The following is a 57,671-nucleotide window of genomic DNA, read 5'->3' as shown; positions in this document are numbered from 1 at the left end:
TAGCTTTTGGTTTGGTTCTGTAATGGTTGTCGATATATGGTTTTAATGTTTTTACAATAAAATCAAGATAATTATCGGCATTTCCGCCACCATATTTTTCATTTTTAAATGGTGTTAATTCGTCGATGCGTTTTTTATTTCCATGCTCGATTCCCACTACAATTACCCGGGCTTTCAGGCTATCCAGTTTTTCATCGACATTCCATTCTCCGGAATAAGCGGTTTTAGAATCGAATAAATTTTGGGCATCGTGCATATAAATCACGCTGTATTTTTTGGCTGTAGCCGAATAATTTTCAGGAAGGTAAATCCAGATTTTTTTAGTGGTTTTTAGTTGAGGCGCTTGGATCGTAAAAGTAGATACGTTTTTTGAAGCGGTACTTTCTTGTGCGCTTGTGACAGAGGTTATCCAAAGCATTATAAAAAAGAAGAATCCTCTAATCATGAGTTCTTTGCATTTTAGATTTAAAAACAATATTTTAGCTAAAAATAATAAATTGATGAATACCGAAACAGAAAAGAGAAGTTTACTTTTAGAAATGATTGCTTTTTCTACTGTTGATGGGCATTTGCACAAAAGAGAGTATGATTTTTTGTGGCTTGTGGCTCAGGAATTAAGCATTGATTTAGCTGTTTTTCATGACTTATTTCATCAGGAAAATCCCCATTCGATTATAAAATCAGAGTTTCAGCGCATTCAGCAATTCTACAGACTGGCTTTGATCATGTATTGCGACGGTATTTTGCACGAAAAAGAAGCCAAAGCCATTCAGCAAATCGCTATTGAAATGGGCTTAAACCCCAATGCAACCAAACGTGTTTTGGATTTAATGAAAAACGCACCAAACGCTATTATTGATCCTAATGTTTTATTGAAAGTTTTTCAGGAACAACACAATTAAGCCAATTGTTCCTGTAGTTTTTTGATATCGTCACGCAACTTAGCCGCTTGTAAAAAGTCCAGTTCTTTTGCTGCTTTCTCCATAGATTTACGTTTCTCGCGAATCATTTTTTCTAATTCTGTTTTTGATAAATAAGCCGTTTCCGGTTCTGCAGCAACAGATAATGTATGACCCAGTTCATATTCTACCAAAGGATTTTTGGTAAAAGCACTCTCAATTTTTTTGTTTAAAGCCTGTGGCGTAATGCCGTGCTCTGTATTATAATTGATCTGTTTGGTTCTTCGGTATTCTGTTTCATCGATGGTTCGTTGCATACTTGCTGTAACTTTATCGGCATACAAAATGGCTTTTCCGTTCAGGTTTCTTGCCGCACGACCAATAGTTTGCGTTAGAGATCTGTGATTACGAAGAAAACCTTCTTTATCAGCATCAAGAATTGCAACCAGCGAAACCTCTGGTAAATCAAGACCTTCACGAAGTAAGTTTACTCCAATCAAAACATCAAAAATACCTTTTCGTAAATCCTGCATAATTTCGATACGCTCCAGCGTATCCACTTCAGAATGTATATAACGACAACGGATGTTTACTTTTGTTAAATATTTTGCCAGCTCTTCCGCCATTCTTTTAGTCAGTGTGGTCACTAAAACTCTTTCGTCTAATTCGCAACGCACCTGAATTTCTTCGATTAAATCATCAATTTGATTCAAACTTGGTCTTACTTCAATAACTGGATCTAATAATCCCGTTGGGCGAATAATTTGTTCTACATAAACACCATCTGTTTTTTGTAATTCGTAATCTGCCGGTGTTGCAGATACATAAATCACCTGATTTTGTATGGCTTCAAACTCTTCAAATTTCAAAGGTCTGTTGTCCATTGCGGCAGGTAAACGAAAACCGTATTCCACCAGATTCTCTTTACGGCTTCTGTCGCCTCCGTACATGGCGTGAACCTGAGAAACGGTTACGTGACTTTCGTCTACAATCATCAAATAATCACTTGGGAAATAATCTAATAAACAGAACGGTCTTGTTCCGGCTTGTCTTCCGTCAAGGTATCTTGAATAATTTTCGATTCCGGAGCAATACCCTAATTCGCGAATCATTTCTAAGTCGAAATTGGTACGTTCTTCTAAACGTTTTGCTTCTAAGTGTTTTCCTATTTCTTTAAAATAATCGACTTGTTTTACCAAATCCTGCTGAATTTCCCAAATGGCACCTTGCAGTACATCCGGAGAAGTCACAAACATATTAGCGGGATAAATAGTAAGTCTTTTAAATTTTTCGATCACTTGTGAAGTCTTCACATCAAAGGATTCTATTTCTTCGATTTCGTCACCAAAAAAGTGAATTCTGTATGCATCGTCGGCATAACTTGGATATACTTCGACCGTATCACCTTTAATCCTGAAAGTTCCCGGATTAAAATCGGCTTCGGTTCTGGCGTATAAACTTTGAACCAGACTATGAAGTAATTTCGTTCTCGAAATAACCTGATCTCTGGTTATTTCAATTACATTTTTTTTAAATTCAACCGGATTCCCAATACCATATAAACACGAAACAGAAGCGACAACCAAAACATCCCGACGTCCTGAAAGCAGCGAAGAAGTGGTGCTTAAACGCATCTTTTCGAGCTCTTCGTTAATAGATAAATCTTTCTCGATAAAAACTCCTGTTACAGGCATAAAAGCTTCAGGTTGGTAATAATCGTAGTAAGAAACAAAATATTCGACCGCATTATTCGGAAAAAACTGTTTGAACTCAGAATATAATTGTGCTGCCAAAGTTTTATTGTGAGCCAAAACCAAAGTAGGTCTTTGCACTTCCTGAATAACATTCGCCACCGTAAATGTTTTTCCGGATCCGGTAACGCCTAATAATGTCTGGTACTTTTCGCCATCGATTACGCCTTGCGAAAGTTTTTCGATTGCTTGTGGCTGATCACCTTTTGGACTATACTCTGAGGATACTTGGAAATTCATTTTTGAAGGATGAAAAATTAGTTTTGTAAAGATACAAAGTTTGAATTCTATATAAAAGGGTTGTCAAGAATTACACGAATTGTCCGAATTTTTGTTATTGTTGATTTTGTTTCACGCAGATTTTGCAGATTTGAGAAGATTTATTTTAATTATAATCTGTACAGATCCGCTTAAATCTTTTTAAATCTGCGTGAAAAACTCTTAATTTAATGATATTGATTAGAATACACTTTATCAAATTATTCTAAAAACTTAATCATCGCATCATTTACAATTTTTGACTGATCGATCGATAAAAAATGTCCTGCGTCTTTTATAATTTGCGTTTTGCTTTTGATTAAATATTTATCTGCTCTTTCCAGACTTTCTTCGGAATTAATGACATCATGATCGCCAATTAAAACCAAAACCGGATTGGTAATCGACTTTAGTTCCTCATCAGAAAACGGATGCATTTTGAGCATACTTGAATTTGATTTTGCATATTTATTGGCCAGATAAAATTGGCGTTTATAAACGGGGCTAATTTTTTCAGGATGAGTAGAAAATGTATTTAATGTTTTTCCGAATTTCTTTTCACTTGGGAATAATTTAAGCATTAAAGCAGAAGTTGTTTTACCCACTTTATCGATAAATTTAAAGGTTTGTGCCGGACTTAACAATACTATTTTATCAATCTTATTTCCTTTTTGAGTGGTTAATAAAGTAGCAATCCAGCCACCGCGGGAAGCAGCGACGATATCGAATTTCTTTAATTTATAATGATCGAAAATTTCGTTATATAAAATCACGATTTCTTCTGATGAAAGTGATTTTGAAGTAAGAGTTGATTTTCCGGGCTCCATCATAAAATCGATCGCGTATATGCGATGATTTTTGGCTAACGGTTTTATGTTGGGGTACCACATTGTTGAGCTCGCGTCCATTCCGTGAAGCAAAACAAGATCTTTTCCGTTTTTGGGGCCAGCCATAATAACGTGCGCTGTTCCGTATGAAGTTTTTATATTTTCTTCGGAATAGGGAATATCCCAAAGTTTTAAGGCTTTGTCGTAAGAACTGATATAAGCTTGTTTTTCGCTTTTGGTTTTGAAAATGTAATCGTCAAATTTTGCATTTTTTGTTGAAGAACAACCGGTAATTACAAGTAATATCAGTATTCTAAAGTATATTTTTGGCATAGTAATAAAATTCAATTTACTATTAAAGGTACGGAAATTGCGTATCGAAAAAGTATCAGAATTTTAATTTAAAGTATTATAATTATAATGTTTTAGGATTTCGACTTGTATGTCTGATTCTTAAAATTTGAATTTCTGTTGGAGAGATTTTATAAGATATTCTATAACTGTAAATTTCGTAAGCACGATAGTTACCGTTATTGAATTCTTTCATTTCATCTAATTCGTATATTTCCCAGTTAGTTCTTAGTATGGTAACGGAATTGTAAATGGCATCAATGACTTTATTTGAAAGTTCACTATTTTTTGACTGTTTTAATAGATAAAAGTAAATTTTTTCAAGTTGATTTTCGGCAGTTTTAGACCAAATTATTTCTTTTTCCATTGCTCAATCTTGTTTTTAATCTCATCATGAGAATAAAAATTTCCATTCCTAATATCCTCTTCAGCTACTTTCAGTTCATCATTGTATTGCTCTGAATAATTTTTAGGTATAGTTTTTCTACTATCTAAAATTGTTTTTAAAGCAGATAAAAATGAATCATCTTCAATTTTTGTAATTTCAGATATTAAAAGATTTTGAAGTTCAAGAGTGTTCATGATACTATAATTTACTCAAAGTTACAAAACAAAATTAAAAGAAACGCATTTAAGATTCTTGAATTTTCCACGCTTTTTGCTGGCTTTCACTTAAAAAAGTCCAGGCTACAATACGGCTTGTTTTTTGGCCTTGAGCCATATCAATAGTTTTGATTGAAGATGCGTTTACTTTATTAAGGGTTTTGTAAATGCTCGAAAGATTTTCTCTTTTTGAAACCAAAGTAGTGAACCACAGGGTTTGCATGGCAAATTTTGCACTTTCGTAAATCATTTGGGTTACAAAACCAATTTCTCCACCATCGCACCATAATTCGGCATTGTGGCCTCCGAAGTTTAAAACCGGATTTGTTTTTTTTCTTTCTTTGGTTAAATTGGAAACTTTACGAACGGTGCTTTGATTTGCATCTTCGGCAGAAGAATGAAAAGGCGGATTACAAATCGTGAAGGTAAAACGATCTTCGGGTGTGATGATATTTTTGAAAATAAAACGGGATTCGGTTTGTTGCTGTAAACTTATAGCGTCAATCAATTTTGGATTTGCTTCGATGATTTTACTGCAATTTTCGATTGCTTTTTCGTCGATATCAGTTCCCACGAAACTCCAGTCGTAAATCGCATTTCCTAAAATAGGGTAGATGCAATTGGCTCCTGTTCCTATGTCTAAACCTAAAACTGAAGATCCTTGCGGAATGATTCCGTTGTTGGTTTCAGCCAGTAAATCAGCTAAATAATGAATATAGTCGGTTCTTCCCGGAATAGGCGGGCAAAGATAATTTTTAGGAATATCCCAGTTTTGTATGTCGTAATAAGTTTGAAGTAGTGCTTTGTTAAGCGCTTTTACAGCCAATGGATTACTGAAATCGATTGTTTCAATTCCGTGGATGTTGATCGCAACGTATGCTTTTAGTTCTGGACAATTCGCGATAAGAAGTTCGAAATCATAACGGGAACGGTGAAGATTTCGAGGATGTAAATTGTTTTTTTCGGAATTGTCTATTTCTTTCATTTTTCTGAATTTCCGTGCAAAGATAGTCATTCCTTTCTTAGTGTCTGTGTGTTTAAAATTCCAATTTTTGAAATTCCAAATTCCAATTAGGAAAACCCAAATTCTAAATCTGAATTTGAACACATAGAAACATAGATTTTCTGTTGTTATTTTTTAGGATACAAAAAAAGCTCGCTTTCTCACATAGCTTGCTATTGTGATTTAAAGTTAGAGTGAAACGACTTTTTTATAGATTTTAAACTATGTTTCTATGTGTTTAAATGAAATTTTTGAGCCTTTTATTCGAATGAAATGATTAATCCATACATTCCATTAACAATAAATCACCATCGGTATGGGTGATGCTGACCAAACCATCCTGAAGAACAGCATTGCTGCTGCCGGTTCGATAACCAATTGTTAAGGTGTCGTTTTTTAGTGGATATAATAAATTGGTAGAATTAATTCCGTTTACAACCCCAATTGGGATCAATGAAATAGGTGTTTTTGCCGTATACCACTTCTCGAATTTATTGGGTAACAAGAATATTTTTGAATGGTCGTCGAGAATGACAATTTTAAGCAAATTGCGGTAACGAACGATATTAGTGAGGTTTGTAATAGTGTGATCGGCACGTTTTCCGGTGGCCCAAACTACGTTTACGGCAGGAATTTTTCTGGCGATCAGGTAATCAAAAGCTTTTTCTAAATCGGTTTTATCCTGATCGGGAGTATGTACGATTTCGATAGGATATTGGGAGGTTTTGTAAATTTCAGGATCAAAACCACGATCGAAATCTCCTAAAAGCACATCGACTTTTATGCCTAAATCAATCACTCTTTCTATGGCAGAATCCAGCACGATAACCAGTGGCGACCATTCGAGCAATTGTCCTAATAATTCAGGATTGCATGCTGCTCCGTTGGCAATAATTAAAGCGGGTTCCTGGTCGTCGCGTACGATATGGTGTGAAGACATTTAGTTTTTGATTTGAAATGTGCTGCAAATGTACGAAAGGAAAGGATTTTAGAGGTTAGATTTTAGATTTTAGATTTTTTTGTCGTTGTGATGTTTTGTTTTACCATTAAGATATTAAGAAAGTTAAGTTTCCTGCTTAATGTAACTTAATGCCTTAATGGTTAATTTTTTTTGCCACAGATTATTAATATTAAAAGGATTTTAACTGGTTTGTGTTTAAGATATTCAAACTTAACTTTCTTAATGTCTTAATGGTGAAAATCTATTTTGCAGCTTTAAAAGCGATAGCATCAACTTCGATTAGCATTCCGTCGATGGCTAATTTAGGAACGGGAATTAAGGTGCTGGCAGGGAAGGGTTTGTTTTTCCAGACTTTACGGATTTCTTCATTCCATATTTTTAATTTTTCGGGTGAATGATCTACGATGAGAATGGTGATTTTCATGACGTTCTCGGGTTTTAGAGTATAGCTGTCTAAAACGGTTACAATGTTTTTTAAGGCAACCTGAGTTTGTTCTCTAAAGTCATTGCTTAAGGTATGTTCTTTTCCTAAACCTCCGCTTTGCCCGGAAATATAAACGAATTCTCCGGGCGTTGAAACCGACGATGCATGACTAAAACCGTATGGAGTTGGGTCGAATAACGGTTCCGGATTTTTGAAAGCTTGTGCTTTTGCGGTAAAGGCACAAAGGGAAAATAGTGTAAACAGTAAATGTTTCATGTTTTCGAAATTTTGAATTAATTGTTTGCAAAGTTTGCTTAATTCTAGTTCCTAAACCTTTACATATGTTGAGGGGGTTTTTAGTTTAGAGTCTCAGTCTCAGTTTACAGTCTCAGTATTCAGTCTCAGTATTCAGTCTCAGTATTCAGTCTCAGTGTTTAGCGCAAACTGTAAACTGCGACTGAATACTGAATACTGTAAACTAAAGCAACCTTCGGTGGTAATTGATTTGCCCTAAATGATAGGCCAGATGTGTAGAGAGATGAACCAAAAAGAAACCTGTTGTCATTTCTTTTTCGAATACAATTTGCGGATAAATGGCTTCAAGATCTTCTTCTGTTAAAGTATCAAAAGCATTATTTACGACTATAATAGTGTCTTCTATTTTGGTTATTAGCTCTGATTTTGGAATGTCTTTTAAGGAAAATTCTAAAGGACGATTTCTAACATAAGCTGTTTTGCCAATTTCTGCTCCAATATAAGTATTAATGTTCCCGATAAGATGTAAACATAGATTTCCTGCCGAATTGGAAATGTTCTTGTCAATTACCCAAATCTGATTTTCGTTTTGATAGGATTCGATTTCAACTTTTAATTTGTTGAGATCACGGTTGAAAAGGGATTTTAGCGTTTCAATTAGCATAATGTTTTTTTTTTTTTACAGATTTTAAAGATTCATCTGATTTTTTTTTAATTAAAAATTCTAGGGAAATTCAAATTTTAGTCAATGTTGCGTAATTGTTTAGAATGAGCAGATAATCTTTTTAATCAGTGAAATCTGTGGCAAAAATTAAGCTTTATTAATTATCGGAATCCAGATTTCTTCTTCAGAATCGGGATCTTCTTTCTTATACTGATCTCCCATTACGGCAAAATGAGGCCTTTCGTCTACTGTATATGCTGAGTTTGGCAGCCACTCTACAAAAATAGAATGATAGGTTTTGTGTCCTTCGCTTTGCGGGCCTTTATGTACAAAAACAGCGTATAATCCGGTTGGGATTATTAGGGTTTCCATCTCTGAAGGAATTGTTTCAAAATCAGAAACTTCGACCGCTGCCCATTTTTGAAAGCTGTTGTTGGGATCGAAATTATCAAAATGGCCGTTAGGAAAAACTTCAAGCGAATATAAATTCGAATCAACTGAGTTTTTGATTTCTTTTCGTTTTGGCATGAAGGAACTCCATAATTGAAACGTTTTATTTTCGATAAACGACATATCAATGTGTTTACCAATTAGTTTTTTCTCGGATAAAATTTCAATTCTGGCTTCCATAATTCTGATTATTGTATTTTGAATTTTTTTGTGTCAATTTCACTAAGCGAAAAATAACCTAACGGATAATTGGCTTTATCGGTGGTATTGATGATGTTTCCTTTTACAGTAGCAGGTGGTGTCTGAAAAGGTCCGCCAACATTACTTCCTGCAATACTTACCAAAATACTCATGTAGTTATAGTATTGTTTCGAAATTCCGTAATGTGTTATTTCGATTTCATTGCCAATTTCTAAATCGTCGTCATCTGATTTACTGAAATATTCATTTCCTTGAAAAAACTTATCTTCGGAAACATAGTAAGTTGAGGTCACTTTGTTTGAATATACATATTTGTACAAATAAAAATTATCTGCATCGGCAGGATCGTTATAAAAAGCCCTGACTTCAATTTCGTCGCCTGTAATACCTCCTGCATTATTTTGTTCGATTCGGGTAATTGGCGCTACTGATTTCATTGTTTCAGCAGCAGTATAAGTATTACCATTACTAATTACGGTCAAGGTGTAATTTTCGTCGATTACTGGAATAAAGTTTGTGCATACATATCGTCCGGTTTTATTGACTTCCACAAAGTTAAATTGTTCGTTTTTGCTGTTTTTTATAAAAATGGTTGCACCGGAAACTGTTGGAATTACGTTTTCGAAATAGCCGGTTGTGGTAGACAATTTTACAGTTTGCTGTTTTCCTAGCGTTCCTTTTTGCCAGTTTATAGCTGCTTCGATTACTAATTTTGGCGGCGCAGTATCGAGATCAACATCAACAACTTCCTCGCAACTTGCGAAGAAAATTGAAATAAAAAGTGCCATTAATAAGGTTGCTTTTTTCATGATATATCTTTTGTTTTCTTTTTGCAGAAAATTATTTTTAAAATTTAAAATTATAACTCACAGCAGGAACAATCCCAAAAATAGAGGTTTGTACAGCTTCATTTGCTCCGGTATCAACATTTTGGCGAAAGTTGATAGAGGCTGCATTATGACGATTGTACAGATTATAAATGCTAAAAACCCATTCGCCTTTCCAGTTTCTGTCTTTGTTTTTTCTTGGTGTCAAAGTTGCCGAAACATCTAAATGGTGATACGCCGGTAAACGATTTTCATTTCTTTCTCCGTAACTAGGAATCGTGATTCCTAAATATTCATACTGACCGTTTGGATACGAAACCGGTTGACCGGATTGCAAAGCAAAGTTAGCGCCAAATGACCATTTCTCGTTTAATGTATAAGCCGATGTAACTGCTAAATTGTGTGTTTTGTCGTAAGCAGAATTGTACCATTGCCCATTATTGATTCCGGTTTCCTCAGGAGTTCTTCCCGGAGTTTGTTGTTGTGATTTTGATAACGTATAGGAGATCCAGCCGTTTAGTTTGCCTTCGTTTTTCTTAACCATAAATTCTACACCATAAGAGCGCATTCTTCCGTTAAGGATGACTTGCTCGATGGCATCATTGGCAATCAAATCGGCACCGTCGATATAATCCAATCTGTTTTGAATTTTCTTGTAATACGTTTCAATTTCTAAAGAATAGGCACCGTCATTAATATTTCTAAAATAACCCAACGCAACCTGATCTGCAATTTGTGGTTTGATATAATTGTCGCTTGGCATCCAGACATCAAGCGGAGTAGGTGATGAGGTATTGGAAATCAATTGAAGATACTGCGCCATTCTGTTATAACTTGCCTTTATCGATTCATCATCGTTTAATTGATAAGAAGCCGAGAATCGCGGTTCTAAATTGTTATAACTCTGGATTTTCTTGTTTTTACCAAAATACTGAGTTGATGTTGGTGTTGCTTTTTCATAAATCTGCATATCATTATTGAAAATAACAGGTTCGTTATTATCGTAATAATTGATTGTCGAAGCTCCTAAACGATAAAATAAACTGTAGCGTAATCCGTAAGAAATTGTAATTTTTTTCGAAAGCTGATTTTCTGCTTCAATATAAACAGAGGGTTCAAAAGCGTATTTTTTATCCAACTGATCCGGATTAATTCCTGATGTATCATTACTTGGTTTGATCGTTCCGGGGTTGAATTCATAATAAATTCCGTTTAAACCATAATTTAGTTTGAATTTATCAGAGATGTAATTCTTGAAATCGTATTTGATATTGTAATTCTTAATTCCCGAATCCCATTTGAAACCTACAAAATCCAAATCAAGGCCATAATAGTAATCACTATAAATCAAAGATAAATTCGCAAACAATTTATCCGAATACAAATGATTCCAGCGTAAGTTTAAAGTGGCGTTTCCGTACGTATTGGTAAAACTTTTATTCAGGCTAAAAACGTCACGGCCAAAATAACCGGATAAATACAGACTGTTATTGTCGTTTAGTTTATAACTTAATTTTGTGTTTAAATCATAAAAATAAGCCGAGTTGTCTTTTTGATCTTCTGATAGTTTTAAAAATAAATGAGCATATGAAGCTCTTCCGCCAATTAAAAAAGATCCTTTGTCTTTTACAATCGGGCCTTCTGCCAGGATTCTACTCGAAATTAGCCCGATTCCTCCATTTACATGAAATTCCTTGCTGTTTCCGTCCTTTTGATAAATATCCAGAACAGATGAAGCTCTTCCTCCATATCGTGCAGGAATTCCGCCTTTGTATAATTTTAAATCTTTTATAGCATCTGGATTAAAAACAGAGAAAAAACCAAATACGTGAGAAGAGTTAAAGATTGTCGCTTCATCTAATAAAATTAAATTCTGATCAGCACCGCCACCCCGAACATTAAATCCTGAAGCGCCTTCGCCGGCATTTGTAACACCCGGTAGTAATAAAATTGATTTAAGAACATCGACTTCGCCCATTACTACGGGCATTTTTTTTATGGTGGCAATAGAAAGTTTATTGGCGCTCATTTCGGGCGATTTAATGTTGATTTTGCCTCTGTTGTCTTTTATTACAACTTCCTGAAGTTCTTCGCCACTTTCATGAACTGCAAAATTGTTTTTAGTATTGTGATTTAAGGTAATTGTTTTTTGAATGGTTTGATAACCAACGTAACTAATCTCGATTTCATGTTCGCCCTTGGGAACAGTTAACGAATAGAAACCGTATTCATTGGTAGTAGTTCCGATTTTTAAAGCGGGAATATAAACATTTACGCCAATCAGGGTTTCATTGTTTTTAAAGTCAGTAATGGTTCCGCTTAAAGTAAATTTTTCCTGAGAAAATGAAGTTAAAGTCGTTATAAGGAGGATAAAAATAAGGCCAATTTTTTTTGTAATCATTGTCTTGTATTTGAATCACATAGTTAATAATTCTTACTAAATATTATTGCAGAACTTTTGTTAAACATTAGTTAAGAATATTTTCTTTTTGTTACAGGTTTTCAACGCTTTAATTGTTCCTAATTTAAAAATTTTTAAAGTGCTTTTTCTTCTTTAATGCTGAATAGAAACTGAAAATATTGAGCTGTTTCTTCATTTAATTCCAAAAAAAAAGACAACTGTTTAAAGTTGTCTTTTTCATATTTATGTAGAGATGCACTGTTGTATATCTCATTTGTATTCGATTATTTTATTTCAGCAATAATTGCGTTGAAAGTTGCGCTAGGACGCATTGCCTTGCTCACTAACTCAGGAGTTGGCTGATAATAACCACCAAGAGTTTGAGGTTTTCCTTGTGCACCAATTAATTCAGCATCGATTTTAGTTTCGTTAGCTTCAAATTGAGCAGCAATAGGAGTAAAGATCGCTTTTAATTCAGCATCTTTATTTTGAGCTGCTAATGCTTGTGCCCAGTAATAAGCAAGGTAAAAATGAGAACCGCGGTTATCAATCTGACCCACTTTACGTGCAGGAGATTTGTCGTTTGCTAAGAATTTGTCGTTAGCTTCGTCAAGAGTTTCAGATAAAACAATTGCTTTAGAGTTGTGTAAAGTTTGTCCTAAATGCTCTAAAGACGCTCCAAGAGCTAAAAACTCTCCTAATGAATCCCAACGTAAATATCCTTCTTCAGTAAATTGTTCAACGTGTTTAGGAGCAGAACCTCCTGCGCCAGTTTCGAACAATCCACCACCATTCATTAACGGAACGATAGATAACATTTTAGCTGAAGTTCCTAATTCTAAAATTGGGAATAAGTCAGTTAAATAATCACGTAAAACGTTTCCTGTTACAGAGATCGTATCTAAACCTTTGATGATTCTGTCTAAAGTAAATTCAGTAGCAGCAATTGGATTTAAAATACGAATATCAAGATTTGTTGTATTGTGGTCTTTTAAATATTTTTGAACTTTTGCAATCAATTCTCTGTCATGCGCTCTGTTTTCGTCTAACCAGAAAACAGCAGGAGTATCAGATAAACGCGCTCTGTTTACAGCCAGTTTAACCCAGTCCTGAATAGGAGCGTCTTTTGCCTGACACATTCTGAAAATGTCATTAGCTTCGACGTCTTGCTCCATTAAAACTGTTCCTTTGTTGTCTACAACGCGAACAACTCCGTCTCCTTTTATTTGGAAAGTTTTATCGTGAGATCCGTATTCTTCTGCTTTTTGAGCCATTAAACCTACGTTAGGAACACTTCCCATTGTTTTAGGATCAAAAGCACCATGTTTTTTACAGAAATCGATAGTCGCAGTATAAATTCCAGAATAAGCACGATCCGGAATAACAGCAAGAGTATCTTGTTGTTTACCATCTTTATTGTACATCTGTCCAGAAGTACGAATCATTGCCGGCATAGAAGCATCAACAATAACATCAGACGGAACGTGTAAGTTTGTAATTCCTTTATCAGAATTTACCATTGCAAGAGCTGGTCCGTTTTCGATTGCTTTTGTAATATCAGCTTCTACTTCGGCTTGTTCAGGTCTTCCTGCAATTTTTGCGTAGATATCACCTAAACCGTTTCTTGTATCAATGTTTAATTCAGCAAATAAAGTTGCATATTTTTTGAAAAGATCAGCAAAATATACTTCGACGATAGCGCCAAAGATAATTGGATCTGAAACTTTCATCATGGTAGCTTTTAAGTGCACAGAAAGTAAAACACCTTCTTTTTTGGCATCAGCAATTGCATCAGCAACAAAGCTTTTTAAAGCTTTTAAGTGCAATACAGAACTATCTATTATTTCACCAGCTTTAAGAGGAGTACTTGCTTTAAGAACAGTTGTTGTCCCGTCTTTTGCTACGAATTCGATTTTTACATCATTAGCTTCAGCAACAGTAAGTGATTTTTCACTTCCGTAAAAGTCACCGTTTGGCATAGAAGCTACTTTAGTTTTTGAATCAGCAGACCATGCACCCATCGAGTGTGGATTTGCTTTTGCAAAGTTCTTAACTGCTCTTGGCGCTCTACGATCAGAGTTACCTTCACGTAAAACAGGGTTTACAGCAGAACCTAAAACTTTAGCATATTTTGCTTTAGTTTCTTTTTCAGCATCGTTTTGAGGATCTTCCGGAAAATCAGGGATTTTATAACCGTGAGATTGTAATTCAGCAATAGCCGCTTTTAATTGAGGTACTGATGCAGAAATGTTTGGTAATTTGATGATGTTAGCTTCAGGTTGTGTCGCTAATTGACCCAATTCTGCCAATGCATCTCCAGTTTTTTGAGCATCTGTTAAAACTTCAGGAAAATTTGATAAAATTCTACCTGCCAAAGAGATGTCTCTAGTTTCAATTGCAATACCAGCAGTAGCAGTAAATGCCTGAACAATAGGTAAAAAAGAATAAGTCGCTAATAATGGCGCCTCATCAGTTAAGGTGTAATAGATTTTTGAATTCTGTGTCATTTTTTTTTTTTTTTTATAATCGTATTGCCAGGATGCAGCAATGTAAAAGGTATAGTCGGCTCAGAATGAGCGGAGCAAATATAATAAAAACAGTCCGAAAACGGTGTAGTTTTGCTGAGAAATGCCGAAATTATCAGATTGTTATTTCGAGGTCTTTAAATTATCAAATCGATGATTTTGGTATTAAAAAATTACAGTTTTGATGAATCATAAGTAAAAGCATAACATTTCGAAAAAGGAAAAGACTAAAGTTGTAAAAAAACATCTTAACCTTTGATGATTTTGTATGAAAAGTCGTATTTTTGATTCAAAAGCAACAAACGTATCACAAATGTAAGATACATTGTTTAATATGTTTTTTACTTGTTGTTTTGTTCCGTCGGAACATTTCATTGGTAGTCCAATAAATATGATATTTTTTTACGTTCCGTAGGAACGTTTGATTTTGTAAAATAATATTGATAAAAACAGATACAGATTGCCTGGAAAATTTCTCAAACGTCCCAATGGAACGATGTTTCTCGCGATGCATTTTTTTTCTACCGATGAGATGTTCCGATGGAACACAATCTAAAATACCTTAACTTAATGGCATTGATTTCGCACAATCTCAGAAAACTAAAAGCTTTTATGAAAATGATTGACATAGCCCCGATAGAAGTGGAAATCCTTTTGAATAGTTGGATTAGCTCCTGAAAAAGATTAGGCAGTATCAAAAAAAATCGGAGGTTATTCAATTCAGGATATTTTAAAAATAAAGCACAAAAAAAAACTCGTTTCAAATAAATGAAACGAGCTTTTTTATAACAAATAGATAAATGATTATCTTCTTTTATCTCTAATCTTAGCTTTTTTACCAGTAAGTTCTCTGAAGTAGAAAATTCTAGCTCTACGAACAGCTCCTTTTTTGTTGATTTCAATTTTCTGTAAAGCTGGTAAGTTTACTGGGAAGATACGCTCAACTCCAATAGCTCCAGACATTTTACGGATAGTAAAAGTTTCTGTGTTACCAGAACCTCTTCTTTGAATAACAACTCCTTTAAAAAACTGAGTTCTTGTTTTTTCACCCTCTTTAATTTCGTAGTAAACTGTGATAGTATCTCCAGCTCCGAAAACAGGGAAATCTTTTTTAGCAACTAATTCGGTTTGAACGAATTTCATTAAATCTGCCATGATATCTTGTAATTATGGTTTTTTATATAGAGCAACATTCACGGATCTCGCCAGAGGTTAGTCTAATTCGGGTGCAAATGTAGTTAAATAAATTCAAATTCCAAATTTTTAAAATTCCAAATTCCAACAAAAAAAAACAAAATTCCAATAAAAAAAGCAAAATTCCAAAAACAGGAAATTCCAAATTCCAATTTATTAACTAACTGATCAATTGGGGTTTGGAATTTGGAATTTAAAAATTTTGGAATTTGTAATTTTAAAAGATTGAAATTTATTCTAGAAGATCCGGTCTTCTGTTCTTAGTATGTTCATACGCCATATCCTCACGCCATTTATCAATTTTGGCAAAATGACCGCTGGTTAAAACCTCAGGAACTTTCCATCCTTTATAATCTGCAGGTCTTGTATATATAGGTCCTGAAAGTAAATTATCCTGAAAACTATCTGTTAATGCGGATGTTTCGTCACTTAAAACACCAGGAATTAATCGAATTAAAGCATCAGATAAAACCAGGGCTCCTAATTCTCCTCCAGATAAAACGTAATCTCCAATCGAAATTTCTTTGGTAATAAAATGATCGCGTACACGTTGATCTACGCCTTTATAATGTCCGCATAAAATGATAATGTTTTCGTACATCGACATTGTATTAGCCATTTTTTGGTTCAGCGTTTCACCGTCGGGAGACATATATATGATTTCGTCATATTCACGTTCGCTTTTTAAATGTGTTATACAAGCATCAATTGGCTGAACTGTCATGACCATTCCGGCGCCTCCTCCAAAAGGATAATCATCGACACTTTTTTGTTTGTTCGTAGTATAGTCACGCAAATTATGAAAGTGTACTTCGACCAAACCTTTGTCTATGGCACGTTTCATAATCGAAGCCTCAAACGGACTTCTTAATAATTCAGGCAAAATCGTTATAATGTCAATTCGCATTTTTTCTCTTAAAATAGTTCTAGGCGACAAAGATACAAAGTTAATTTTTGGAATTTTAGAGATAAGGAAAATGAGAATTCTTAATAAGTAATTAAAATAATGATCATTAATTGAGAATATAATAATTTAGGACTTAACAATTTGTTAAACAATTAAATATGTATGAATTATGTAACTTGTAAGTGTTTTTATGTAATTTTATAATGCCCCTTTTCGTCTAATATTATACTGTAAATCATTTACTTAAAAATAATTATTATGATAAGAAAAATACTTCTGTTACTTGCAATTTTCATTTTACAGTCCTGTTCGTCTTCAAAAAATGCCGGTGAACAATGGGTCGGTCAGACTAAAAAAAATCTAATAAAGAGTTGGGGAACGCCAATACGCAGCATTGATAATGCTGAACAAGGTGAAATTCTTATTTATGGAGAACAAATTTATGCGAACGTAAATAATGACGAAGGTTCAAGAATAGCGGGTCCAAATTACTGGAACTATACTTATATATATGTAAATAAGGAAGGAAAAATTTATTCGTATAAAAAGGATAAACAGCAGCACACGCCTCAGGAACTGGCTGTAAACTAATTATTTACAAATTTATTTATCTTAGAGATTGCAGTTTTGTTATTGCAATCTCTATTTTTTTTTATATATTTAAATCATTGTAAGTTGATTTATAGTGATTTAAAAAGAAGTTATGAAAAAAGTGATCATTCTTATTGTAGTCATTCTGGTTATTTCCTGCAATAATCAAAACCAATCAAAACCTATGGATGTTTCAGAAAACGAGAAATTAGTAAAACAATATTTTGAGTATTTTAATAATCATGACTGGAAAAAGATGGCAGAAATGTATACTGAAACAGCTGATTTTAAAGATCCTTCTTTAGGGCAGGGAATTGTAAAGCAAACACGCCAACAAATACAAAATAAATACGCAGAATTGAATAAAATATTTCCTGATCTACAGGATAAAGTAGTTCAAATTTATCCTTCGGGAGAAAAACATATCATTGTAGAATTTGTTTCGACAGGAACGGCGCCGGATAATTCAAAATTCGAGTTGCCTATTTGTACAATATTTACAATTGAAAACGGATTAATTACCAAAGATTTTACTTATTTCGATAATTTTGAGGAAGGTGAGGAGTAGATTAAAATTGTAATGTTGTATAGTTCCTACAGGCAATGTCATTAAGTTAAGCTTTTTTAACGCAATCTTGTCCGGCTGAGCGAAGTCGAAGCCCATAAGTAACTCGACAAAGAAAATTTTACCGTAAAGTCACCAAGAATTACGCAAAGTACGCTAAGTTTTGTGAATTACGCTTTGCTCTAAGATCGCAAAGGGATTGTGTTTAAGGTATAATTTATTTTGAGTGGCAGGAAGGTTATGGAGCTTTTTCATATAGCAAATCACAATTAAATGCTGTAATTAATTATATAGAGAATCAGGAAGTACAGCATAAAAAGAAAACTTTTAGAGAAGAATATATTGACTTTCTTGAAAAATTTGAGGTAGATTTTGATGAAAAGTTTATTTTTAAGGAATTAATCTAAAATTGGTTTTTTAAAAATAGTCTAAAAAGCAAATGAAAAAAATAATCCTCTTCCTTCTGATAATATTCTGTTCCTGTAACAAAGAAAAAGTAAAAGAAACCCGAAAACAGACTTTAAATGATACTTCAAAAGAAATTCCTGAGGAAGCGTCATATTTTAAACAAATCAAAAATAATGACGTTAAATTGGGTGAACCTGGTTATGGAGATTGGTTGTATACCCGTAAAGAGAAAGGACAAACTTTTGAGCAATATTTCAAGTCTAAACATATTGTTCCAACAAACGATGCAAATATTATTTACATTCGGCCTATCGGGAATTTTACTGCTTTGCAAAAGAAACAAATTCAGCTTCTCAATGAATATTTAGAAATTTACTTTCAATTAAAAACCAAAACTTTAGATCCAATTTCGAATGATGTAGTGCCAAATTCTGCCAGAAGGATGAATTATGGCCATGAACAGTTATTGGCCGGTTATCTTTTGAATGATGTTTTAAAAGAAGAAAAACCTTTAAACAGGATTGCTTTAATGGGACTTTCAGAACTTGATTTGTACCCTAAACCAGAATGGAATTATGTTTTTGGTCTGGCTTCGTATCGCGATAAAGTTGGCGTAAGTTCAATTTACAGATTGCAGGATGGCGAATTAACTTCTGAAAATTTTGATTTGTGTTTATCTCGATTACTTAAAATAAGCTCGCATGAAATAGGGCATATGTTTGGTCTACATCATTGTATCAATGCAAATTGTGTCATGAATGGTACCAATAGTATGGAGGAAACCGACAGGCATTCGATCAGGTTATGTTCTGTTTGTCAAAGAAAACTGAATTCCTGTATAGCATATGATAATGAAAAGAGATTAACTGATTTAGAAAAATACTTTAAAAAGAATAACTTAAAAGACGAATTTGATTTAATGAAAAAAGATCTTGAAGTTATTCGATAAATAGAAATGAAAAAAATAAAAATATTTGCCATAACAGGCAGCACGCGAAAGAATTCAAGCAATTACAAAATTTTGAAATATATTTCAGAAGAAATTAAAGATTCATTTGAGGTTGAAATATTCGAAAATATAGATAAACTTCCTCATTTCAATCCGGATTTAGACACTGAAAATCTGCCTGAAGAGGTTGTTTCTTTTAGAAATAAAATAGAAAAAGCTGATGGAGTTATCATTTGTACTCCGGAATATGTTTTCAGTTTGCCGGGAAGTTTGAAAAATGCATTAGAATGGTGTGTTTCTACTACTATTTTTTCAGGTAAAAAGACAGGTTTAATTACCGCTTCGGCTTCTGGAGAAATGGGACACGAGCAACTGATTTTAATAATGAAAACGCTGGAAGCTAACCTAAAAGAGGATACTCAATTATTAATAGCTGGTATTCGGGGAAAAATTAATGAAAAGGGAGAAATTACAAATGTAGAAACCAGTGATAAGCTGCAAAATTTTATCATTCATTACGAAAATCAATTTTCAGTATCTTAACAATCAATTAATTGATTAGTTTTACTTTTCATCTTTTTAAACAAAAATGATCACAAGAAGAAACTTTATAATAAACACAAGCCTGGCTACAGCAACAGTTTTGGCTTTACCATCATTAGCTTTTACTATGGATAAAAAAGAAATAGGTTTGCAGTTATACACCTTGCGTGACGAACTTCCAAAAGATGTAAAATCAACTTTAGAGAAAGTCGCAAAAGCGGGATATAAAACAGTCGAAACGTATGGTTTTTCTATAAAAGATCAGTTTTGGGGATTGACTCCAATTGAGTTTAAAAAAATCTTAGATACAAATAATTTAAAAGCTCCAAGCGGACATTATAATTTAGGAAGCTTTTTATATGATGGAAATTTGGAAGAAGTTAAAGCTGCGATTGAAGCTGCTCGGATTTTAAAAAACGAATATTTAACCGTTCCCTGGGTTGATGAACCTTATAGAAATGATTTTCATAAGATTGCTGCTCGTTTAAACGAAGCCGGAAAAATGTGCGCAGCTGCAGGTTTAAAACTGGCGTATCACAATCATGATTTTGAGTTTCAAAAACAGGATGAAATTACGGGATATGAAATTTTATTGAAGGAAACAGATCATGATTTAGTTTCTTTTGAATTGGATTTATATTGGGTCATTCGCTCAGGAAATGATCCAATTAAATTATTCAAAGAAAATCCGGGACGTTTTAAATTGTGGCATGTAAAAGATATGGATAAAGTAAATCCGTCTTTGAATACAGAAATAGGTTCAGGATCTATTGATTTTAAAACTATTTTTAAAGAGGCAAAACAATCCGGAATGAAACATTTTTTTGTAGAACAAGAGAATAATTATAATCCAAATGCTTTTGAAGCGATTAAAACGAGCTGTGATTTTATTTTAAAAGAATTGATTTAGGTTGAAATAATTTAAAAATGTATTTTTGTAGGAATAAAAGTAGAAAGACATGCAAAGTTTCGGAACAAGTAAAGAATTTATAAAAGGAGATGACATAGAGTGGGAAGTAGTAGGCGAAGGTATCAAACGCAAAATCCTGGCGTATGATGACAGAGTAATGCTGGTAAATGTTCATTTCGAAAAAGGCGGAGTTGGTACTTTACACGAACATTATCATACTCAGGTTACTTATGTTTCCAGCGGAAAATTTGATGTAACAATCAATGGAGTTACGCAAACCTTAAAAGAAGGCGATAGTTTTTATATTCCGCCTCATGCAATTCATGGTGTAGTTTGTTTAGAAAGCGGACTTTTAACAGATGTTTTTAGCCCAATTCGTGAAGATTTTATGCAGTCATAAGGTTTTAGGAATCAATATTTTCACGGGAATAATCTTCTGGTTTCTTTCAGGATTTGAAAAATTTATAGATTTTTTAAAGTTGTGATAAAGATTAGATTGGTATTTTTGCAAAATGAATTTATCCAAAACGAATGTCTTATTTATGGCAGCTTGCACTGGACTTATAGTTGCAAATCTGTATTACTGCCAACCCTTAATTGTATTAATTGCCAACGAATTTAAAATTCCTGAAGCCAGCGCGGGAACAATAACGTATCTAACTCAGGCCGGTTACGCTATCGGATTGTTTTTTATGGTTCCGTTGGGTGATAAACTGGAACGAAAAAAGCAAATCCTGATTACTACTTTTGCCTCGGTAATTGCTTTAATTCTTGCTGCAACGGCAAAAAGTTTCTTTCTGTTGCAAGTAGCTTCTTTGTTAATCGGAATCACTTCGATCGTACCACAACTTATTTTGCCTTTGGCTGCGTCATTAAGTGCGCCTGAACAACGAGGTAAAGTTGTAGGAACCATCATGAGCGGATTACTTGTAGGGATATTATTATCAAGAACTTTAAGCGGATTTATTGGTCAGGTTTTGGGCTGGAGATCGATGTTTTATATCGCATCCGGAATTTGTCTTTTGATCTTTTTTGTAATTCAGAATAAATTCCCGGTCAACAAACCTCAGTTTCAGGGAACTTACGGCCAGCTTATTAAATCTCTTTTTACACTTATAAAAACAGAGCCTGTTTTGCGTGAAGCCACGATGATTAATGTGTTTAGCTTTGCTCAGTTTGGGGCATTCTGGACTACAATGGTTTTATTGCTTTCAGGAGAACCTTTTGGTTTTAATAGTGCTACAATTGGTTTGTTCGGAATTGTAGGTGCTTCAGGAGCTTTAGCGGCGCCTTTAGTGGGGAAAATGGGAGATAAAGGAGGTTCGAGAGTGGCTGTTGGTTACGGTTGTTTATTGATTTTAATTAGCTTTTTGGTATTTTATTTTTCAATAGAAAGTGTGATCGGAATCGCAATTGGAATCGTTTTTATCGACATAGGAATTCAGGGAGTTCATATCTCAAACCAAACCAGAGTATATTCATTGCTTCCCGAAGCCAGAAACAGATTAAACACTGTATTTATGTCCTTTAGCTTTTTAGGAACAGCAGCCGGATCAGCTTACGGATTATTATTATGGAAATTGGGCGGATGGCATGCCGTAACTATTGGGTGTGTTGGTTTATCAGCTTTAGCATTTACAGTTTACGGTCTTACTTATAAATCAAAGTCTAAAAAATAGAAAGCACAAATTGATATAAAATTAATTTGTAAATTTGCATTTAAATTAAAAATAACAACATGGAAAACGGAATATACGCTAAATTCAACACTAGTAAAGGTTCGATTTTAGTAAAACTAACTCACGACTTAACACCGGGAACTGTAGGGAATTTTGTAGCTCTTGCAGAAGGAAATATGGAAAATAAAGTAAAACCTCAAGGACAAAAGTTCTATGACGGATTAACTTTTCACAGAGTAATTCCTGATTTCATGATTCAGGGTGGATGCCCAAAAGGAACTGGAACTGGTGATCCTGGATATAAATTTGATGATGAATTTCACCCAAGTTTAAAACACGATCGCCCGGGAGTTTTGGCAATGGCAAATTCAGGACCTGCAAGTAATGGTTCTCAGTTTTATATCACTCACGTACCAACTTCTTGGTTAGACGGAAAACACACTGTTTTTGGTCACGTAATCGAAGGTCAGGATATCGTTGATGCTGTAGCTCAAGGTGATGCTTTAGAAAGTGTTGAGATCATTAGAGTTGGAGAAGAAGCTGAAAAATTTAATGCTATTGAAGCTTTTGTAGGTTTAAAAGGTGCTCGTCTAAAAAGAGATGCAGCTTTAAAAGCAGAATCTGAAGCAAAAATGGAGCAATTGGCTGCTGGTTTTGATAAAACAGAAAGTGGTTTACGTTATAAAATGATTAATAAAGGTGAAGGTAAAAAAGCTGAAGCGGGTAAAACTGTTGCAGTTCATTACGAAGGATCTTTAGAAAACGGAAAAGTTTTTGATTCATCTTACCCACGTAAAAAACCAATCGAATTTAGATTAGGTCAGGGACAAGTTATCGAAGGATGGGACGAAGGTATTGCTTTATTACAAGTAGGTGACAAAGCTCGTTTCGTAATCCCGTCTGATTTAGCTTACGGTGCTGCAGGTGCAGGAGGAGTTATCCCGCCACACGCAACTTTGATTTTTGACGTTGAATTAATGGAAGTAAAATAAGAAAACGAAATACAATTTAGTATTGTTTTAAATAATTATCCCATAGGCTCCGGCGTATGGGATTTTTTTATATTTACTCAAAAATATAGAAAAACAATGAAATCAAAAATTTTAATCCTTGCTGCTGTAGTGTTGCTTTTAGTTTCATGCGGAACTCAAAAAACGGCTTCGGTTGCAACAACAGAACCTGTGCCGGTATTCGATACGACAAAAACCGTAGCATTGGCTCCAGAGTTAGAAGCAGGTAAAAACTTGTATGAAAACAGTTGTGCGAGATGTCATAAATTGTATGACGCAAAGAAATTTACTCAGGAAGAGTGGAAACCAATTTTAACAAGGATGCAGAAAAAAGCGAAGTTAGATGATACTCAGATGGCTTCAATTTCAAATTATTTCACTTCTCAATTGTAAGAAGTCTTTAATCTTAGATTCATAAAACTATTCAGTAAATTATTTATTGGATAGTTTTTTTTATTTAAAATAGAAAATAAAAAAACACCTTCACGAGTGAGGTGTTTAAAAAAATTAAGAGTTTTCTTCAGCTATATTATTAACTGCAACTATTTTTAGTGTTTTTATTCCGGCAGGTAGTTCCCAATCGACTTCATCATTTTCTTTAAATCCAATAATAGCAACACTTAAAGGTGCGAGTATCGAAATTTTGCTTTGTTTTAAATCTGCATATGAAGGCAAAACGATCTGAATTTTCATTTGTTTCTTTGCTTTTACATCTTCGATCGTGACATAAGAATTGATTCTTATAATCGAGTTGTCCAGTTCGCTTTCTTTACTAATTACCGCTCGGTCTAATTCTTGCGAAAGCTGATTCGCTTCTTTAGCATTTGTTGAGTTTTTACTTTTTGATATCAATTCTCTTAAAAAATGATAATCTGTTTTACAGAAAGTGGGTGTTGGTTTCATAACTATGTTTTATTTTATTATTATTAATTTATTTTGAATGTCAACGTTTTGTTTAATTTCTTTTTACAGGCTGATAAATGCATAATTTCTATTTCAAAATGCGTAATGCAAATCGAAATTTTGAAATAATGTATGTTTTGGAAATTTTTGATTGAAAGAACCAAAAAATTATTTGAGAGAGTATTTACTCTTTCAAATAAAATAAATGATTAAATCGTGGTATAAATCCTCCGCCTGAAAGAAGAAATTTGAAATAGACGGAGGCCTAATTAATAAAGGCCTTACTATGACTAATAAATACAGCAGTAAGCGGCTTTCTCGTAAGAGAAAACAACAATGTTAAGGCCGTAGATATATTTATAGTGCTCACAATGAGAATAATTAATTTGATCTGCAAAGATAGGTAAACTTTTTGAAATAGCTATAATTGTTTATTTCCATTTGATATTACACCCAATACTTGGCTTTTGTGGCTCTTTTAAACTTCTGTTGTAAATGAGAGCATCAATAGCGCTTCGAAGGTCCGTTCCGCTTAAAGGGATTCCGTTTCCGGGCCTTGAATCATCCAGCTGGCCACGGTAAAACAATTTGTCCTGATCATCAAATAAATAGAAATCAGGAGTGCATGCAGCATCAAAAGCTTTGGCAACTTCCTGGCTTTCATCATATAAATAAGGGAAATCTATTTTGTTCTGAAAAGCAAACTCAGTCATTAATTCCGGCGAATCCTGAGGGTATTTTTCGACATCATTACTGGAAATGGCAACAACACCAAGTCCCTGAACGCGATAATCATTGGCAATCATCACGATTTCGTTAATAACATGAAGTACAAACGGACAATGATTGCAAATAAAAACGACTAACGTTCCTTTTGAGCCTTTTAAATCTTCAAATGAATATGTATTATTAGAATTAGTGTCTTTTAGTTTAAAGCCCGGAGCAATTGTTCCAAGAGGTAACATATTCGAAGGAGTGCGTGCCATTTTTATACAAAATTAGTTATTCAAAAATAACCTTAATATTCTGTAAAAGAAAGAAGACAAGAACAAAAAAATATCCAAAGAAGATTTTAAAAAAGTTCTTTGGATATTCCTTACTAATAGTATTGATTTATGAATTCAAAAAGTTCAGTAAATCATTATTTAATTTGTCTTTATCTGTATAGAATAATCCGTGTGGTGCGCCTTCATAAACAATATAAGTATTTTCTCTAATGGCTTTGGCTGCTTTTTTTGATGTAAGTTCGATAGGAACAATTTTGTCATCATCGCCGTGAATAATTAAAGTAGGAACTTTTATGAAATCCAATTCTTCTCTAAAATCAGTATATGAAAAAGATTCAGCACATTTTAGAGTTGCACGAGGAGAAGCAAAAGAACACAATGTTCTGTAATATTCTAATAATGGCGTGCTTAAAGGTTTATTGATAATATTGATTCCGAAAAAAGTTTTGCCAAAATTATCTACAAATCCAATTCTGTCTTCTTTGATGGCATTTGCTGTAGTTTCGCTTTTTTCTTTTGGATGCCCATCAGGATTATCACTTGTTTGTAATAAAAACGGAACTACCGAAGAGATTAAAGCTGCTTTTGTAACTCCTTTTCCGCCGTAACGGCTAAAATAACGAACCACTTCACCGCCGCCCATTGAGAAACCCACGAGAGTTGCGTTTTCTAATTTAAGCTGCTCAATAATTTCTTTCAAATCATCAGTCAAAGTATCATAATCATAACCATCGTAAGGTTGAGACGATTTACCAAAACCCCTACGATCATAAGCAATAACCCTGTAATTGTTTTGCACTAAAAAATCGATCTGGTATTCCCACATTTCATTAGAAAGAGGCCAGCCGTGAATTAAAATTACTGGTTTTCCTTTTCCATAATCCTTTACATATAAGTTAACGTTTTTTGCAGTTTTTATATATTTATCTGTATTTAGTTCCTGAATATCAAAATCAAAATCTTTTAAAGAGTGGTCAGCATTTAAGAGGGTGTTTTCCATTTCTGTATATTTTTTTAGAGTTAGCATAATAATTTGATTCGTAAATTTAGATGCTAGAGTAAAAAAACAGGTTATAGAATTAGTACTAATAGTTACAAAATTAATAGGTTTGTAATTCAACAATACCCAAAAATAAAAATGGATTTAACGTGGAACGAATTTGAAAGAACCGATATGCGTGTCGGAACCATTATAGAAGTAAATGATTTTCCTGAAGCAAGAAAACCCGCCTATCAGCTCACAATCGATTTTGGTGCTGAAATTGGCATCCGAAAATCATCGGCACAAATTACCAAACGCTATCAAAAAGAAGATTTAGTAAACAGACAAATTGTAGCAGTTGTAAACTTCCCAAGAAAACAAATAGGCAAATTTATGAGTGAGTGCCTGGTTCTTGGCGCTGTAGGCGAGGAAGGAGACGTTATTTTATTAGCTCCCGATTTTAAAATAGAAAACGGTCTTAGGATTGGGTAGATTAGTTTTCAGTCTCGGTCTCAGTTTTCAGTCTGAACCGGAAAAGTTCGCAAAGTTTTATACAAAGCTTTGCGAACTTTTGCGTTTTTATAAAATGCTTTACGATAAAAAACCTTGCGAACTTTGCGGTTAATTTCTGCTCAAAACTGAGACTGAAAACTAAATTTTCTTTATCAATTGCTGTAATATCAATTGTCCTTCTTCCCAGTATTTTAAATCAGAATCAGAGTTGATGTGTCCTTTTTGTCCAACGTTTACAAATTCACTTCCCCATTGCGTTGCGAAATATTGTTTTCTTTCGAAAGAAGCGTAGGGATCATTTTCACTTGCTACAAGAATAGAAGGAAAAGGTAATTTATAAATAGGCATTGGCGAAAAATTACGAATAATGTCAGGAGTGTGCTGAGGTGAATCAACATCGGCAGGCGCTACTAATAAAGCACCAACAATGTTTTTATTTGAATTTGAGGCAGCCCAATGCAATACTAATGAAACAGCTAAGCTATGTGCTACAAGAATCGTTGGTTTTTCGAGTTTAGAAACTTCTTCATTCAATCTTTCGAGCCATTCTTCGCGAATGGGTTCGTCCCAATTGTCTTGTACTAAACGTATTGAGTTTTCAAATTTTTTATGCCAAAAGGTCTGCCAGTGTTTTTCGCCGGAATTTCCTAGTCCGGGTAATATTAATAATTGTGGTTCCATTGCCGTGGATTTATTTAGTGATTATTTTTTCTTTTCTTTTATAATTCGGTTGACTTCGTTTACAAGTAAAGGAAAAGCAGGTTCCGTCATTCCGTGTCCGTAACCGTCGAGCTCGTAAAGTTTGGTTTGTTTATGCCCAACGAGTTTCATCATTCTTGCCATATAAGCGTTTTCTTCGTATCGGCCTAACATTTCTAATTCGCGATCTCCGGTAATAAGTAAAAGTGGAGGAGCATCAGCACGAACAAAGAATAAAGGTGCATAAGCATCTATCGTTGGAGTAGTTTCCGGAATTCCGTTTTCTCTTCTAATTTCAAAATGAGTAATGCATTGACCGCTAAACGGAATTAATCCTGCAATTTTATTAGCATCGATTCCTTCTTTCTTTAAATATTCTTTGTTTAAACCAATCATCGAAGCCAGATAACCACCTGCAGAATGTCCTGAAACAAAAATTAAAGAAGTATCTCCACCATAATTGGCAATATTATTAAATGCCCAGGCAACCGCCGCTGCCGCATCATCAATGGCTTTTGCCGCTTTTGCTTTTGGTGATAATCTATAATTTACACCAATAATAGCAAAGCCTTTATTTTTTAAAGCTTCAGGAAGTTCTTTGCTTCCGCCGGTTAATCCTCCTCCGTGAAACCAGACAATTGTTGCGAAATTTTTAGTGTTTTTAGGATAATAAATATCCAAAACACACCTTTCATTAATATAACTGTCAGATTTATTGGTTGCTGCGTTGTAATATTGAATGTTTGATTTGGTTTCGTATTCTAATTTCTGTGAGAAAGAAGTCGTATAGATAAAGAAGAAAGTAAGTAAAAGCGTTAATTTTTTCATTTTAAAAATATTGAATTGTTGTTGTTGAGTTTTTAGTCAGTTTGAAAGTCTAAAATCTAAAAATCTAAAGTCTAAAATAATAAATTAATATATAAAAAAAGTCCAAAATGCAGAACATATTGGACTTGTACTTTTTGAAAAGTTATTTTCGACTAAATATCGTCAAAATCAATATCGGTAAAACTGGTTCTTTGTCCCTCAGGTTTATCAGAACCATATTCTTTCTTAAAATCTTTTTGGTGTCTCTCAGAAATTACTTCTTCGCCTTTGTGGTTCAAGACATATGAAGTCATTTCTTCTAGTATTTCGGCGAAAGCACTAAAATCCTCTTTGTACAAGTAGATTTTGTGTTTTTTAAAATGAAAAGAACCGTCTTCTTCGGTAAATTTTTTGCTTTCGGTAATAGTGATATAATAATCATCAGCTTTAGTAGCTCTCACATCAAAGAAATAAGTTCTTCTTCCTGCTCGTAATACTTTAGAAAAAATCTCTTCTTTTTCTAACATGTCATTTTCTCTCATAATACGTTCTATCATTTTTGGAATTAATAGTACTCAAAAATCATAAAAAATTATCTATTACGCAACATTTAAAGTAATTCTTTTTCCGAAAGTTGTTTTAAATATAACGATGCATAATATCCTTCCTGATTTATTAATTGATTATGAGAGCCTTGTTGAATGATCCTTCCGTCTTCTAAAATGATTATCTTATCTGCATTCTTTGCTGAGGATACTCTATGGCTTACAATTATTGTAGTTTTATCTTTACAGATTTCGAATAAATTATTCAAAATTGTTTCTTCTGTTTCGGTGTCTACGGCCGATAAACAATCATCAAAAAGCAATATGGCAGGATTTTTTATAATCGCACGTGCTATAGATACACGCTGCTTTTGTCCGCCCGAAAGTGTGATACCTCTTTCTCCTAAAATAGTATCGTATTGTTTGTTGAAAGCAGCAATATTATCGTGAACTACAGCATTTTTGGCAGCTTCGATTACTTCTTCGTCTGTAGCGTTTTGATTACCAAATTTTATATTGTTTTTAATGGTGTCCGAGAATAGAAAAGCATCTTGAGGCACAATTCCGATATTATTTCTCAGGTCATTTAAGTTCAAAGTACTGATTTCATTCTCATCAATTGTAATTTTTCCTTCCGTAACATCATACAAACGGGAAATCAAGGATAAAATAGTCGATTTTCCGGAACCTGTTTTTCCTAAAATAGCCAGTGTTTCTCCTTTTTTTACTGTGAATGTTACATTTTTCAACGCTTCGATATTCGTGTCTTCATACTTATAACTTACATTTTCAAAAGCAATAGAACCTTGAATGTCTGATGAATTTTCGTTTTTGTTTTTAATTTCCGGTTCCAATTTCAAAAACTCATTCAAGCGTTTCTGAGAAGCTTCTGCTTCCTGAACCATCGATGAAACCCATCCTAAAGAAGCAACGGGCCAGGTCAACATATTTACGTATAAAATAAACTCAGCGATTGTACCAATGTTAGGGATCGTTCCGTTGATGTACATAACACCTCCAAAATAAATCACCACCAAATTACTGATCCCGATTAAGGCAATCATTAAAGGGCCAAATAGCGATTGCACTTTGGCTAAATCCAGACTCTTCTTTTTGCTTTCATCGGCAAGAGCCACCATATTATTCTGGTGTTGGTTTTCTAGCGAATTTGCTTTGATAACTCTGATTCCCGAAAAAATTTCCTGAGAGAAACTTGAAACTTTCGATAAATATTGCTGAAAAGTAGTGCTTCGTTTATTGATTTCAGAACTTAATTTAAAAATGCAATACGAAAGAATCGGCAATGGTAAAATAGTATATAAGGTCAATAATGGCGAAACATTATACATATATATAATAACGATGGCAAAACGTATAAAGGTATTGATGGTATACATTACGGCCGGACCAACATACATACGCACTTTTGAAACATCTTCGCTAATACGATTCATTAAATCTCCCGTACGATTTTGTTTGTAAAAATTTTGCGAAAGATTCTCGTATTGTCTGAAAACCTCATTTTTTAAATCAAACTCGATATGGCGCGACATTACGATTAAAGTCTGGCGCATTAAAAAAGTCAGGAAACCCGCAACAATTGTAGTGGCTATGATTAGCAGTACGTTATGGATTAAGCCATCGCGATAAGAATCAATAATTACTTGCGATGTCTGATCAGCTTCTGGCAGTTTATCAAACTTTTCGATAGCATTCAAAGACTTACTAATAAGCTTAGGAGTGAATAAAGAGAATATTTGTGCGATTATAGTGATTAAAATTCCTAAAGAGAAACTATATTTATATTTTATGAAATATTTGTTTAAATAGCTTAATTCTTTCATTTTTTTATGATATTCAATGTTGATTTGTGTTGATTTTGTAAATTTTTATGAATTAAAATTAACGGAAAGTACAATTTAATCAAAACAAAACGATTGTTATATTGTTATTTTAAAGATAAAAAATTAGCACAAGTGTATTTTTTATATAAATTTGAGAAGTCTTTTTGACAAATTCATAATTTTAACTAATAAAATACTAGCGCTATGGATGCAACTTTCGCAACTGGAAAGGAACTTCAAAAAATGGATCCTGTTTTTGGTCAACTATCTTTTGATGATCACGAACAAATTGTTTTTTGCAATGACAAAGATACGGGTTTAAAAGCAATTATTGGTATTCATAATTCAGTTATGGGGCCAGCTTTAGGAGGGACCAGAATGTGGAACTATAATACCGAATGGGAAGCATTAAACGATGTTTTGCGTCTTTCAAGAGGTATGACATATAAATCTGCCATCACAGGATTGAACATTGGTGGAGGTAAAGCAGTAATTATTGGGGATGCTAAAACGCAAAAAACGCCAGAATTAATGCGCAAGTTTGGAGAGTTTGTACACTCTTTGGGCGGAAGATATATTACAGCAGAAGATGTTGGAATGGAAACTAAAGATATGGACACTGTAAGAGATGTAACGCCTTATGTTACAGGGATATCTGAAGAAAGAGGTGGTTCAGGAAATCCGTCTCCAATAACAGCTTATGGTGTTTATTTAGGAATGAAAGCTGCTGCTAAAAGTCAGTTTGGTACTGATGTTTTAGATGGTAAAAAAGTTTTGGTTCAGGGAATTGGTCACGTTGGTGAAGCTTTAGTAGAGTATTTGACTAAAGAAGGAGCAATCGTTACTATTGCTGATATCAACGAAGAAAAATTATACGAAGTAGCTCAAAAATATAACGCAACAATATTTACAGGAGAAGATTTATATGCTGCTGATGTTGATATTTATGCGCCATGTGCAATGGGAGCAACTATTAATAATGATACCGTAAATAAAATCAAAGCTAAAGTTATTGCTGGTGCTGCCAACAATCAGTTAGCTGATGAAAATATTCACGGAGCAAGATTACAGGAAAGAGGTATTTTATATGCACCTGATTTCCTAATCAACGCTGGTGGAATCATCAATGTTTATGCTGAATTAGAGCACTACGGTAAAGCCGAAATCATGACAAAAACCGAAAATATCTATAACACTACTTTAGAAATTATCGATTATGCTGTGAAAAACGGAATGACAACTCATAAAGCTGCACTTACAATTGCTCAAAATCGTATCGATTTGAGAAAAATTGAAAACGCTGCTAAAAAGTAATATTTTAGTATACAGTCTCAGTCTCAGTTTTCAGTTTATCTGGAAACTGAGACTTTTTTTTATAGGTAAAAACTGCGAATGAAAACTGCGACTTTTCAGGAAGTTTCTACAATACTGAAAACTGTGACTGAAGACTGAGACTTTTTTATGAGGTTCCTAAATCACTGAAAACTGAGACTGAAAACTGCGACTTTCTTACGCATTTTGAATAATAGTGAAAACTGCGACTTAAAACTGTGACTTTTTTACGAAATAATTTTAATATCAGGTCTTAAATACTTATTTTTGCAGACTAATTTTTAAATGTTCTTACAAGGTGGTAAATAGAAGACACATACGCGTTAAAGTAATGCAATCCATTTATGCAATGCATCAAAGCGGTTCTGATAATCTGGAAAAAGAAGAGAAGTTTCTTTTTTACAGTATCGATAATATTCAGGATTTATATCTTATAATGCTTTCTTCATTGATTGAAATTTGCAAAAAAGAATCTGTTTTTTTACATCTTTCAAGCAAAAAACATCTTGCAACTGCTGCAGAACGTAATCCGAACGAAAAGTTCATCAATAACAAAATTTTCCAACTTCTTGCCGAAAGCAACTCTTTGAGTATTGCTTTAGAAAATCGTAAAATCAACAACTGGTCGTTGAATGATGATTATATTATTTTACTTTTAAATGATATTAAATCAAGTGATTTGTATGCAAAATACATGAGCACGACAACCAATACTTTTGAGGAAGACAGACAATTTGTAATCGATTTATTTGCTGATGTAATTGTTCCTAACGAAAAATTATATGAGTATTTAGAAGATGATAAATTAACCTGGGTTGATGATATTCCGGTTGTAAATACACATATCGTTAAACAATTAAAAGCAATTAAAACTCAGGATCCTGACGATTTTAGAGTGCCAAAATTGTATAAAGATGTTGAAGATAAAGATTTTGCTAAAGATTTGTTTAGAAGAACAGTTTTAAACGAATCTATTCTTGCAAAAGAATACGACGATAAAACACCAAACTGGGACAGTGAAAGAATCGCTGAAATAGATACTATTATTTTGAAAATGGCAATTTGTGAGTTTTTAAAATTTCCTTCGATTCCAGTAAAAGTAACTCTTAACGAATATTTAGAAATTGCAAAAGAGTATTCTACACCAAAAAGTAGTATTTTTATCAACGGAATTTTAGATAATCTTGTTAAAGAGCTTACTGCTAATAAAAAGATGGTTAAAGTTGGACGTGGTTTGATGTAAAATGAATTAAATTTCAATTTTTCACTCTCAGCGAAGACGACGAGCCAAAAAAACATAAATATTAATAACAAAAATAAAAACTGAATACTATGCAAGATTTAATGAAATTTGCTCCTTATTTACTAATGTTTGTAGTGTTGTATTTCTTCATGATCAGACCACAACAAAAAAGAGCAAAAAACGAAAAAGAATTTGAAAGCAGCCTGAAAGTAGGTGATAAAATAATTACAAAAAGTGGTTTTCACGGTAAAATTGTTGAACTTGCTGAAACAAGCGCAGTGATTGAAACAATGTCTGGAAAATTAAAAATTGAGCGTTCAGCTATTTCTATGGAAATGAGTGCTGCTTTGAAAAAAGCTTAATACTTTTTTTAGAGATTCCAATAAAAAATCCCAAATTCCAATTTTACGATTGGAGTTTGGGATTTTTTTATTGTCATCCTGAGCGAAGTCGAAGGATCACACTAGAAGCTCGACAACGTTCGTCGACAATATTTGCGGAGTTCCTTGTGTGATCCTTCCTCCGTCAGGAGGACAAGATTGCGAAGTAAACTTTGACAAAGGTTTATATTTACAATTGGAATTTGGAATTTTAAATATTGGAATTTTAAATATTGGAATTTAAATCATCTGTATTTATCATTCAACCCAATATTTCCTAATATCATAGGAATCACTTTCTCGATTCTCGAAAGCTTAGTTTTCTCTTGTTTAGCACTTTCGATATATTCTAAAAATTCATGCTGTTTGTAAGGGCTGAATTTTTGAAATGCTTCTGCTAAAGATGGATTCGAATCCATTTCTTTTTGGAGCAACTCAGAAACAATAGTTTCTTTTTTTGAAGGTTTTATAATTTTTCCCTGCTTTTCGTTTTCTATCGCTTCTAAGATATATGCTAAAACTTCTTTTTCATTGACTTCTTCTTTTGAAGTAAATCGCCATTGACGTAAAGATTTTGTCTTGTCTTCCTGAGCGTTGATGAGTTTCTTTTTCTCATCTTTTAGAAAAACGCCATTAAAAAACCAGATCGTAAAATACTCTTTAAAACCTCCAATTCCGACAACATTTTTTTTATTGAAAACATAAACCGGGCCGCCCCATTTTATGGTTTCAACCAGTTCGGTTTTGTCAATAATTGATTTCAGGAAAAGTAATTCTTCTTCCCATTGATTGACTTTGTCCCAAACATGCTTTTTATCGGAAGTGGGTTCCAAATTTATCTTTTTCTTTTAGGTTTTTCGGTTACATCAAAAGCGCCTGGAATTGCAGTTAATTCGGCAATTTTTACAATTACATCAGTTGCTTTCTGGATGCTTTCGGCAGGAACATATTCGTATTTTCCGTGAAAGTTATGACCACCCGCAAATATATTCGGGCAAGGTAATCCCATAAACGATAATTGCGATCCATCAGTTCCGCCACGAATAGGTTTAATGATCGGTTTGATACCCAATTCTCTCATTGCTTTTTCGGCAATGTCAACAATATGTTTTACTGGCAATACTTTTTCTTTCATATTGTAATACTGATCTTTTACTTCGGCAGTTACAATATCTTCACCAAATTGTTTAGCGAATTTTTTATTGATTTTCTTGGCAATTTTTCCAATCAGATCTTTTCGTTTTTCGAATTTCAACTTGTTGTGGTCACGAATAATCAATTCTAAAACCGTTTCTTCGATGCTTCCGGTTATGTGGTGAACGTGAAAAAATCCTTCGTAACCTTTGGTTTCCTGAGGAGTTTCTCCTTTAGGAAGTTCGTTGATGAAATCATTTGCAATCAACATCGAATTGATCATTTTTCCTTTGGCATAACCCGGGTGAACGCTTTTTCCTTTGAAAGTAATTTTGGCTCCAGCCGCATTAAAATTTTCATATTCTAATTCACCAATCTGGCTTCCGTCCATTGTGTAAGCCCATTGTGCGCCAAATTTCTCTACATCAAAATGGTGAGCACCACGACCAATTTCTTCATCAGGCGTAAAACCAATTCTGATTTTTCCGTGTTTAATTTCAGGATGCTGAATTAAGTATTCCATTGCCGAAACAATCTCGGTAATTCCGGCTTTATCATCGGCACCTAACAAAGTAGTTCCGTCAGTAGTGATGATCGTTTGTCCTTTATATTGTAATAAATCTTTAAAGTAATTTGGAGATAAAACAATGTTTTTTTCAGCGTTTAAGACGATATCTTTTCCATCGTAATTCTCTATAATTTGAGGTTTTACGTTAGCTCCGCTAAAATCAGGAGAAGTATCAAAATGCGAAACAAAACCAATCGTGGGTACTTCATGCTCTACATTACTGGGCAAAGTTGCCATGATATAAGCTTTGTCATCTATGGTAACATCTGCAAGACCAATTGTTTTTAGTTCTTCGACTAATTTATTGGCAAGATTCCATTGTTTTTCTGTACTTGGAGTGGTATTTGAATTTGGGTCTGACTCAGTATCAATAGTTACGTAACTGATAAAACGATCTATAATATGTTGCATTTGTTTAATTTTTAGCAAATATAAGCAAATAATCAGGCGTTGTGAAGCTCTAAATTATGAAAAATGAAAAAACGAGTTGAAAAATGTTTGACACGAATTTCACGAATTAGCACTAATTTTAACTGTTTGTTTAAAACTTAAAAATCCAATTTCACGAATCTTATTGGTGAAATTGGATTTATATTTAAATTAGTTCGTAAAAATTCGTCAAATTACTTCGCTTGTTCCCTTCGGTCGGGTAGTGGCGACTTTTTTTTAAAAATTATTGCACACATCTAAAACCAATATGGTTTGCTGGTGATTTATAATCACCTTTTCCTCTGGTGCCTACCATATAACGGGTGCAATATTGATCGGTACATAAAAAGGATCCTCCACGCTGAACTTTTTTAGGTAAATTTGGTTCTCCCGGATCGTATGATGATTCTGGCCCTTGAGGATTTTTGGCTACTTTGCCACTTTGTTTTAAAACATCATAATAATCTGCGGTATACCAGTCGTTCGTCCATTCCCATACATTTCCTCCAATGTCATAAAGGCCATAAGGATTTGGTTCAAATTGAGCTGTAGGAGCAATGCCAATATAACCATCTTCTCCTGTATCACCTTTTTCTATAGGAAACTGTCCTTGGTATATATTAGCCTGAAATTTTCCTTTTGGTTTTAAAGTATTTCCCCAAGAATATAGTTGTCCTGATTTTCCGCCGCGTGCAGCAAATTCCCATTCGGCTTCACTTGGTAATCTTTTACCTGCCCATTTTGCATAAGCGGCAGCATCATCGTACGAAATTTGAACCACAGGATAATTACCTCTCCCTTTTATAGAACTTCCGGCACCTTCAGGATGTCTCCAGTCTGCTCCCTGAACATAAGACCACCATTGCATATAATTACCCAGATTTACCTTAGCAGGTGTAGGAGTAAACACGGCAGATCCGGCCACTAAATTTTCTAATGGTGCATCAGGATATTCTTCGTGAGTAGGTTTTATCTCGGCTAAAGTTACATAGCCTGTAGCTTTTACAAAAGCTTCAAATTGATCGTTGGTTACTTCGGTTTGATCCATATAGAAACCGTCTACATATACCTGATGTATGGGAGCGGCATCTTTTGTAACGCCTTTTATACTGCATAAACTTTCGTCTTCGACATTGCTGCCCATAGAGAATTCTCCGCCGGGAATCCAGACCATACCTTTTGGAGCTTTATTTAAGGGAGGTTTGTTTTTATTTTCGATGGTGGGTTTAAATAAAGATGCATCAGAAGTATTTGGAGTTTCTGCACAATCCATTGCAGCCAATTTTTGTTTTGGAACAATAATTTTAGTGTAGCCATAAGCAATTGAAATGATTGAGATGGTAAGAATTGCTAAAATCCAATAAGTTTTGTTTTTCATTATAGTTGATTTTGTGGTGGTCTGTATAATAGGGTATAAAGTTAAAAAAATAACCTAAATCATAGTTGTCCTATGGAGTTAATTACTATTCTTTTTCAACATCAACAACTTCATATTTATTTTTACCGTCAACCTGAACGGGTTGATAATAAGTTTCGCCAAATTTCACATATTTTACATCTCCTATAGTGACTTCTTCACCTCCTTCAGGTAAATTATCGACAACGGTTCCTGCTGTTGGAGGAACTACTTTATAACTGCTTCCATCTTTTTCATAATACGTTCCGCCATAATAGTAATTATTGACGGTTCCTGTATTGACTGTTTCGGCTCCACTTGGTATATTATTTACAGTTCCTCCTACAGGCGCGGGAACAGCGGTATAACCTCCACTGGTTGGAGTATACCAAACACCTTGGTCATAATGATATTGAGTACTTTCGACACTTACAACAATTGCTGTAACGGCCAAAGTTGCTGCAAAAAATCCCCACGGATGCCAAACCGGGCCCCAATAAAAAGGAGTGTAAGGGTGAAAATAGTATGGATGATAAGCACGATATCGATAACCACCATATACGTACGGCGGACGTGCATAAGGTCGTACACCAGGTCTGACTACTGTGTTGCGATTGTTGCGAACATGTACACTGTTATTGACATTGATATTTACATTATTTCTATTTCTGTTTACAGTGTTACCGCTAATATTGGTATTTCTGTTTCTATTATTAGTAACAGTATTGCCGCTAATTTTAGAATTTGAGTTAGCAGGTCTGGTAACTTTAGTTCCTGAACCGTTTGCTCCCGGTCTGTTTGTTCTGGCAGGTCTGTTTACGGCAGGTCTGGATTGAGTAGCCGGTCTTGCGGGTCTAGCCTGAGCTGCTCCGCCACCTCTGTGCGCTCCTCCTCCGCCATGACGTTGTGCGATACTATCAATTGAAATCAAAAAAAAGAATCCCACTAAGCATAGAGCTGCTGTATTTCCAAGTGAATTTTTTATGTTTTTCATTTTCAGTGTTTTATATTAGTTAAAGTTATTAAAAAAAATAATCGCTATACGAAAATTAGGATAAAATTTTTTAGGCAATATTATGATTTACTGCCTTTTATGAGGTTATAAAAGCTGCTGTTTTAGTATAATCTACAATGATATATCCCATTGAATTCTAAAGCGCCATCCTTGTTCAAGAGGCAGGCTTTTATCCTGAAAACTAAAATAGCTAACCTCAGATGTAAGTTTATTTTTGTGTCCTTTAAAAAACCAATTAAAAGCGATTGTCGTTTCGTCCTGTAAGTTTTGTCTCATCGAATTGTCAGGTCTGTAGGCAGCGTGCCTTCCTGCCATTTCTAAGTGTTGCGGCCACCAATCAAAAACATTATGAAAAAAATATCCTGCCTGCACATAATATCCTTTTAATGTCGTTGTATCATCATTGTTTAATTTGTCTATGATTTTTTTGGTATGCCATTCGCTTTGCCAGGAAAAACCACGGTACATAAATGCAGTTTCAAGATTCCATTGATTGACACGATATTGGCCTGGAAGCCCGTTTTCGTAACCATCTAAAGAACCACCTCCTGATTGCGAAAATCGCGTATACGGACTGCGATTTGTTAATCCTGAAAAGGCAATAATAGGAGTTGGTTTTTCATGAAACTCTAAATCACTGCCTTCAAAATCAAGGAATCTTCCCAGAAAATTCCATTGTGCGCGACCAAAATACATGAGATTATTATCGTCATTGGCAGTATTTCCGCGTCCTGTTCCTGTTAGAGCTGCAGCCCAGTAATTAAAATCAGCAATGCCGCGTCCTTTTAAATGTCCGTATACTTCAACTCCCATTTGTCTGTCTACAGTAAAATCCCGATTGATAAAAGAGCGATCTACAGTTTGCTGTTCGCCACTACTTATAAATCGTTCACGGGTATATTCAACTTTCCATTGACCAACTTTAAAACTCATCCATTTCCATTTTTCGATCATGATTCTAAAATCCAGTAAATTAGACTGGCTCAGTTCATATTCCCAATAATATTTTAACCAGGGTTCAAAAGCATGTCCGCCTACTTTTAATCGGGCACGATTAATTTTGAAAGTCGTTTGTTTGTCCTGACTATAATCATCATAAGTCAGTGGATCCTGATCGTTTGGAGTAGAAAATCGAAACTGTAAACGGCTTTGTAACTGAAAAAGAAATTTATTGTCTTTGGTACGCAATTCGATTCCTTTGTCTCCATGTCTAAAAGTAATAATCTTGGTTGTATCTTTTTCTAACTGTGCCTCAACAGAGATACTTAAAAAAAATATTAGAAGTGAAAGTAAGCCTTTTTGTAGATGTATTATTTTATTTGAATGGTACATAGGCTTGATTGGGTTACATAATTTGATACTGATTATTATTACTTATTTACCTCCAAAGTTTTTTGCAATTCCTAAACCAATTCCCCAGCTGTCATAAGCATTCCATTTAAGATCATAACTGAATGTTCCAAAGATTTCCCAGTTTTTTGGAAGTTCATAACCGTATTCTGCACCAACGCGGGTCAGAAAATAGTTTTCTTCTTTGGCAAATTCACCTCCAAATCCTAAAAGAAAGCTCCAGGATTCGCTTGGTTTGTAAATTCCCATAAGTGCCGGAGCAATAGGATAACTTCTTTCTACGGTTTCATTATCGTCATCGTTTGCATATACTTTTTCGACTTTAAATTTTTCAATTACAAAATCGGTATGAAGACCTATAGCCCAGTTTTTATGAAACTGAAAAGTATAATCAACTCCCCATGCCGGAAGGCTTAAAACCTCACGATTTTCTTCGTCATCTCTTCCCTCAAAAACATGAACATGATTAATTGAAATCCCAATTTGATGATGGGGTTTAAAAACTTCTTTTTCCTCACTTTCCTGAGCTACAGATTTATTAGTAAGAATGCTAACCAGACTAAAGAGAAGTGCAAAAAGAAAAGATTTTTTAAAATAACTACTAATTCCGTATAGCATTTTGGTGTTTATTAAATCCGACTTTAGTTTAGAAGTTTAAAATTAAAGAATAAAAAGTCTGGTAACCTGACTTAAAGACTTTAAGATGTTTCATTTTATAATTTGCAACATTAAAAGATGGATTTTCTACTTAATACCATTTTCTTTTTAAGTTAGGATAGCTTTAAAAGATAAAAATGAAAGCCTTTTATGATTTTATTATCTGGAATTTGAGGGTTTAATTAATTCGAAAAATGACTTAAAAACATATACTAATTTGTTTCTGTAAAAAAAGAGCCACTTTCAAGTATTATAATTAAATTTGCAATCGAAAAAAACACACAACACTATTATGTATAAATTGATAATTCGCCCGATACTTTTTTGGTTTGATCCCGAGGAAGTGCATTACTTTACTTTTTCATTTGTTAAATTCATTTCGAAAATTCCTGGAGTTTCATCAATTATAAAATCAATATACGAAGTAAAAGATACACGTTTAGAGCGTGAAGTTTTCGGAATTAAATTCAAAAATCCGGTAGGACTTGCCGCAGGATTCGACAAAGATGCCAAGCTATACAAGGAATTTTCAGATTTTGGTTTTGGTTTTATCGAAATAGGAACCGTAACGCCGGTAGGTCAGGAAGGAAATCCGAAGAAACGTTTGTTCAGGTTAAAAGCTGATCAGGCGATTATTAACCGAATGGGTTTTAATAATGGTGGAGTTCTTGAAGCCGTAGAACGTTTGAAAAAGAATTCAGGAGTTTTGATTGGCGGAAACATTGGTAAAAATAAAGTTACTCCAAACGAAAATGCCGTAGACGATTATATCATTTGTTTTGATGCACTGTTTGATCATGTTGATTATTTTGTTGTGAATGTGAGTTCTCCAAACACTCCAAATTTAAGAGCCTTACAAGACAAAGAACCTTTAACAGCTTTATTACAAACATTGCAAAACAGAAATGTAGAAAAGCAAAAAACAAGTACTCAAAAAATAAAGCCAATACTTTTAAAAATTGCCCCGGATCTTACAGATGAGCAATTATTAGATATTATTGATATTGTAAAAACGACTCAAATTGCGGGTGTAATTGCAACAAACACTACAATTTCAAGAGAAGGTTTACAATCTGAAAATCAAGCGGAAATGGGAGGATTGTCTGGGAAACCATTAACCAAACGTTCTACAGAAGTAATTCGTTTTCTATCTGAAAAAAGCAATAAAGCATTCCCAATTATTGGAGTAGGCGGGATACATTCTGCAGATGATGCCATCGAAAAACTAAATGCCGGAGCAAGTTTGGTACAATTGTATACCGGATTTATTTACGAAGGTCCGGCTTTGGTAAAAGCAATTAATAAAAAAGTTCTAGAGCAATTGTAAAAGCAGCGCCTGAACAATTAATCCTGTAATAATAGAAATTCCAAAACTCATCAAAGTACCAATCATAACGTACTCGGTGAGTTTTCTGTCTTTAGCCTCTTTTAGATCTCCAAACCTAAAAATAGATTTAGCAGCCAATAAAAATCCAATCGCTTCAAAATGCCCTGTTAAGATGAAACAGAATACAAATAGTCTTTCCAGTATTCCAATATAATTCCCTGCCGTAGCAAGCGAATTATCGTTGTGACTATTCTGGCTTTCCGGCGTCCAGATCGAAATAATGGTTTTAATAAAAATAGAAGTAGGTTTGGTAATCAATAAAACACCGGTGATTAAAATCCAAAACTGATTATTGAACCATTGAAACTGTATTGGTTCGCCTTTGTAAAGTAATACAACTCCAATTAAAATTAAAACATGCGCAATTTGGTCCAGTACAAACCAGGTACGTTTTGTTTTTTTCTTCTGAAAATTGAGTTTGATCAAATCGATAATGCCATGCGTAACAGCAATTAAAACAGCATAAGGTATAAACTGAATTTCCCTAACCAAAATTGCAGCCAGGATTCCGTGTAAAAGAATATGAAGATATAAATAAATGCTTTTATGTTTTTTAGCTTCTTTATCGGCTACCCATGAGTTGGGCTGCCATATAAAATCGCCTAATAAATGTGCTAAAAGTAGTTTTATAAATAAAATCATGGCGTTGTAAGTTGCTTTATTTGGGTTCTAAAATAACGATCTAATTGCAATACCAAATCAAATTGGGCACGTTTTTGTCTACGGCTCACCGCAGCTTGATTGATGCCTAATTTTTGCCCTAATTCTTCTTGCGATAAAGTAGGGTTTTCTATTGCAGCGGCTACAAATTCAGCCTGTTGTGCCAGCCAGTTGTCCATAAAGGTCAAAGCAAGCTGAAGCATCAAATTTAGCTTTTCATCAAAAACAGCATCACCGGTTCTTATGGCTAAAGTTACCTTTTGTTTTTTTAAAGTTTCAAAAAGTTCTCCCGAATGTATAAAAGCACCACCATTACTTTCGGATATTTTCTCTGCTTCATGCGTTTTATCACCAAAACCTATACTCATTCGGGCATCTAATTTTAAGGCTCTTAAATGCGCTTTTATTAAAATTGCAGACCATAGCGCTTCTTCGGGATTTTTGATTTCGATCTGGAACTCATCGCCTCTGTAAACTTCCCATTGACTTGGCGTTTCTCCAAACGGAGAAAGGATTTTTTTCAAATCCTCTACCCAATGTTTAGACGTTTGTTGTCTTGAACCAATAATATCTCCGGTAATTACGCTTGTCATAATTCAAATATAATTAAAAATAAATTAAATTATATATTACAAATATACGTAATAAAATTTATTATTACATTTTTAGGTAATATTTGTATTAATTGCATATTTAAGTAATAATATCAAAAAATGAACAGCTTATATGATTTAAAGACATCCAGTATATTTAAATGAACTTATATAACTTATATGGTAAAAAAAACACAAAGCTGAGTTTAGCTTTTATTTATTTAAAAAAGAAACTAACTTAGCCTTCACTAAAGAATAAGCTTTGAATAAAGAAATCAAGATTATCGAATGTCCACGTGATGCTATGCAAGGCATCAAAACTTTTATACCCACTAAAAACAAGGTTTCTTATATACAAGCTTTGCTTAGGGTAGGGTTTGATACGATAGATTTTGGCAGTTTTGTATCTCCAAAAGCGATTCCGCAAATGCAGGATACTGCTGAGGTTTTGGCGCAACTTGATTTATCGCAAACTACAAGCAAATTACTCGCTATAATTGCGAATACGCAAGGTGCAGCAGCAGCGGCAGAACATGAACCAATTCAATATTTAGGGTTCCCTTTTTCGATATCCGAGAATTTTCAGATGCGAAATACTCATAAAACCATTGCTGAATCTTTAGTAACGCTAGAAGAAATTCTTGAAATTGCCGATAAAAAAAACAAAGAAGTCGTAACCTATCTTTCAATGGGTTTTGGGAATCCGTACGGAGATCCCTGGAATGTTGAAATCGTTGGTGAATGGACAGAAAAGCTTGCAGGAATGGGTGTGAAGATCTTATCACTTTCAGACACCGTTGGCAGTTCTACGCCCGAAGTTATTACGCATCTTTTTTCGAATCTAATTCCTAAGTATCCTAAAATAGAGTTTGGGGCGCATTTACATACCACACCTAATACCTGGTTCGAAAAAATCGATGCAGCATCAAAAGCAGGCTGTACCCGTTTTGATGGCGCTATTCAGGGATTTGGCGGATGCCCAATGGCAACAGATAAACTGACAGGAAATATGCCTACAGAAAAACTAATTTCTTATTTTACATCCAATAAAAAATCTACAGGTTTAAACTCTTTAAGCTTTGAAAGTGCTTATAACGAAGCTTCGAAATTATTTGGTAAATTTCATTAAGAAATTTACTATATTTACTTATAGCAGATAATAAGTAATAACAGAATAACGTTGTGTGTTATTTAGAAACATAACCTACCCATGAAAGCAACTTTTGTAAAGAGCATCTCTAAGATATTATTTTTATCATCCTTGTTTCTTTCATGCTCAAGCGATCTCGATTTCGATCAGACCAAAGACCTGAAATTACAACCTGTTTTTGTGGCCAATCTGGCTTATTTTAATGTACCTGCAACCCAACTTGTAAATGACGGAAGTTTAGCTGTTTATCCTGATGTAACTGAATTTGATGCTTTCAAAGAAAAATTCTTCAGGGATAATCTGGTCAAAACAGAACTTGACTTTGAAATTGAAAACACCATAATTAGAGCCTTTAGAATTGATCTTTTGCTTCTCGATGCTAATGATGAGGTATTAGAAACAGATTCATATAACGTTCCTGCATTTTCAGGAACTTCAAATATTATTAAATTCCCAACAGAAGTATTTGAAGGCCCGAGATTAGATCTCCTTAAAAGAACTACTAAATTAGGTTTCCTCGTAACAATGGCACCCGGACCTCCATTAGATCAAAATAGTGTAGGTAATTTAAAATTCAAATCAGGTGCAACCGTTTATATGGTAATAGAATGAGAAAATTATACCTGATTTTAATCGTCGCTTTTCAACTTTCCTGTTTTGCCCAAAACAAAGAAGTGTTGTATAATTTTACCTCCATTCCGCAATCATCACTCGTAAATCCCGGAGCCGATGTTTCGTATAAATTCTATTTTGGTATTCCGGTTTTGTCTGGAGTATCAGCCAATTTAGGTTCCAGTAGTTTCTCTGCTTATGATTTATTTGCCAATAACGGAGTCGATTTTAATGATAAAGTGCGAAACATCATCAATAATTCTTCCAGTAAAGATAAAACCCATGTCAATCAGCAGCTCGAATTATTTTCGGGAGGATTCAGAGTAGGAGGAAGAGATAGTCAGTCTTATATTTCGTTTGGTGCCTATCAGGAATTCGATTTCTTAATGTATGTTCCTAAAGATCTTGCCATTTTAGCCTTAGACGGAAATCGGGATCATATCGGTAAAGCATTCAATCTGGCCGATTTAAATGTACGTGCCGAAGTACTTTCCGTATTTCATGTAGGCTTTCACAAAAAGCTAAGTGAGAAATTGGTTTTAGGAGGCCGCGCAAAATTGTATTCAAGTGGAGCCAATGCGACTTCGACCAAAAATTCCGGATTTATTTATACGGGTCAAAGTGCCGTAACGCCAAATGTATACGAACAGATAATAGCCTCAAATTTAGAACTAAAAACCTCAGGTATTGCTACTTTTACCAAAGACGAATACGAAGGAAGCATTCCTAAAGATATTGCTCATAATACCTTTTTTAACGGAAGTTTAGGCTTTGGTATCGATGCCGGATTGACCTATTATTTCAAAGATAATCTTCAGTTTACAGCCAGTATTGTCGATCTTGGTTTTATCAATCATACAAAAGATCTTGAAACGAGAAGTTATAAAGGAACTTATAATTATCAGGGAGCAAATCCTAGTTTTGATCCTATAAACGAGCCAGGAGATATTTTCGATGATTTCGAGAATGCCATACCGCGTGAAACATCTTATAATAAGTACACTACCTGGCGACCAACCAAATTTTATTCGTCGATTCAGTATTCATTTGGGGAATCACGTTCTAACGACGATTGTAATTGCAAAGGAAAAGTAACCACCAGTTATGCCGATGCAGTAGGAGGGCAATTGTTTATCATGTCAATGCCAGTCGAACCTTTCGTGGCACTAACCGCTTTTTATAAACGCAATATTTTCGAGAACCTGGATGTCAAAGCCACTTATACCTTCGATCCTTATTCGAATAAAAATATTGGTTTAGGAATTTCAGGAACATTGGGAAAACTCAATATGTACCTTCTCGTCGATAATGTTCTGGAATATAAAGATGTCTCGAAGGCCAATAGTATTGCATTTCAATTCGGATTTAATTTTGTTTTCCAGAATCCCGAAGACTGATTTTTTTACCATATAAGTTATATGAGTTCATTTATATAGTGCTGTCGAAAGAAGTCAATTTTCAGTTCGAGCGTCTCGAGGCTTCGCGTAATATCATTAAGTTAAAGAAAAATCCAATAGAACAATTGTTAAGTACAATATATCTTATCACTTGTTTTGTTCCGTCGGAACATTTCATTGGTAGCCCAATAAATAAGACGTTTTTTCACGTTCCGTAGGAACGTTTGATTTTATAAATAATAGTTGGTAAAACAAAAAAAGATTACATATACAATTTCTCAAACGTCCCAATGGGACGATGTTTCTCACGATTCATTTTTTTTCTACCGGTGAGGTGTTCCGATGGAACACAATCTAAAACATTTTAACTTAATGATATTGGGCTTTGGAGAGAACCTTAAATCTTATAATTTCTTATATAACTAATATGGTGAATGTTTTTAGAAGCTATTCCTGCTGTCCATTACAAGCACTCGGGCAAAACAACTTTTTTTCAAGGCCTTAAAAGAGCTTCCGCTGGTCGCTTTTTAAGACCAGAAAAAAATGTTATTTCGATCCTCGTGGCTTTCCATTTCCATCAGGGCTAAGACTCTCGTATTTGTAAGACCTTTCGTGTAAAGTTAAATTTATGAATAAGTTAGTAATCAAGTTTCCAATTTATTCACTATATTTGCACGCAATTCAACTAGAAATTGCAACATGATAGCACACAACTCCAAGATTATCGGCGAAGGTTTAACTTACGACGATGTATTATTAGTACCTAACTACTCGAATGTGCTTCCTCGCGAAGTGAGTATCAAATCAAAATTTTCACGAAATATAACGCTAAATGTTCCAATAGTATCAGCTGCTATGGATACTGTGACCGAAAGTTCTATGGCAATCGCTATGGCACAAGAGGGCGGAATAGGTGTTTTGCATAAAAACATGACAATCGAGCAACAAGCTGCGAAAGTTAGAAGAGTAAAACGTGCTGAGTCAGGAATGATTATCGATCCGGTAACTTTGCCAACAAATTCTACCATTGCAGATGCAAAAAATGCCATGAAAGAATACGGAATTGGCGGAATCCCAATCGTTGACGAAAACAAAATCCTTAAAGGAATCGTTACCAACCGTGATTTACGTTTCGAAAAAAACGGAGCAAGACCAATCGCTGAGGTAATGACCAGTACCAACTTAGTTACTGTAGCCGAAGGAACTTCACTAGAACAAGCCGAAGTAGTTTTACAAGGACATAAAATCGAAAAATTACCAGTAGTAAACGCTAACTATGAATTAGTTGGTTTAATTACTTTTAGAGATATTACAAAACTGACTCAAAAACCAATCGCTAACAAAGATGTTTTTGGTCGTTTAAGAGTTGCTGCTGCCATTGGTGTTACTGGTGATGCTGTTCAAAGAGCAGAAGCTTTAGTTGCTGCCGGAGTAGATGCTATCATTATTGATACTGCTCACGGACATACTGAAGGTGTAGTAAATACATTGAAAGAAATAAAATCAAAATTCCCAAATATCGACGTAATTGTAGGAAACATTGCAACTCCCGAAGCAGCTAAATATTTAGTAGCAAACGGAGCAGACGGTGTAAAAGTAGGGATCGGACCTGGTTCTATTTGTACTACACGTATTGTTGCAGGTGTTGGTTTTCCTCAATTTTCAGCAGTTCTTGAAGTAGCTGCGGCTATCAAAGGAACCGGAGTTCCGGTTATCGCAGATGGTGGAATTCGTTATACAGGTGATATCCCTAAAGCAATCGCTGCCGGTGCCGACTGTGTAATGTTAGGATCTTTATTAGCAGGAACAAAAGAATCTCCTGGAGAAACCATTATTTTCGAAGGAAGAAAATTCAAATCGTACCGCGGAATGGGTTCTGTTGAAGCGATGCAAACCGGTTCTAAAGACCGTTATTTCCAAGATGTTGAAGACGATGTTAAGAAATTAGTTCCTGAAGGAATTGTTGGTAGAGTTCCTTATAAAGGAGAATTAAACGAAAGTATGCTTCAGTTTGTTGGAGGACTTCGTGCAGGAATGGGATACTGTGGTTCAAAAGATATTCCGACTTTACAAGAAACTGGACGTTTTGTTAGAATCACGTCAAGCGGAATTACTGAAAGTCATCCACATAATGTAACTATTACTAAAGAAGCTCCAAATTATTCAAGATAATTTTTAGTTTTCATTATAAAACAAAAGGCGTAAGAGTTTGATTCTTACGCCTTTTTTTGTTTTTTACTTAATAGATTTGGCGCAATCTTGTCATATAACAAATCACGCACAAATTATCGACTTTCAGATTAAATGAACTTAAATCACTTATATGGTAAAAAAACATTAAACCCCACCGCGGCTATTCAAAATTTTCTCAGTCGTAACATCAGAATGTAATAATTCTTCCATTTGATAGGTGGTGCGTTGCGCTTCGAGAGCATAGCCAAACATTTTTTTCTCATAATCATCAATTGCATCCTGAAGAGATGAGAATTCTCCATTAGTCAAATTTTCAGTTAGTTGATAGGCATCCATTAAACCCATATTTACACCTTCGCCAGCAAATGGTGGCATTAAATGTGCCGCATCACCTACAAGTGTAATATTTGAATGTTTTTTCCAGGATTCTTCTAAGGAGAACAAACGTAATGGCAATCCCCAAAAATCTGTAGAAGCGTTAAAGAATTTTTTATAATCTTCATTCCAGTTCTCGAATTTTTTATTCAGAAAAGCAATTACGGAAGCATTGTCTTCAAAGTCAATTCCGTTATTTAAAACCCAATTTTCATCTGCTTTAAAAGAAACTCCAAAATGTATAGAACCATCGCGTAAAGTGTGGGTATAAAACATTTTTTTCTCTCCCATTGCCATCACATTTCCGTCACCGTATTTAGGTTTGAATTCAGGATAATCGCGATCCGGATTTTCAATTTCGCCCTGAATAATATAAGTTCCGGAAAGTTGCGGTTCTTTATCCGTTACAAATTTTCGGGCATTCGATCTTCCGCCATTGGCAACGATTACAAAATCAGCAGTTGTTTTAGTACCGTTTTTAAATTCTAAATGATATTGTTCGTCAATTTTATTGATTTCAGTCAATTGACTGTCCCAAACTACAGTGTTTTCCTGTAGATTTTCCAGCATGATTTTTCTCAAATCATTTCTGTCGATTTCAGGTCTTGAATAAGCATTCTCTTCAGTAGGCATTTCTTCCGAAGTAATATTCCCGTGCATATCCGCCATTTTTTCTCCTGTTGGCCTCGCATAGCGATAAAACTCCTCCATTAAGTCTGCTTTTATGATCGCCTTTTGTCCTGAGTCAGAGTGGATGTCAAGAGTTCCGCCCGAAGTTCTCGCCTGAGCATTTAGATCTCTTTCATAAACCGTTACATCAGCACCGTTAATTTGTAAAATTCTCGCTGTTGTCAATCCAACAGGTCCACCGCCAATAATGGCAATTTTTTTGTTTTTTATAAGTGAAGTATTCATTTGATTTTTTATTTAATTGATATTGTATTAATTGAATTTTTTTAGTTTGAATTTTATACCGTTATTGAGATTAAAATTGATATTAATTTTTGAAATTGACATTGCCATTGAATTTGATTTTTTAATCAGGGAGTCAAAGCTTTTATAACCAAATTAAAAGCTTCATTCCTAATTTCCTCAGTAAATACAAAAGCTTTCCCCGACATTGATTTACCTTCTCTGTGAAGTTCTAAAAGAGAATAAAGCGATCCATAAGCAATGCTCCAAAAAACCTCGAAAGTAATGGGAAGAAGTTCTTTATTTTCAATGGCCTTTGTGATAAATTTTGACATTTGTTCCTTAAAGTCTGTAGTGATTTCTGCTAAAATAGCATCGCCATAAGTAGAATGTTTTAGAAGTTCAAGACAAGTAGTCTGCAAAGAAAAGTTGATAGCAAACTTAGAACGGTTGTCCCATTGTTGACGTAAACCATCTACAAAAGACATTTCAGGCGAAAATCCGACTAGCATTTCTTCAAAGAAATTTTTACCAATTTCAATTCCAATTTTTCTGATAAGATCTTCCTTATCGGAATAATAAATATAAAGTGTCGCCACAGAAACTCCGCATTCTTTCGCCAGCCGATTCATTCCAAAACCTTCTACGCCTTGTGAAACCAGCATTTCGATCGCTTTTTGTTTTACAATTTCTTCTTTATTTATATCTCTCGTTCTCATAATTTTAATTCATTATGGTACAAAGGTATTAATAATAAATGAACGTTCGTTTATTTAAGGTAAAAAAGTTTCAAAGGTTCAAAGGTTCAAAGGTTTGCTAGAGATGCGCAGCAGTGCGTCTATTGAGGTTTTAATTCAATAGCCTCCAGCTTTAGCTGGAGGATGAAAGAAGGTAAGAGAAATAGGCTTTAGCCGAATTTAATTGATGATAATAATATGTAAAAAAAACTTTGTGTCTTCGTGCCTTCGTGGCATAAAAAAAAAGCATAAAAAAACTGCTACCATAATTCGTCAAAATTACGATAGCAGCTTTTCCTTGGATAACATATTCTTATGGAGTAGCGGTTGGTTCTGCTTCTCTAACTTTTTGATTTTCTAAAATCTTTTGGATAAAAGGTTTTGTCTGAGTTTCTATTTCAGCTTCAGAAATATCCAATGCTTTTGGATCTTTTACTAATGCAAACCATGGTTTTGGTTCTCCAAAAGGATAACTTCCAAAAACAATTACCGGAGTTCCTTTTACTTTTACATTTTCCTTGTCTTTCAAAATCCATTCATCTGCAAATTTGTAAAGGAATTTAGCATCAGTTTCTTGTAGTCGTAAACAGGAATGCGATGCAGGATAACCAGGCAATGCATATTCGTGAAAACCAACACCTAATTTATTTTCGATATTAAAATTCCATTTTAAATCCCACTCGTCATTAAACGTACTGGTTGTTTTTTCGGCTTTCCAATTGGTAAAAAATAATCCGGTTGGAGTAGGGTCTTTTTTTCTTCCCATATTGGTTGGGCCCGTATATACTAATTCTCCATTTTCGTAAGCAGCAAATGCCTGAGCCGGATAAGAGAAAATAATCACTTTTGAAACTTCTTCTAGAGCAGTTACATGTAAAGGAAACGGAAGATAATACACAATATCTCCTGTGAAATCTGCAGGCAGTACTACTGAATCCATTTGTGCAAAGTTGGCTTTGTCAGTTCTGTTTAAAGCATATGCAATATGAAGTTTAGTACTGTCGGAACCATTTGTTTTTAACCATTCTTTCGTTTTTTCAAAATGATAAGAAGTGGTTTTTGGTTTTGTATGCTCAATTGTTTTTTTAGGTTTTGCTTTTTCCTTAGTTTCGGTTGATTCACTTTTTTTACATGAACCTAATAAGACTAAGATTAATACAAGTAAGATATTGGATGTGTAATATAACTTTTTCATAAACTGGTTTTTTATTTATGTAAAGTTATTTTAATCATCCCGAAAAGCACTTACACAATTTTTTGAATTGTTTGTTTGATTTTCATTTTACTGTATTAATTCCAATGCAGACATTTCATCTAATAAGATTTTAAACAGTTCCAGTAGTGAATTTAAGGTTTCAAGATTATCTATTTCTCCATCTCTATAATAAGATAATTCGAATTCATTTTCAGGAAGTTTTTGTTCCCATATTCCTTTCTGATCACAAATCTGGATATTTACTTCTTTTTGTAATGCAATGCGATTTCTTAGTTCTTTATTGCGAAGTAAGGTCTTTATCTTAAACTCATTATTACTTTTAATTGTAAAAGCTTTGTCAAAATCAGGGTAGCCAATTTCTATATCTTGCACTCCAAATATTTTTTCAATTTTTCGAATAAATCCTTCGTTGTAAATTTCAAATTTAAAATGATCTTTTAAAGTAATAGGAGCAATAACTCGCGTCATTTGAGTACTATATTTTCCAGACCAAAGCCTATAATTATCAAAGACAATTTTCCATTTTTTATATTCAATTTCTGTTGAATCTGATTGCCAGGAATAACCTTCTTTAAAAGTGCCTTTAGTTTGTTTTGCAAATTCTTGCCATGTATTCATTTTACTTTTTCTCAATTAATTTCAAAACATATTCCATCTGAGCATCTCTATTCTTTATAAAATCATCAAAAGTTTGACTCACTTTATAATCAGGAATTACACCTCTTCCAAACATCTGATTGGGTTTCTTAGGAACATCCTGTTCTAAATTTACGATAGAAAATTGTGTTTTTATCTTTGTGTTAGGTAATTCGTATTCGATAGGAGTGTGGCCATTATGACCGTAATAACCGCCCATAGTTTCTTCGCCAATGACAATTGCGCTGGTTTTTCCTGCAACTAATGATGCAAAAAGCGATCCTGCCGAAGCTACTCTTGGACTTATTAATAAGTAAATCTGACCTTTAAAGGTATTTTTATCCGGTTGTAATAAACGATTGAATTTTGGATCCTGAGGGTATATTTTACCTTTTAAAATGGGATATTCCTCTTTTAACTCAGCTTCAAAATCATTCTTTTCTTCCAGCTTTTTTTCAATCTCAGTTTCTTCGTAAACAAAATAGGGAAGAAACGGAATGTTCTGAAAATTAATATAAGCGTTTTTATTTTCGCGATACGGTTTTTGTGTTAAGTATGAAAAAGTTACCAAATCGTTAGGATCTGACCCTCCGCCATTATTTCTAACATCTACAATTAAATTTTTTATTTCAGGATGTACAGCAAGCATTTGAAAACAGCTGTCGACATATTTTTTATAAATGATATGTTCTTTGTCTTCTGCATTTCCTCCAATTAAAAAAGTATGAACAGCAAGCAAGGCGGTATTTTGAGAAATAATCTTAAATGAATATTTATCTTTGATATTGCTGTAAAACAAGCTGTCAGAAGGAAAAGAATGGCGCTTTTTAAAGTTCTCTTTTCTTTCTTCATTAGAAATACCGGCAATAGTTTTGGAAAGTTTTTTAGTTTGGTTTGGAAGTGAGTATTCAACTATAAAATTTTCTTTTGGTCCATATTCCATTTCAAAATATCTTGAAAAAGCAGCGTTAATTCCAATTGATTTTCCGGATATATTAAAGCCGTCGGTGGTGTAATATTTGTAAAAGGAGCGTATTATTTTATTTATTTTAATTCCGTCAATACTATGAATTTGTGAGCCTAACGGAATCTCATCATTTTTTAAATTGATGATTGTTTTGTTCGCGATCAATTTTACAGGAAAAGGAAAAAAAACTTTTTCTGATGTATATCTGTTTTTAAATGCATCAGGAAGAGTTGTATTATTGTGCACACTGCCTTCGAAGTCGGTGATTTTTAAAATAATTTTGTAGAAGTCCAGTAATTCCCCCGGATTTTTTAATTGCAGAAATGCCCAATTGTATATGCTGTCAATTTGTTTTTTAGTTCGGTACTTATAAATACCTGAATTTGCTTTTTCTCTGATTTCTCTAAAAGTAGTAAGATCTTGTTTGAGTTTTTCTAAAGTGAATTTATCATTTTGAGAGAATACTATAAATGGAAAAATCAGAAAAAAAGCTATTTTAAATTTGAGCATTGGTTTGGTTTTGTTTAGAACCTAAAAATACTCAAAAAATTAAATCAAATTTTTAATTTTAGCATGTTGTAATAACATAATCGTTTTAGCATCAGTAATCTCACCAGATTCAATCATGTTGTAAGCTTCATCAAAAGTATATTCCAGCACTTCAATATTTTCCTGTTCGGCGTCTAATCCTCCGCCATCATTTACTTTCATCGTTTCATCATATTCTCCCACAAAAAGATATAAAATCTCGGTAACAGATCCTGGTGACATATACGTTTCAATAACTTTCTGAACTTTATTTAAACGGTAACCTGTTTCTTCTTCAGTTTCACGAATTACGGCTTGTTCAGCATTATCCTGATCAAGAAGTCCGGCGCAAACCTCAATCATCATTCCGGTTTTATTTCCGTTAAGATAAGTGGGCAAACGAAACTGACGGGTTAAGATCACTGTTTTTTTAGATGAATTGTACAATAAAATAGCAGCTCCATTTCCGCGATCATAAACTTCACGAATATGCGATTCTACTTTACCATCTTTCTTTTGGTAATCAAAAGTTACTTTGTTTAGTATGTACCAATTGTCTGATAGTAGCTTAGTTTCGGTAACTTTAATTTCTGGATTTTTCATAATAAGAAATCTTTTGTATAAAAAAAACGCTCTGATTATCAGAGCGTTTAGATGTATTATTTTGTTATTGTTTGCTTTCTGTCAGGTCCAACAGATACAATCTTAATTGGCACTCCAACTTCTTCTTCAATAAACTCAATATATTCTTTTAGCTCAATTGGTAATTGATCGTAAGTCGTCAATCCTGTTAAGTCAGCTTTCCATCCTTTAAATTCTTTATAAACAGGAGTTACGTTTTCCGGCTCGATGTTGTAAGGAAAGTGAGAAATGTTTTGTCCTTTATAGTTGTATTCTGTACAAACTTTCAAAGTTTCGAATCCTGAAAGAACGTCACCTTTCATCATCATTAACTGAGTAACACCGTTTACCTGAACAGCATATTTTAAAGCTACAAGGTCTAGCCATCCGCAACGTCTTTGTCTTCCTGTAACAGATCCAAATTCGTTACCTACTTTTGCCATAGTAGCACCAACTTCGTCAAAAAGTTCCGTTGGGAAAGGTCCGCTACCAACACGTGTAACGTAAGCTTTAAAAATTCCGTAAACTTCTTTGATTTTGTTAGGAGCAATTCCTAAACCAGTACAAGCTCCGGCAGCAGTAGTATTTGATGAAGTTACGAACGGATAAGTTCCAAAATCAACATCTAATAAAGAACCCTGAGCTCCTTCGCATAAAATAGATTTACCTGCTTTTTGAGCCTGGTATATATATTCTTCACTGTCGATAAAATCTAATTTTTTTAATTCTTCGATAGCTTCAAAAAACTCTTTTTCAAGTTCGGCTAAGTTGTATTGAATCGCTACGTCATAAAAAGCAATCATTGCTTCATGTTTGTCAGCCAATGCTCTGTAACGCTCTTTAAAGTCTTCTAATTCGATATCTCCAACACGCAATCCGTTTCTTCCGGTTTTGTCCATATAAGTTGGTCCTATTCCTTTAAGAGTAGAACCAATTTTAGCTTTTCCTTTAGATGCTTCAGAAGCTGCATCAAGCAAACGGTGCGTTGGTAAAATTAAATGTGCTTTTCTTGAAATGATCAATTTATTTTTGATGTCAAGGTTAAATTTCTCTAAACCTTCGATTTCTTTTTGAAAAACTACCGGATCTATTACAACACCATTACCAATGATGTTTATTGAATTTTTATGAAAAATTCCAGAAGGAATGGTTCTAAGTACATGTTTAATTCCGTCAAACTCTAATGTATGTCCTGCATTTGGTCCTCCTTGAAAACGTGCAATAATATCATAATTAGAGGTAAGAACGTCAACAATTTTCCCTTTACCTTCATCTCCCCATTGTAATCCTAGTAATAAATCTACGGTCATTCTGTTTTAATTTGCGTTGAGGCAATTTGAGTTGCCCTACTGATTAATGTAGTTAATTTTCTTTTTTTTTTATTTTTTTAAATAATGCGTTTCCGGACTATTGTTTTTGCTTTTTGTTTCCGTAGAAATACAATGAATGATTCGTAATTTCGATATCAAATATTTCTTCGATCGTTTTTTTGATGGTTTGAATTCTTGGATCGCAAAATTCGATTACCTCACCAGAATCAGTCATGATAATATGATCATGCTGTTTATCAAAATATGATTTTTCGTAGTAAGCCTGATTTTGCCCAAATTGATGTTTTCTAACCAATGCGCAGTCTAACAATAACTCGATCGTGTTGTATAATGTAGCTCTACTCACACGATAGTTCTTGTTTTTCATTTTGATATATAAGTTTTCTATGTCAAAATGCTCTTCGCTGTCGTAAATTTCCTGAAGTATAGCATAACGCTCAGGAGTTTTGCGATGCCCTTTTTGCTCAAGATACATTGTAAATACATTTTTTACAATTTCTTGATTCTTAGTGTTGTCAGTTGAAATGAGTGTCATATCCGGCAAAGATAAATTTTTATTTTTAATGAATAAAAGTTTCGGGTTTAAAGTTTAGTTATAAAACCCTTATAGATAGGTTAAAAAGTTTAGGTTCTGTATTCTCTGGTCACTTTATCAACCCCATCAATTTTTTTAATCGCATTAATCATTTTCTTCAAAATGGTATTGTTCTGAACAATTACAGCAATCTGACCATGAAAAATTCCCGCATCTGTACTTAACGAAATGCTCTGGATATTCACGCTCATATTGTTCGAAATTACCCTTGTTAACTGATTTGTAAGTCCTAAAACATCCATTCCGGTAATGTTGATAATAGCTTTGAATTCTTCTTGCGATGAATCAATCCATTTCGCACTCATAATTCTGTAAGCATAGTTTGACTGCATACCAATGGCGTTCGGACAGTCTTTTTTATGAACTTTTATACCTTCGTTTATCGTTACAAATCCAAAAACATCATCTCCCGGAATTGGGTTACAACATGGCGAAAGTTTATAATCGAGTTTATCATGCTCGGTTCCAAAAACCAGCATATCATAATTACTGCTGATGACTTGTTTATGAATATCATCGGCAGCGGTTGTATCTTTATTTCTTTTAATTTTATTTTTAAAGAAATTGATAAACGTATTGCTTTTTTGAGCGGCGTAATCTTTTAATTGCTGATTTTCTATTGCCCCAATTCCAACTCTGTAAAATAAATCTAAACTTGTTTTTAGTTTGAAAAAGTTGACTAATTCATTAATAACCTGTTCGTTGATCGTTATTTTTAAATGTCTTAGTTTTCGGGTAAGTAATTCTTTTCCTTCTTCAGCAATTTTTTTAGTGTTCTCGTTAAGAACGTTTTTTATTTTCGTTTTGGCTCTTGAAGTGGTTACATATTCTAACCAGTTTACCGTTGGTTTTTGGTTGGCAGAAGTAATCACTTCGACCTGATCGCCACTTTTTAGCTCGTGATTTAAGGGAACCAAACGTCCGTTTACACGCGTTCCTCTGGTTTTTATTCCAATTTCGGAGTGAATACTAAACGCAAAATCAAGCGAAGTAGCACCTTTTGGTAATGATTTGATTTCTCCTTTTGGCGTAAAGACAAAGATTTCTTTCGAATATAAATTCATTTTAAAATCTTCAACAAAATCAACCGCGTTCGTTTCCTGATTTTCCAGTGCTTCGCGAAGCAAATTCAGCCAAACATCCAGACCGCTTTCTTCCGTAGCGCCGTTTTTATATTTGTAATGCGCTGCATAACCTTTCTCAGCGATTTCATCCATACGCTCGCTTCGAACCTGCACTTCGACCCAACGGCCTTTTGGTCCCATTACGGTAATGTGCAAAGCTTCGTATCCGGTTGATTTAGGAGATGAAATCCAGTCACGTAAACGACTCGGACTTGGTCTGTAATGATCTGTTACAATCGAATAAATTTTCCAGGCCACGAATTTCTCATCGTGCTGATCTGATTTATAAACAATTCTAAGAGCAAATTTGTCATACACTTCATCAAAACTCACATTTTGAGCGCGCATTTTACGACGGATCGAATAAATAGATTTCGGACGTCCTTTTATGACATAATCGATGCCTTCATTGTCCAGAGATTTTTTCAGAACATCCGAAATATCTTTGATATAAGCATCCTGTTCTTCTTTTGTCTCTCTTATTTTGCTTACAATATCATTGTAAACAGCCGGTTCTGTATATTTTAAACCTAAATCTTCCAATTTAGTTTTTATGTTATAAAGTCCTAAACGATGGGCGAGAGGGGCATAAATATAAAGCGTTTCCGAAGCAATTTTAGTTTGCTTGTATTCTGCCATGGAATCCATGGTTTGCATATTATGTAAGCGATCGGCGA

General features: G+C 34.1%; 58 protein-coding genes and 1 pseudogene (2 of these 59 running past the window's edge). 20 read left to right on the top strand and 39 right to left on the bottom strand.

The window, feature by feature from the left end; genetic code table 11:
- Positions 1–445, bottom strand: the 5' portion of a protein-coding gene (locus ACIDC4_RS04640; protein WP_412041947.1) for an alpha/beta hydrolase. It extends 356 nt beyond the left edge of the window; 445 of the gene's 801 nt are visible here — the first part of the coding sequence; it begins with the start codon at positions 443–445; the stop codon falls past the left edge of the window.
- A gap of 55 nt (positions 446–500) precedes the next feature.
- On the opposite strand from ACIDC4_RS04640, the gene ACIDC4_RS04635 reads away from it, so the two are divergent.
- Positions 501–902, top strand: a complete 402-nt coding sequence (locus ACIDC4_RS04635) for an excinuclease ABC subunit B (RefSeq protein ID WP_230036279.1) — start codon at positions 501–503, stop codon at positions 900–902.
- Here the strand turns inward: ACIDC4_RS04635 and uvrB are convergent.
- From uvrB to trmD, 14 genes are all read right to left on the bottom strand, one after another.
- Positions 899–2,890 carry an excinuclease ABC subunit UvrB gene (gene uvrB, locus ACIDC4_RS04630; RefSeq protein WP_412041946.1) on the bottom strand — a complete coding sequence of 664 codons (1,992 nt, stop codon included), beginning with the start codon at positions 2,888–2,890 and terminating at the stop codon, positions 899–901. The genes ACIDC4_RS04635 and uvrB overlap by 4 nt on opposite strands.
- Positions 2,891–3,129: 239 nt before the next feature.
- Positions 3,130–4,068, bottom strand: a complete 939-nt coding sequence (locus ACIDC4_RS04625; protein WP_412041945.1) for an alpha/beta fold hydrolase — start codon at positions 4,066–4,068, stop codon at positions 3,130–3,132.
- An 82-nt stretch (positions 4,069–4,150) separates the two neighbouring features.
- On the bottom strand, positions 4,151–4,453 hold the full coding sequence (locus tag ACIDC4_RS04620; protein WP_412041944.1) for a type II toxin-antitoxin system RelE/ParE family toxin: 303 nt from the start codon (positions 4,451–4,453) through the stop codon (positions 4,151–4,153).
- Positions 4,438–4,668 (bottom strand): hypothetical protein, encoded by a 231-nt coding sequence (locus ACIDC4_RS04615; protein ID WP_412041943.1) that lies wholly within the window; start codon positions 4,666–4,668, stop codon positions 4,438–4,440. The genes ACIDC4_RS04620 and ACIDC4_RS04615 overlap by 16 nt, the downstream gene beginning before the upstream one ends.
- Positions 4,669–4,717: 49 nt before the next feature.
- Entirely contained in the window at positions 4,718–5,674 is a 957-nt protein-coding gene (gene rlmF, locus ACIDC4_RS04610; protein WP_412041942.1) for a 23S rRNA (adenine(1618)-N(6))-methyltransferase RlmF, read from the bottom strand.
- 295 nt (positions 5,675–5,969) lie between these two features.
- Entirely contained in the window at positions 5,970–6,632 is a 663-nt protein-coding gene (locus ACIDC4_RS04605) for a thiamine diphosphokinase (RefSeq protein WP_230036290.1), read from the bottom strand.
- A gap of 262 nt (positions 6,633–6,894) precedes the next feature.
- The gene (locus ACIDC4_RS04600) at positions 6,895–7,353 is read right to left on the bottom strand and encodes a RidA family protein (protein ID WP_412041941.1); all 459 of its coding nucleotides are present in this window, start codon (positions 7,351–7,353) and stop codon (positions 6,895–6,897) included.
- 202 nt (positions 7,354–7,555) lie between these two features.
- Positions 7,556–7,996 carry a DinB family protein gene (locus ACIDC4_RS04595; RefSeq protein ID WP_412041940.1) on the bottom strand — a complete coding sequence of 147 codons (441 nt, stop codon included), beginning with the start codon at positions 7,994–7,996 and terminating at the stop codon, positions 7,556–7,558.
- 147 nt (positions 7,997–8,143) lie between these two features.
- Positions 8,144–8,626 carry a GyrI-like domain-containing protein gene (locus ACIDC4_RS04590; RefSeq protein WP_412041939.1) on the bottom strand — a complete coding sequence of 161 codons (483 nt, stop codon included), beginning with the start codon at positions 8,624–8,626 and terminating at the stop codon, positions 8,144–8,146.
- Between the two features lie 8 nt (positions 8,627–8,634).
- Complete coding sequence (locus tag ACIDC4_RS04585) at positions 8,635–9,456, bottom strand: DUF4249 domain-containing protein (RefSeq protein ID WP_412041938.1); 822 nt, start codon at positions 9,454–9,456, stop codon at positions 8,635–8,637.
- A 37-nt stretch (positions 9,457–9,493) separates the two neighbouring features.
- Entirely contained in the window at positions 9,494–11,875 is a 2,382-nt protein-coding gene (locus tag ACIDC4_RS04580) for a TonB-dependent receptor (RefSeq protein WP_412041937.1), read from the bottom strand.
- 284 nt (positions 11,876–12,159) lie between these two features.
- On the bottom strand, positions 12,160–14,382 hold the full coding sequence (locus ACIDC4_RS04575) for an NADP-dependent isocitrate dehydrogenase (protein WP_412041936.1): 2,223 nt from the start codon (positions 14,380–14,382) through the stop codon (positions 12,160–12,162).
- An 822-nt stretch (positions 14,383–15,204) separates the two neighbouring features.
- Entirely contained in the window at positions 15,205–15,555 is a 351-nt protein-coding gene (gene rplS, locus ACIDC4_RS04570) for a 50S ribosomal protein L19 (protein ID WP_412041935.1), read from the bottom strand.
- A gap of 271 nt (positions 15,556–15,826) precedes the next feature.
- Positions 15,827–16,501 carry a tRNA (guanosine(37)-N1)-methyltransferase TrmD gene (gene trmD / locus ACIDC4_RS04565; protein WP_412041934.1) on the bottom strand — a complete coding sequence of 225 codons (675 nt, stop codon included), beginning with the start codon at positions 16,499–16,501 and terminating at the stop codon, positions 15,827–15,829.
- A gap of 258 nt (positions 16,502–16,759) precedes the next feature.
- Here trmD and ACIDC4_RS04560 point away from each other — a divergent pair, with 258 nt between their 5' ends.
- From ACIDC4_RS04560 to ACIDC4_RS04515, 10 genes and pseudogenes are all read left to right on the top strand, one after another.
- Positions 16,760–17,092 carry a hypothetical protein gene (locus ACIDC4_RS04560; protein ID WP_412041933.1) on the top strand — a complete coding sequence of 111 codons (333 nt, stop codon included), beginning with the start codon at positions 16,760–16,762 and terminating at the stop codon, positions 17,090–17,092.
- 112 nt (positions 17,093–17,204) lie between these two features.
- On the top strand, positions 17,205–17,660 hold the full coding sequence (locus ACIDC4_RS04555) for a nuclear transport factor 2 family protein (protein WP_412041932.1): 456 nt from the start codon (positions 17,205–17,207) through the stop codon (positions 17,658–17,660).
- 218 nt (positions 17,661–17,878) lie between these two features.
- Positions 17,879–18,064: pseudogene (locus ACIDC4_RS04550) on the top strand (IS200/IS605 family transposase); the annotation flags it as partial.
- 32 nt (positions 18,065–18,096) lie between these two features.
- Positions 18,097–19,014, top strand: coding sequence for an archaemetzincin (locus tag ACIDC4_RS04545; protein ID WP_412041931.1), 918 nt, complete (start codon positions 18,097–18,099; stop codon positions 19,012–19,014).
- Positions 19,015–19,020: 6 nt separating this feature from the next.
- Complete coding sequence (locus ACIDC4_RS04540) at positions 19,021–19,557, top strand: NADPH-dependent FMN reductase (protein ID WP_412041930.1); 537 nt, start codon at positions 19,021–19,023, stop codon at positions 19,555–19,557.
- Positions 19,558–19,603: 46 nt separating this feature from the next.
- Complete coding sequence (locus tag ACIDC4_RS04535; RefSeq protein WP_412041929.1) at positions 19,604–20,467, top strand: sugar phosphate isomerase/epimerase family protein; 864 nt, start codon at positions 19,604–19,606, stop codon at positions 20,465–20,467.
- A 49-nt stretch (positions 20,468–20,516) separates the two neighbouring features.
- Complete coding sequence (locus ACIDC4_RS04530; RefSeq protein ID WP_412041928.1) at positions 20,517–20,867, top strand: cupin domain-containing protein; 351 nt, start codon at positions 20,517–20,519, stop codon at positions 20,865–20,867.
- Between the two features lie 142 nt (positions 20,868–21,009).
- Positions 21,010–22,146: an MFS transporter gene (locus tag ACIDC4_RS04525; RefSeq protein WP_246860220.1), complete on the top strand. Its 1,137-nt coding sequence runs from the start codon at positions 21,010–21,012 to the stop codon at positions 22,144–22,146.
- Between the two features lie 59 nt (positions 22,147–22,205).
- Positions 22,206–23,138, top strand: coding sequence for a peptidylprolyl isomerase (locus ACIDC4_RS04520; protein ID WP_083694978.1), 933 nt, complete (start codon positions 22,206–22,208; stop codon positions 23,136–23,138).
- Positions 23,139–23,234: 96 nt separating this feature from the next.
- Positions 23,235–23,549, top strand: coding sequence for a cytochrome c (locus ACIDC4_RS04515; RefSeq protein ID WP_412041927.1), 315 nt, complete (start codon positions 23,235–23,237; stop codon positions 23,547–23,549).
- Between the two features lie 114 nt (positions 23,550–23,663).
- Here ACIDC4_RS04515 and ACIDC4_RS04510 read toward each other — a convergent pair whose 3' ends face one another.
- The 3 genes from ACIDC4_RS04510 to ACIDC4_RS04500 form a co-directional block, all read right to left on the bottom strand.
- Positions 23,664–24,059, bottom strand: a complete 396-nt coding sequence (locus tag ACIDC4_RS04510; protein ID WP_230036320.1) for a GreA/GreB family elongation factor — start codon at positions 24,057–24,059, stop codon at positions 23,664–23,666.
- 431 nt (positions 24,060–24,490) lie between these two features.
- Positions 24,491–25,045 carry a thioredoxin family protein gene (locus tag ACIDC4_RS04505; RefSeq protein WP_412041926.1) on the bottom strand — a complete coding sequence of 185 codons (555 nt, stop codon included), beginning with the start codon at positions 25,043–25,045 and terminating at the stop codon, positions 24,491–24,493.
- A gap of 127 nt (positions 25,046–25,172) precedes the next feature.
- Positions 25,173–26,066: an alpha/beta fold hydrolase gene (locus tag ACIDC4_RS04500; protein ID WP_412041925.1), complete on the bottom strand. Its 894-nt coding sequence runs from the start codon at positions 26,064–26,066 to the stop codon at positions 25,173–25,175.
- 138 nt (positions 26,067–26,204) lie between these two features.
- On the opposite strand from ACIDC4_RS04500, the gene ACIDC4_RS04495 reads away from it, so the two are divergent.
- Complete coding sequence (locus ACIDC4_RS04495; RefSeq protein WP_271335413.1) at positions 26,205–26,540, top strand: tRNA-binding protein; 336 nt, start codon at positions 26,205–26,207, stop codon at positions 26,538–26,540.
- Positions 26,541–26,699: 159 nt separating this feature from the next.
- Here ACIDC4_RS04495 and ACIDC4_RS04490 read toward each other — a convergent pair whose 3' ends face one another.
- The 4 genes from ACIDC4_RS04490 to ACIDC4_RS04475 form a co-directional block, all read right to left on the bottom strand.
- The gene (locus tag ACIDC4_RS04490; protein ID WP_412041924.1) at positions 26,700–27,242 is read right to left on the bottom strand and encodes an RBBP9/YdeN family alpha/beta hydrolase; all 543 of its coding nucleotides are present in this window, start codon (positions 27,240–27,242) and stop codon (positions 26,700–26,702) included.
- Between the two features lie 21 nt (positions 27,243–27,263).
- Positions 27,264–28,088, bottom strand: a complete 825-nt coding sequence (locus ACIDC4_RS04485) for an alpha/beta hydrolase (protein ID WP_412041923.1) — start codon at positions 28,086–28,088, stop codon at positions 27,264–27,266.
- Positions 28,089–28,240: 152 nt separating this feature from the next.
- The gene (locus ACIDC4_RS04480) at positions 28,241–28,609 is read right to left on the bottom strand and encodes a PUR family DNA/RNA-binding protein (protein WP_017495419.1); all 369 of its coding nucleotides are present in this window, start codon (positions 28,607–28,609) and stop codon (positions 28,241–28,243) included.
- 68 nt (positions 28,610–28,677) lie between these two features.
- A complete protein-coding gene (locus ACIDC4_RS04475; RefSeq protein ID WP_412041922.1) occupies positions 28,678–30,456 on the bottom strand; it encodes an ABC transporter ATP-binding protein in 1,779 nt (592 codons plus the stop codon).
- Between the two features lie 204 nt (positions 30,457–30,660).
- Here ACIDC4_RS04475 and ACIDC4_RS04470 point away from each other — a divergent pair, with 204 nt between their 5' ends.
- The 3 genes from ACIDC4_RS04470 to yajC all read left to right on the top strand — a co-directional run bounded on the left by ACIDC4_RS04470 (position 30,661) and on the right by yajC (position 33,393).
- Positions 30,661–31,770, top strand: a complete 1,110-nt coding sequence (locus tag ACIDC4_RS04470; RefSeq protein WP_305038385.1) for a Glu/Leu/Phe/Val family dehydrogenase — start codon at positions 30,661–30,663, stop codon at positions 31,768–31,770.
- A gap of 349 nt (positions 31,771–32,119) precedes the next feature.
- Positions 32,120–33,031 (top strand): transcription antitermination factor NusB, encoded by a 912-nt coding sequence (gene nusB / locus ACIDC4_RS04465; RefSeq protein ID WP_412041921.1) that lies wholly within the window; start codon positions 32,120–32,122, stop codon positions 33,029–33,031.
- Positions 33,032–33,120: 89 nt separating this feature from the next.
- On the top strand, positions 33,121–33,393 hold the full coding sequence (gene yajC / locus ACIDC4_RS04460; protein WP_412041920.1) for a preprotein translocase subunit YajC: 273 nt from the start codon (positions 33,121–33,123) through the stop codon (positions 33,391–33,393).
- Positions 33,394–33,656: 263 nt separating this feature from the next.
- On the opposite strand, the gene ACIDC4_RS04455 is transcribed toward yajC, so the two are convergent.
- The 6 genes from ACIDC4_RS04455 to ACIDC4_RS04430 form a co-directional block, all read right to left on the bottom strand.
- Positions 33,657–34,244 carry a YdeI/OmpD-associated family protein gene (locus tag ACIDC4_RS04455; RefSeq protein WP_412041919.1) on the bottom strand — a complete coding sequence of 196 codons (588 nt, stop codon included), beginning with the start codon at positions 34,242–34,244 and terminating at the stop codon, positions 33,657–33,659.
- A gap of 2 nt (positions 34,245–34,246) precedes the next feature.
- Positions 34,247–35,524 carry a peptidase T gene (gene pepT / locus ACIDC4_RS04450; protein WP_412041918.1) on the bottom strand — a complete coding sequence of 426 codons (1,278 nt, stop codon included), beginning with the start codon at positions 35,522–35,524 and terminating at the stop codon, positions 34,247–34,249.
- A gap of 262 nt (positions 35,525–35,786) precedes the next feature.
- A complete protein-coding gene (locus ACIDC4_RS04445; protein WP_412041917.1) occupies positions 35,787–36,920 on the bottom strand; it encodes a formylglycine-generating enzyme family protein in 1,134 nt (377 codons plus the stop codon).
- An 85-nt stretch (positions 36,921–37,005) separates the two neighbouring features.
- Positions 37,006–37,932 (bottom strand): DUF6515 family protein, encoded by a 927-nt coding sequence (locus ACIDC4_RS04440; protein WP_412041916.1) that lies wholly within the window; start codon positions 37,930–37,932, stop codon positions 37,006–37,008.
- A 132-nt stretch (positions 37,933–38,064) separates the two neighbouring features.
- Entirely contained in the window at positions 38,065–39,285 is a 1,221-nt protein-coding gene (locus ACIDC4_RS04435) for an OprO/OprP family phosphate-selective porin (protein ID WP_412041915.1), read from the bottom strand.
- A 42-nt stretch (positions 39,286–39,327) separates the two neighbouring features.
- The gene (locus ACIDC4_RS04430; protein WP_412041914.1) at positions 39,328–39,921 is read right to left on the bottom strand and encodes a hypothetical protein; all 594 of its coding nucleotides are present in this window, start codon (positions 39,919–39,921) and stop codon (positions 39,328–39,330) included.
- Between the two features lie 331 nt (positions 39,922–40,252).
- Here ACIDC4_RS04430 and ACIDC4_RS04425 point away from each other — a divergent pair, with 331 nt between their 5' ends.
- A complete protein-coding gene (locus ACIDC4_RS04425; RefSeq protein WP_412041913.1) occupies positions 40,253–41,287 on the top strand; it encodes a quinone-dependent dihydroorotate dehydrogenase in 1,035 nt (344 codons plus the stop codon).
- Here ACIDC4_RS04425 and ACIDC4_RS04420 read toward each other — a convergent pair.
- Complete coding sequence (locus ACIDC4_RS04420; protein WP_412041912.1) at positions 41,273–41,989, bottom strand: DUF3307 domain-containing protein; 717 nt, start codon at positions 41,987–41,989, stop codon at positions 41,273–41,275. The genes ACIDC4_RS04425 and ACIDC4_RS04420 overlap by 15 nt on opposite strands.
- A complete protein-coding gene (locus tag ACIDC4_RS04415) occupies positions 41,986–42,600 on the bottom strand; it encodes a SatD family protein (protein WP_412041911.1) in 615 nt (204 codons plus the stop codon). Before ACIDC4_RS04415 ends, ACIDC4_RS04420 begins: the two co-directional genes overlap by 4 nt.
- Positions 42,601–42,862: 262 nt before the next feature.
- Between ACIDC4_RS04415 and ACIDC4_RS04410 the strand changes: the two genes are divergently transcribed.
- The 4 genes from ACIDC4_RS04410 (at position 42,863) to guaB (ending at position 47,931) form a co-directional block, all read left to right on the top strand.
- Positions 42,863–43,729 (top strand): hydroxymethylglutaryl-CoA lyase, encoded by an 867-nt coding sequence (locus tag ACIDC4_RS04410; protein WP_412041910.1) that lies wholly within the window; start codon positions 42,863–42,865, stop codon positions 43,727–43,729.
- A gap of 81 nt (positions 43,730–43,810) precedes the next feature.
- On the top strand, positions 43,811–44,362 hold the full coding sequence (locus tag ACIDC4_RS04405) for a hypothetical protein (RefSeq protein WP_412041909.1): 552 nt from the start codon (positions 43,811–43,813) through the stop codon (positions 44,360–44,362).
- Positions 44,359–45,759, top strand: coding sequence for a DUF5723 family protein (locus tag ACIDC4_RS04400; RefSeq protein ID WP_412041908.1), 1,401 nt, complete (start codon positions 44,359–44,361; stop codon positions 45,757–45,759). The genes ACIDC4_RS04405 and ACIDC4_RS04400 overlap by 4 nt, the downstream gene beginning before the upstream one ends.
- A 699-nt stretch (positions 45,760–46,458) precedes the next feature.
- The gene (guaB, locus tag ACIDC4_RS04395) at positions 46,459–47,931 is read left to right on the top strand and encodes an IMP dehydrogenase (RefSeq protein WP_065448215.1); all 1,473 of its coding nucleotides are present in this window, start codon (positions 46,459–46,461) and stop codon (positions 47,929–47,931) included.
- Positions 47,932–48,096: 165 nt separating this feature from the next.
- Here the strand turns inward: guaB and ACIDC4_RS04390 are convergent, their stop codons facing one another.
- The 9 genes from ACIDC4_RS04390 to ACIDC4_RS04350 all read right to left on the bottom strand — a co-directional run.
- Positions 48,097–49,242, bottom strand: a complete 1,146-nt coding sequence (locus ACIDC4_RS04390) for an FAD-dependent oxidoreductase (protein WP_412041907.1) — start codon at positions 49,240–49,242, stop codon at positions 48,097–48,099.
- A 125-nt stretch (positions 49,243–49,367) separates the two neighbouring features.
- Positions 49,368–49,958 carry a TetR/AcrR family transcriptional regulator gene (locus ACIDC4_RS04385; protein ID WP_412041906.1) on the bottom strand — a complete coding sequence of 197 codons (591 nt, stop codon included), beginning with the start codon at positions 49,956–49,958 and terminating at the stop codon, positions 49,368–49,370.
- A 331-nt stretch (positions 49,959–50,289) separates the two neighbouring features.
- Entirely contained in the window at positions 50,290–51,171 is an 882-nt protein-coding gene (locus ACIDC4_RS04380; protein ID WP_412041905.1) for a L,D-transpeptidase, read from the bottom strand.
- An 87-nt stretch (positions 51,172–51,258) separates the two neighbouring features.
- A complete protein-coding gene (locus ACIDC4_RS04375; RefSeq protein ID WP_412041904.1) occupies positions 51,259–51,825 on the bottom strand; it encodes a hypothetical protein in 567 nt (188 codons plus the stop codon).
- Entirely contained in the window at positions 51,812–53,305 is a 1,494-nt protein-coding gene (locus tag ACIDC4_RS04370) for a S41 family peptidase (protein ID WP_412041903.1), read from the bottom strand. Before ACIDC4_RS04370 ends, ACIDC4_RS04375 begins: the two co-directional genes overlap by 14 nt.
- A 39-nt stretch (positions 53,306–53,344) precedes the next feature.
- Complete coding sequence (locus ACIDC4_RS04365; RefSeq protein ID WP_230036373.1) at positions 53,345–53,926, bottom strand: NUDIX domain-containing protein; 582 nt, start codon at positions 53,924–53,926, stop codon at positions 53,345–53,347.
- A gap of 56 nt (positions 53,927–53,982) precedes the next feature.
- The gene (locus tag ACIDC4_RS04360) at positions 53,983–55,254 is read right to left on the bottom strand and encodes an adenylosuccinate synthase (protein ID WP_078008344.1); all 1,272 of its coding nucleotides are present in this window, start codon (positions 55,252–55,254) and stop codon (positions 53,983–53,985) included.
- A 97-nt stretch (positions 55,255–55,351) separates the two neighbouring features.
- Positions 55,352–55,810 (bottom strand): Fur family transcriptional regulator, encoded by a 459-nt coding sequence (locus ACIDC4_RS04355; RefSeq protein WP_026981862.1) that lies wholly within the window; start codon positions 55,808–55,810, stop codon positions 55,352–55,354.
- Between the two features lie 89 nt (positions 55,811–55,899).
- Positions 55,900–57,671 carry the 3' portion of a RelA/SpoT family protein gene (locus ACIDC4_RS04350; RefSeq protein WP_412041902.1) on the bottom strand. 451 nt of this gene lie beyond the right edge of the window, so 1,772 of the gene's 2,223 nt are visible here — the last part of the coding sequence; the start codon falls outside the window, past its right edge — the gene reads right to left on this strand; its stop codon occupies positions 55,900–55,902.

Source organism: Flavobacterium sp. C3NV, from assembly GCF_046825355.2.
Lineage (GTDB): Bacteria > Bacteroidota > Bacteroidia > Flavobacteriales > Flavobacteriaceae > Flavobacterium.
This window is presented reverse-complemented; position numbering and strand designations above follow the sequence as displayed.

What these genes read in the sequence shown, in the direction of transcription:
- ACIDC4_RS04635 (WP_230036279.1), top strand. Translation starts at nt 501, where the DNA reads ATGAATACCGAAACAGAAAAGAGAAGTTTACTTTTAGAAATGATTGCT.
- uvrB (WP_412041946.1), bottom strand. Translation starts at nt 2,890, where the DNA reads ATGAATTTCCAAGTATCCTCAGAGTATAGTCCAAAAGGTGATCAGCCA.
- ACIDC4_RS04625 (WP_412041945.1), bottom strand. Translation starts at nt 4,068, where the DNA reads ATGCCAAAAATATACTTTAGAATACTGATATTACTTGTAATTACCGGT.
- ACIDC4_RS04620 (WP_412041944.1), bottom strand. Translation starts at nt 4,453, where the DNA reads ATGGAAAAAGAAATAATTTGGTCTAAAACTGCCGAAAATCAACTTGAA.
- ACIDC4_RS04615 (WP_412041943.1), bottom strand. Translation starts at nt 4,668, where the DNA reads ATGAACACTCTTGAACTTCAAAATCTTTTAATATCTGAAATTACAAAA.
- rlmF (WP_412041942.1), bottom strand. Translation starts at nt 5,674, where the DNA reads ATGAAAGAAATAGACAATTCCGAAAAAAACAATTTACATCCTCGAAAT.
- ACIDC4_RS04605 (WP_230036290.1), bottom strand. Translation starts at nt 6,632, where the DNA reads ATGTCTTCACACCATATCGTACGCGACGACCAGGAACCCGCTTTAATT.
- ACIDC4_RS04600 (WP_412041941.1), bottom strand. Translation starts at nt 7,353, where the DNA reads ATGAAACATTTACTGTTTACACTATTTTCCCTTTGTGCCTTTACCGCA.
- ACIDC4_RS04595 (WP_412041940.1), bottom strand. Translation starts at nt 7,996, where the DNA reads ATGCTAATTGAAACGCTAAAATCCCTTTTCAACCGTGATCTCAACAAA.
- ACIDC4_RS04590 (WP_412041939.1), bottom strand. Translation starts at nt 8,626, where the DNA reads ATGGAAGCCAGAATTGAAATTTTATCCGAGAAAAAACTAATTGGTAAA.
- ACIDC4_RS04585 (WP_412041938.1), bottom strand. Translation starts at nt 9,456, where the DNA reads ATGAAAAAAGCAACCTTATTAATGGCACTTTTTATTTCAATTTTCTTC.
- ACIDC4_RS04580 (WP_412041937.1), bottom strand. Translation starts at nt 11,875, where the DNA reads ATGATTACAAAAAAAATTGGCCTTATTTTTATCCTCCTTATAACGACT.
- ACIDC4_RS04575 (WP_412041936.1), bottom strand. Translation starts at nt 14,382, where the DNA reads ATGACACAGAATTCAAAAATCTATTACACCTTAACTGATGAGGCGCCA.
- rplS (WP_412041935.1), bottom strand. Translation starts at nt 15,555, where the DNA reads ATGGCAGATTTAATGAAATTCGTTCAAACCGAATTAGTTGCTAAAAAA.
- trmD (WP_412041934.1), bottom strand. Translation starts at nt 16,501, where the DNA reads ATGCGAATTGACATTATAACGATTTTGCCTGAATTATTAAGAAGTCCG.
- ACIDC4_RS04560 (WP_412041933.1), top strand. Translation starts at nt 16,760, where the DNA reads ATGATAAGAAAAATACTTCTGTTACTTGCAATTTTCATTTTACAGTCC.
- ACIDC4_RS04555 (WP_412041932.1), top strand. Translation starts at nt 17,205, where the DNA reads ATGAAAAAAGTGATCATTCTTATTGTAGTCATTCTGGTTATTTCCTGC.
- ACIDC4_RS04545 (WP_412041931.1), top strand. Translation starts at nt 18,097, where the DNA reads ATGAAAAAAATAATCCTCTTCCTTCTGATAATATTCTGTTCCTGTAAC.
- ACIDC4_RS04540 (WP_412041930.1), top strand. Translation starts at nt 19,021, where the DNA reads ATGAAAAAAATAAAAATATTTGCCATAACAGGCAGCACGCGAAAGAAT.
- ACIDC4_RS04535 (WP_412041929.1), top strand. Translation starts at nt 19,604, where the DNA reads ATGATCACAAGAAGAAACTTTATAATAAACACAAGCCTGGCTACAGCA.
- ACIDC4_RS04530 (WP_412041928.1), top strand. Translation starts at nt 20,517, where the DNA reads ATGCAAAGTTTCGGAACAAGTAAAGAATTTATAAAAGGAGATGACATA.
- ACIDC4_RS04525 (WP_246860220.1), top strand. Translation starts at nt 21,010, where the DNA reads ATGGCAGCTTGCACTGGACTTATAGTTGCAAATCTGTATTACTGCCAA.
- ACIDC4_RS04520 (WP_083694978.1), top strand. Translation starts at nt 22,206, where the DNA reads ATGGAAAACGGAATATACGCTAAATTCAACACTAGTAAAGGTTCGATT.
- ACIDC4_RS04515 (WP_412041927.1), top strand. Translation starts at nt 23,235, where the DNA reads ATGAAATCAAAAATTTTAATCCTTGCTGCTGTAGTGTTGCTTTTAGTT.
- ACIDC4_RS04510 (WP_230036320.1), bottom strand. Translation starts at nt 24,059, where the DNA reads ATGAAACCAACACCCACTTTCTGTAAAACAGATTATCATTTTTTAAGA.
- ACIDC4_RS04505 (WP_412041926.1), bottom strand. Translation starts at nt 25,045, where the DNA reads ATGGCACGCACTCCTTCGAATATGTTACCTCTTGGAACAATTGCTCCG.
- ACIDC4_RS04500 (WP_412041925.1), bottom strand. Translation starts at nt 26,066, where the DNA reads ATGGAAAACACCCTCTTAAATGCTGACCACTCTTTAAAAGATTTTGAT.
- ACIDC4_RS04495 (WP_271335413.1), top strand. Translation starts at nt 26,205, where the DNA reads ATGGATTTAACGTGGAACGAATTTGAAAGAACCGATATGCGTGTCGGA.
- ACIDC4_RS04490 (WP_412041924.1), bottom strand. Translation starts at nt 27,242, where the DNA reads ATGGAACCACAATTATTAATATTACCCGGACTAGGAAATTCCGGCGAA.
- ACIDC4_RS04485 (WP_412041923.1), bottom strand. Translation starts at nt 28,088, where the DNA reads ATGAAAAAATTAACGCTTTTACTTACTTTCTTCTTTATCTATACGACT.
- ACIDC4_RS04480 (WP_017495419.1), bottom strand. Translation starts at nt 28,609, where the DNA reads ATGAGAGAAAATGACATGTTAGAAAAAGAAGAGATTTTTTCTAAAGTA.
- ACIDC4_RS04475 (WP_412041922.1), bottom strand. Translation starts at nt 30,456, where the DNA reads ATGAAAGAATTAAGCTATTTAAACAAATATTTCATAAAATATAAATAT.
- ACIDC4_RS04470 (WP_305038385.1), top strand. Translation starts at nt 30,661, where the DNA reads ATGGATGCAACTTTCGCAACTGGAAAGGAACTTCAAAAAATGGATCCT.
- nusB (WP_412041921.1), top strand. Translation starts at nt 32,120, where the DNA reads ATGCAATCCATTTATGCAATGCATCAAAGCGGTTCTGATAATCTGGAA.
- yajC (WP_412041920.1), top strand. Translation starts at nt 33,121, where the DNA reads ATGCAAGATTTAATGAAATTTGCTCCTTATTTACTAATGTTTGTAGTG.
- pepT (WP_412041918.1), bottom strand. Translation starts at nt 35,524, where the DNA reads ATGCAACATATTATAGATCGTTTTATCAGTTACGTAACTATTGATACT.
- ACIDC4_RS04445 (WP_412041917.1), bottom strand. Translation starts at nt 36,920, where the DNA reads ATGAAAAACAAAACTTATTGGATTTTAGCAATTCTTACCATCTCAATC.
- ACIDC4_RS04440 (WP_412041916.1), bottom strand. Translation starts at nt 37,932, where the DNA reads ATGAAAAACATAAAAAATTCACTTGGAAATACAGCAGCTCTATGCTTA.
- ACIDC4_RS04435 (WP_412041915.1), bottom strand. Translation starts at nt 39,285, where the DNA reads ATGTACCATTCAAATAAAATAATACATCTACAAAAAGGCTTACTTTCA.
- ACIDC4_RS04430 (WP_412041914.1), bottom strand. Translation starts at nt 39,921, where the DNA reads ATGCTATACGGAATTAGTAGTTATTTTAAAAAATCTTTTCTTTTTGCA.
- ACIDC4_RS04425 (WP_412041913.1), top strand. Translation starts at nt 40,253, where the DNA reads ATGTATAAATTGATAATTCGCCCGATACTTTTTTGGTTTGATCCCGAG.
- ACIDC4_RS04420 (WP_412041912.1), bottom strand. Translation starts at nt 41,989, where the DNA reads ATGATTTTATTTATAAAACTACTTTTAGCACATTTATTAGGCGATTTT.
- ACIDC4_RS04415 (WP_412041911.1), bottom strand. Translation starts at nt 42,600, where the DNA reads ATGACAAGCGTAATTACCGGAGATATTATTGGTTCAAGACAACAAACG.
- ACIDC4_RS04405 (WP_412041909.1), top strand. Translation starts at nt 43,811, where the DNA reads ATGAAAGCAACTTTTGTAAAGAGCATCTCTAAGATATTATTTTTATCA.
- ACIDC4_RS04400 (WP_412041908.1), top strand. Translation starts at nt 44,359, where the DNA reads ATGAGAAAATTATACCTGATTTTAATCGTCGCTTTTCAACTTTCCTGT.
- guaB (WP_065448215.1), top strand. Translation starts at nt 46,459, where the DNA reads ATGATAGCACACAACTCCAAGATTATCGGCGAAGGTTTAACTTACGAC.
- ACIDC4_RS04390 (WP_412041907.1), bottom strand. Translation starts at nt 49,242, where the DNA reads ATGAATACTTCACTTATAAAAAACAAAAAAATTGCCATTATTGGCGGT.
- ACIDC4_RS04385 (WP_412041906.1), bottom strand. Translation starts at nt 49,958, where the DNA reads ATGAGAACGAGAGATATAAATAAAGAAGAAATTGTAAAACAAAAAGCG.
- ACIDC4_RS04380 (WP_412041905.1), bottom strand. Translation starts at nt 51,171, where the DNA reads ATGAAAAAGTTATATTACACATCCAATATCTTACTTGTATTAATCTTA.
- ACIDC4_RS04370 (WP_412041903.1), bottom strand. Translation starts at nt 53,305, where the DNA reads ATGCTCAAATTTAAAATAGCTTTTTTTCTGATTTTTCCATTTATAGTA.
- ACIDC4_RS04365 (WP_230036373.1), bottom strand. Translation starts at nt 53,926, where the DNA reads ATGAAAAATCCAGAAATTAAAGTTACCGAAACTAAGCTACTATCAGAC.
- ACIDC4_RS04360 (WP_078008344.1), bottom strand. Translation starts at nt 55,254, where the DNA reads ATGACCGTAGATTTATTACTAGGATTACAATGGGGAGATGAAGGTAAA.
- ACIDC4_RS04355 (WP_026981862.1), bottom strand. Translation starts at nt 55,810, where the DNA reads ATGACACTCATTTCAACTGACAACACTAAGAATCAAGAAATTGTAAAA.